This is a genomic window from Xanthomonas sp. F1 (genome assembly GCF_014199855.1).
In genome coordinates, this window is the sequence record NZ_JACHOK010000001.1 from 860019 (window position 1) to 917689 (window position 57671).

42 protein-coding genes (2 of these 42 cut by a window edge) are annotated in these 57671 nt (G+C 70.1%); 23 read left to right on the forward strand and 19 right to left on the reverse strand.

The window, feature by feature from the left end; translation table 11 throughout:
- Together GGR71_RS03560 and GGR71_RS03565 are read left to right on the forward strand one after the other, a co-directional pair.
- Positions 1-1531, forward strand: the 3' portion of a protein-coding gene (locus GGR71_RS03560; protein WP_160957259.1) for a ShlB/FhaC/HecB family hemolysin secretion/activation protein. 167 nt of this gene lie to the left of the window's left edge; only the last 1531 of its 1698 coding nucleotides appear in the window; its start codon lies off the left edge, out of view; its stop codon occupies positions 1529-1531.
- Positions 1532-1544: 13 nt separating this feature from the next.
- Positions 1545-7547 carry an MBG domain-containing protein gene (locus GGR71_RS03565; protein ID WP_160957258.1) on the forward strand — a complete coding sequence of 2001 codons (6003 nt, stop codon included), beginning with the start codon at positions 1545-1547 and terminating at the stop codon, positions 7545-7547.
- Between the two features lie 78 nt (positions 7548-7625).
- On the opposite strand, the gene GGR71_RS03570 is transcribed toward GGR71_RS03565, so the two are convergent.
- Positions 7626-9671: a sensor histidine kinase gene (locus tag GGR71_RS03570; protein WP_343160783.1), complete on the reverse strand. Its 2046-nt coding sequence runs from the start codon at positions 9669-9671 to the stop codon at positions 7626-7628.
- Between the two features lie 94 nt (positions 9672-9765).
- Here GGR71_RS03570 and GGR71_RS03575 point away from each other — a divergent pair, with 94 nt between their 5' ends.
- Positions 9766-10449 carry a response regulator transcription factor gene (locus GGR71_RS03575; protein ID WP_160957256.1) on the forward strand — a complete coding sequence of 228 codons (684 nt, stop codon included), beginning with the start codon at positions 9766-9768 and terminating at the stop codon, positions 10447-10449.
- 151 nt (positions 10450-10600) lie between these two features.
- On the opposite strand, the gene GGR71_RS03580 is transcribed toward GGR71_RS03575, so the two are convergent.
- The 7 genes from GGR71_RS03580 to GGR71_RS03610 form a co-directional block, all read right to left on the reverse strand.
- Positions 10601-11605, reverse strand: coding sequence for a class I fructose-bisphosphate aldolase (locus tag GGR71_RS03580; RefSeq protein ID WP_048490371.1), 1005 nt, complete (start codon positions 11603-11605; stop codon positions 10601-10603).
- 116 nt (positions 11606-11721) lie between these two features.
- Positions 11722-13131, reverse strand: a complete 1410-nt coding sequence (locus GGR71_RS03585; protein ID WP_160957255.1) for an HD-GYP domain-containing protein — start codon at positions 13129-13131, stop codon at positions 11722-11724.
- A gap of 104 nt (positions 13132-13235) precedes the next feature.
- Positions 13236-14702, reverse strand: a complete 1467-nt coding sequence (gene pyk, locus GGR71_RS03590) for a pyruvate kinase (protein WP_160957254.1) — start codon at positions 14700-14702, stop codon at positions 13236-13238.
- A gap of 235 nt (positions 14703-14937) precedes the next feature.
- Positions 14938-15588 (reverse strand): HAD-IA family hydrolase, encoded by a 651-nt coding sequence (locus GGR71_RS03595; protein ID WP_160957253.1) that lies wholly within the window; start codon positions 15586-15588, stop codon positions 14938-14940.
- A complete protein-coding gene (locus GGR71_RS03600; RefSeq protein ID WP_160957252.1) occupies positions 15585-16760 on the reverse strand; it encodes a phosphoglycerate kinase in 1176 nt (391 codons plus the stop codon). Before GGR71_RS03600 ends, GGR71_RS03595 begins: the two co-directional genes overlap by 4 nt.
- A gap of 206 nt (positions 16761-16966) precedes the next feature.
- Positions 16967-18331 (reverse strand): DUF3999 domain-containing protein, encoded by a 1365-nt coding sequence (locus GGR71_RS03605; RefSeq protein ID WP_160957251.1) that lies wholly within the window; start codon positions 18329-18331, stop codon positions 16967-16969.
- Positions 18328-21066 carry a DUF2339 domain-containing protein gene (locus GGR71_RS03610; RefSeq protein WP_160957250.1) on the reverse strand — a complete coding sequence of 913 codons (2739 nt, stop codon included), beginning with the start codon at positions 21064-21066 and terminating at the stop codon, positions 18328-18330. The genes GGR71_RS03605 and GGR71_RS03610 overlap by 4 nt, the downstream gene beginning before the upstream one ends.
- A 255-nt stretch (positions 21067-21321) precedes the next feature.
- Between GGR71_RS03610 and GGR71_RS03615 the strand changes: the two genes are divergently transcribed.
- Together GGR71_RS03615 and GGR71_RS03620 are read left to right on the forward strand one after the other, a co-directional pair.
- Positions 21322-22398: a methyl-accepting chemotaxis protein gene (locus GGR71_RS03615; RefSeq protein ID WP_160957249.1), complete on the forward strand. Its 1077-nt coding sequence runs from the start codon at positions 21322-21324 to the stop codon at positions 22396-22398.
- A 300-nt stretch (positions 22399-22698) separates the two neighbouring features.
- The gene (locus GGR71_RS03620) at positions 22699-23154 is read left to right on the forward strand and encodes a hypothetical protein (protein WP_456362574.1); all 456 of its coding nucleotides are present in this window, start codon (positions 22699-22701) and stop codon (positions 23152-23154) included.
- Positions 23155-23398: 244 nt separating this feature from the next.
- Here the strand turns inward: GGR71_RS03620 and gap are convergent, their stop codons facing one another.
- The gene (gap, locus tag GGR71_RS03625) at positions 23399-24400 is read right to left on the reverse strand and encodes a type I glyceraldehyde-3-phosphate dehydrogenase (protein ID WP_017911669.1); all 1002 of its coding nucleotides are present in this window, start codon (positions 24398-24400) and stop codon (positions 23399-23401) included.
- Positions 24401-24560: 160 nt separating this feature from the next.
- On the opposite strand from gap, the gene GGR71_RS03630 reads away from it, so the two are divergent.
- The 3 genes from GGR71_RS03630 (at position 24561) to GGR71_RS03640 (ending at position 26996) form a co-directional block, all read left to right on the forward strand.
- Positions 24561-25190 (forward strand): OmpW/AlkL family protein, encoded by a 630-nt coding sequence (locus tag GGR71_RS03630; protein WP_160957247.1) that lies wholly within the window; start codon positions 24561-24563, stop codon positions 25188-25190.
- A gap of 226 nt (positions 25191-25416) precedes the next feature.
- Complete coding sequence (locus GGR71_RS03635; protein WP_160957246.1) at positions 25417-26037, forward strand: OmpW/AlkL family protein; 621 nt, start codon at positions 25417-25419, stop codon at positions 26035-26037.
- Between the two features lie 146 nt (positions 26038-26183).
- Complete coding sequence (locus tag GGR71_RS03640; RefSeq protein ID WP_160957245.1) at positions 26184-26996, forward strand: S1/P1 nuclease; 813 nt, start codon at positions 26184-26186, stop codon at positions 26994-26996.
- A gap of 88 nt (positions 26997-27084) precedes the next feature.
- Here GGR71_RS03640 and trxC read toward each other — a convergent pair whose 3' ends face one another.
- The 4 genes from trxC to GGR71_RS03660 all read right to left on the reverse strand — a co-directional run bounded on the left by trxC (position 27085) and on the right by GGR71_RS03660 (position 32479).
- A complete protein-coding gene (gene trxC, locus GGR71_RS03645) occupies positions 27085-27528 on the reverse strand; it encodes a thioredoxin TrxC (protein ID WP_160957244.1) in 444 nt (147 codons plus the stop codon).
- Complete coding sequence (locus tag GGR71_RS03650; RefSeq protein WP_160957243.1) at positions 27525-28004, reverse strand: OsmC family protein; 480 nt, start codon at positions 28002-28004, stop codon at positions 27525-27527. Before GGR71_RS03650 ends, trxC begins: the two co-directional genes overlap by 4 nt.
- 79 nt (positions 28005-28083) lie before the next feature.
- Positions 28084-31299, reverse strand: a complete 3216-nt coding sequence (locus GGR71_RS03655; protein ID WP_160957242.1) for an efflux RND transporter permease subunit — start codon at positions 31297-31299, stop codon at positions 28084-28086.
- A 1-nt stretch (position 31300) separates the two neighbouring features.
- Positions 31301-32479: an efflux RND transporter periplasmic adaptor subunit gene (locus tag GGR71_RS03660; RefSeq protein WP_160957241.1), complete on the reverse strand. Its 1179-nt coding sequence runs from the start codon at positions 32477-32479 to the stop codon at positions 31301-31303.
- 160 nt (positions 32480-32639) lie between these two features.
- On the opposite strand from GGR71_RS03660, the gene GGR71_RS03665 reads away from it, so the two are divergent.
- The 14 genes from GGR71_RS03665 to GGR71_RS03730 all read left to right on the forward strand — a co-directional run bounded on the left by GGR71_RS03665 (position 32640) and on the right by GGR71_RS03730 (position 48341).
- Positions 32640-33008 (forward strand): rhodanese-like domain-containing protein, encoded by a 369-nt coding sequence (locus GGR71_RS03665; protein ID WP_019800082.1) that lies wholly within the window; start codon positions 32640-32642, stop codon positions 33006-33008.
- 4 nt (positions 33009-33012) lie between these two features.
- Complete coding sequence (locus GGR71_RS03670; RefSeq protein WP_160957240.1) at positions 33013-33363, forward strand: ArsR/SmtB family transcription factor; 351 nt, start codon at positions 33013-33015, stop codon at positions 33361-33363.
- Complete coding sequence (locus GGR71_RS03675; RefSeq protein WP_160957239.1) at positions 33360-34190, forward strand: MBL fold metallo-hydrolase; 831 nt, start codon at positions 33360-33362, stop codon at positions 34188-34190. The genes GGR71_RS03670 and GGR71_RS03675 overlap by 4 nt, the downstream gene beginning before the upstream one ends.
- Before the next feature lie 118 nt (positions 34191-34308).
- A complete protein-coding gene (modA, locus tag GGR71_RS03680; RefSeq protein ID WP_184451629.1) occupies positions 34309-35088 on the forward strand; it encodes a molybdate ABC transporter substrate-binding protein in 780 nt (259 codons plus the stop codon).
- Between the two features lie 9 nt (positions 35089-35097).
- Positions 35098-35793, forward strand: a complete 696-nt coding sequence (gene modB, locus GGR71_RS03685; RefSeq protein WP_160957237.1) for a molybdate ABC transporter permease subunit — start codon at positions 35098-35100, stop codon at positions 35791-35793.
- A gap of 28 nt (positions 35794-35821) precedes the next feature.
- Entirely contained in the window at positions 35822-36439 is a 618-nt protein-coding gene (locus tag GGR71_RS03690) for a molybdenum ABC transporter ATP-binding protein (RefSeq protein WP_160957236.1), read from the forward strand.
- Between the two features lie 60 nt (positions 36440-36499).
- Positions 36500-37057, forward strand: a complete 558-nt coding sequence (locus GGR71_RS03695; RefSeq protein WP_160957235.1) for a flavin reductase family protein — start codon at positions 36500-36502, stop codon at positions 37055-37057.
- A gap of 126 nt (positions 37058-37183) precedes the next feature.
- The gene (locus tag GGR71_RS03700; protein WP_160957234.1) at positions 37184-39139 is read left to right on the forward strand and encodes an acetyl-CoA hydrolase/transferase C-terminal domain-containing protein; all 1956 of its coding nucleotides are present in this window, start codon (positions 37184-37186) and stop codon (positions 39137-39139) included.
- Positions 39140-39476: 337 nt separating this feature from the next.
- Entirely contained in the window at positions 39477-40622 is a 1146-nt protein-coding gene (locus GGR71_RS03705) for a phosphatidylinositol-specific phospholipase C1-like protein (RefSeq protein WP_456362575.1), read from the forward strand.
- A 132-nt stretch (positions 40623-40754) separates the two neighbouring features.
- On the forward strand, positions 40755-43493 hold the full coding sequence (locus tag GGR71_RS03710; protein WP_160957233.1) for a TonB-dependent receptor: 2739 nt from the start codon (positions 40755-40757) through the stop codon (positions 43491-43493).
- A 248-nt stretch (positions 43494-43741) separates the two neighbouring features.
- On the forward strand, positions 43742-44473 hold the full coding sequence (locus tag GGR71_RS03715) for a DUF3348 domain-containing protein (RefSeq protein WP_160957232.1): 732 nt from the start codon (positions 43742-43744) through the stop codon (positions 44471-44473).
- Positions 44474-44483: 10 nt separating this feature from the next.
- Positions 44484-46940 (forward strand): DUF802 domain-containing protein, encoded by a 2457-nt coding sequence (locus GGR71_RS03720; RefSeq protein WP_160957231.1) that lies wholly within the window; start codon positions 44484-44486, stop codon positions 46938-46940.
- Positions 46937-47587, forward strand: a complete 651-nt coding sequence (locus GGR71_RS03725) for an OmpA family protein (RefSeq protein ID WP_160957230.1) — start codon at positions 46937-46939, stop codon at positions 47585-47587. Before GGR71_RS03720 ends, GGR71_RS03725 begins: the two co-directional genes overlap by 4 nt.
- Entirely contained in the window at positions 47577-48341 is a 765-nt protein-coding gene (locus tag GGR71_RS03730; protein ID WP_160957229.1) for a DUF2894 domain-containing protein, read from the forward strand. Before GGR71_RS03725 ends, GGR71_RS03730 begins: the two co-directional genes overlap by 11 nt.
- A 198-nt stretch (positions 48342-48539) precedes the next feature.
- Here GGR71_RS03730 and tkt read toward each other — a convergent pair whose 3' ends face one another.
- Both tkt and GGR71_RS03740 read right to left on the reverse strand, forming a co-directional pair.
- A complete protein-coding gene (tkt, locus tag GGR71_RS03735; protein ID WP_160957228.1) occupies positions 48540-50540 on the reverse strand; it encodes a transketolase in 2001 nt (666 codons plus the stop codon).
- A gap of 266 nt (positions 50541-50806) precedes the next feature.
- The gene (locus GGR71_RS03740; protein WP_160957227.1) at positions 50807-52099 is read right to left on the reverse strand and encodes a dicarboxylate/amino acid:cation symporter; all 1293 of its coding nucleotides are present in this window, start codon (positions 52097-52099) and stop codon (positions 50807-50809) included.
- Positions 52100-52270: 171 nt separating this feature from the next.
- Here GGR71_RS03740 and fos point away from each other — a divergent pair, with 171 nt between their 5' ends.
- Complete coding sequence (gene fos / locus GGR71_RS03745) at positions 52271-52681, forward strand: fosfomycin resistance glutathione transferase (RefSeq protein WP_048491963.1); 411 nt, start codon at positions 52271-52273, stop codon at positions 52679-52681.
- 94 nt (positions 52682-52775) lie between these two features.
- On the opposite strand, the gene GGR71_RS03750 is transcribed toward fos, so the two are convergent.
- The 4 genes in view from GGR71_RS03750 to GGR71_RS03765 are tightly spaced (at most 8 nt apart) and all read right to left on the reverse strand, a layout consistent with a single transcriptional unit that may run on beyond the window.
- The gene (locus GGR71_RS03750; protein ID WP_160957226.1) at positions 52776-54533 is read right to left on the reverse strand and encodes a BatD family protein; all 1758 of its coding nucleotides are present in this window, start codon (positions 54531-54533) and stop codon (positions 52776-52778) included.
- The gene (locus tag GGR71_RS03755) at positions 54530-56380 is read right to left on the reverse strand and encodes a tetratricopeptide repeat protein (RefSeq protein WP_184451691.1); all 1851 of its coding nucleotides are present in this window, start codon (positions 56378-56380) and stop codon (positions 54530-54532) included. Before GGR71_RS03755 ends, GGR71_RS03750 begins: the two co-directional genes overlap by 4 nt.
- An 8-nt stretch (positions 56381-56388) precedes the next feature.
- Positions 56389-57411, reverse strand: a complete 1023-nt coding sequence (locus GGR71_RS03760; RefSeq protein ID WP_160957224.1) for a vWA domain-containing protein — start codon at positions 57409-57411, stop codon at positions 56389-56391.
- A protein-coding gene (locus GGR71_RS03765; RefSeq protein ID WP_160957223.1) for a DUF4381 domain-containing protein crosses the window boundary here: on the reverse strand, positions 57408-57671 show its 3' portion. It continues 204 nt past the right edge of the window; only the last 264 of its 468 coding nucleotides appear in the window; its start codon lies off the right edge, out of view — the gene reads right to left on this strand; it ends in the stop codon at positions 57408-57410. Before GGR71_RS03765 ends, GGR71_RS03760 begins: the two co-directional genes overlap by 4 nt.

Genomic DNA, 57671 nt, shown 5'->3' on the forward strand with positions numbered 1-57671 from the left:
GGCGATCCGCGTCACCGGCGTCGGTGAACATCCCCGCGAACAGATCGACCCGGCGCGCCTGCAGGCGCTGGCCGATGCCCGCCTGCGCGCACTCGGCGGCGGCACGGTGCCGGCCCAGCTCAGCTTCGCGCAACTGCAGCAGATCGCCGACACGCTGACCCAGGCCTATCGCCAGGCCGGCTTCCTGGTCGCCCGTGCCTATCTGCCGGTGCAGACCCTGGGACCGGACCAGGTGGTCGAGATCCGCGTGGTCGAAGGCCGCGTCGGCAAGATCACCGTCGAGGGCACGCGCCGCTACGACGACCGCTTGATCGCCAGCCCTGCCCTCGCCCTGCAGGGCCAGATCCTGCGTCAGCAGGATCTGCAATCGGCACTGCTGTACACCCGCGACCTGCCGGGCGTCTCCGCCACGTCCGTGCTCAAGCCCGGCGCCAACCCCGGCGAGACCGACGTGGTGATCCAGGCCAGCGAGGAGCGTCCGCTGCAGGTCAGCGTCGGCGCCAGCAACTACGGCACCCCGAGCATCGGCCGCTACCGCGCCCAGCTCGGCGTGGACTGGAACAACCCGCTGGGCCTGGGCGACCACCTGTCCGCCAGCTACGCCTACGCGCTGGATCCGGCCAACACCTGGCAGGGCAGCCTCGCCTATCAGGTGCCGATCGCCGGCGTCGACGGCCTCAGCGCCAGCGCGTCGTATACGCGCAGCGTGGTCAACCTCGACAACGGCGCGTTCGCCGCGCTGGACATCCAGGGTCCGACCCAACAGACGGCGCTGGGCCTGGACTGGAAGTTCGTCAATTCCGATGCCTGGCGCGTGCAGAGCTGGCTGCACCTGGTCAAGGAAAGCTCGCGCCTGCAGGGTCTGGGCGTGCTGCTGTCCAAGCAGAAGTTCGACGTGGCCGAGCTCGGCACCAGCGTGCGCCACGACGATCGCCAGCGTCACGCCATCGACCTGCTGCAGCTCAGCGTGCGCGGCGCGCTCAACGACGACTCGCCGCAGACCGATTACCTGTACGCCCGCCACGACCGGCACTTCACGGTCGCGCGCCTGAGCTATACCCGGCTGCAGGGGCTGACCGCCACGCAGCGCCTGCAGTTGCGCGTCAACGGCCAGTACAGCGACGACACGCTGACCCCGCTGGAACAGTTCTCGCTCGGCGGACCGACCAGCGTGCGCGCCTTCCCGCTCGGCGCCGCGCTGGGCGACCGCGGCTTCGACTCCGGCCTGGAGTACCAGGTCGACGCACCGGGCTTCGCGAGCGCCGCCTCGCCGTTCGGCGGCCGTGCCTGGGGCCAGTTGCTGACCGCCAGCGTGTTCTACGACTACGGACGGGTCTACCCGAACGGCGCCAACCGCGCCGTGTACGACAGCGTCACCACCTTCGAGGGCGCCGGCGTCGGCCTCAGCTTCCGGCTGCCCGACTGGCACGGGCTCTCGTTCGATCTGGCCGCGGCCAAGCCCACCGGCGCCACCGAGCCGGGCGACGGCAAGGATGTGCGCTACTGGGCCCGCTTCGGCCTGACCTTCTGACCTGGGGACCACCATGAACCGCATCTACCGCCTCGTCTTCAATCGCCATCTCGGCGTGCTCCAGGTCGCCTCCGAAGTCGCCAACGGCCACGCCGGCGCAACCGGCACCGGCGCTGCGCGCCTGGCCGCGCCGCTGCTGCCCTTCGCCCTGGCCTGTGCGCTGGCCGCGCCGGCCTACGCCAGCGGCGTGCCGTCGCTGTCCAGCGCCACCGGCGCCACCGTGTCGCAGAACGGCGGCACGCTGCAGATCGACCAGAACGCCGCCAAGGCCGTGCTGAACTGGAACAGCTTCAACGTCGCCAAGGACGCCAGCGTGGTGTTCGTGCAGCCGTCCAGTTCGGCGGTGGCGCTCAACCTGATCGATGCCAGCCGCGGCGCCAGCGTCATCGACGGCAGCCTGCGCGCCAATGGCAACGTGTTCCTGATCAACTCGGCCGGCATCCTGTTCGGCAACCACGCGCAGGTGAACGTCGGCGGCCTGGTCGCCAGCTCGCTGGGCCTGGCCGGCGACGACGACCACGGCTACCTGCTCGCGCGCGGCGAGCATGGCGCCGCCAGCGTGATCAACCAAGGCAGCATCAGCGCCGGCAACGGCGGCTCGGTCAACCTGGTCGGCACCCATGTCGCCAACCGCGGCACCATCAACGCCGATGGCGGCGCGATCCGCCTGCTGTCCGCCGACCAGGTCAAGGTGACCATGGATGCGGCCGGCGCGATCGGCATGCAAGTGGTCGCGGCCGCCAGCCAATCGGTCGACGGCGTCGCGGCAGCGGTGGAGAACAGCGGCAGCCTGCGCGCCAACGGCGGGCAGATCCTGCTGCAGGCCGGCAGCACCGGGCTGTCGCAGTTGCTGGTCAACAACACCGGCACGCTCGAAGCCACCGGCATCGACACCTCCGGCGGCAGCGTGCGCCTGGTCGGCAGCGGCGGCGACGTGGCCAGCAGCGGCCGCATCGATGTCTCCGGCACCCGTGGCGGCAGCGTGCAACTGCTGTCCGACGCCGCGGTGAACGTCGATGGCCGCATCGATGCCAGCGGCACCGCGGCCGGCGGCAGCATTCGCATCGGCGGCGGCTACCAGGGCGGCGAACAGCTGCAACACGCCAGTGCGGCCACCGTCGCCAGCGGCGCGGTACTCGATGCCAGCGCCATCGGCCACGGCAACGGCGGCTCGATCGTGGTCTGGTCCGATGGCCACACCGCCGTGCATGGCGCGCTGCGCGCCAACGCCGCCGGCAGCGGCAACGGCGGCCTGCTCGAGACCAGCGGGCACACGGTGGACTTCTCCGGCATCGCCGTCGGCGCCAAGGGCGCCGGCCCGGGCAGCGCCGGCACCTGGCTGGTCGACCCGGAAGACCTGACCGTGGACAGCGCCGCCGCCAGCACCATCAGCGGCGCGTTGAACGGCGGCACCAACGTCACCCTGCTCGCCACCCTCACCACCGCCAGCGGCCCGGGCACCGTCACCAGCGGCGGCCGCGGCGACATCAACGTGAACTCGGCGATCACCTGGAGCGGCAACTCCACGCTGACCCTGGATGCCTACCACAGCATCTATCTCAACGCTCCCCTCACCGCGACCGGCGCCAGCGCCGGCCTGGTGCTGAACTATGGCGGCTACACCGACAACGGCACCGTCGGCGGCACGGGCGACTACTACGTCAACGCCCCGGTCTCGCTCGGTGGCGCGCAGGCCAGCCTGGCCATCAACGGCCAGGCGTACAGGCTGATCCACTCGCTGGCCGATGCGGCTATCTATTTCAACACCCCCGGCGCCTATGCGCTGGCCCAGGACATCGACCTGGGTGGCGTCACCCGCAGCAGCGCCCTGGTGTCGTCCTTCCAGAGCAAGCTGGCCGGCCTGGGCCACAGCATCAACAACCTGACCATTTCCGGCGCCAGCGGCTACGTCGGCCTGTTCGGCACCACCAGCAGCAGCAGCGTCATCCGCGATCTGCACCTGGGCAATGTCTCCATCTCCGGCGGCTACTACGTCGGCGGCGTGGTCGGCTACGGCCAGGGCGCGATCAAGAACGTCACCGTCGACGGCACCGTGACCGGCACCTCGGGCGGCGTTGGCGGATTGGCCGGCTACAACCTGGGCTCGATCGACAACGGCGTGTTCAACGGCAGCGTCAACGGGCAAAGCGCGGTCGGCGGCCTGGCGGGCAACAACGTCGGCGGGACGATCCGCAACGCCCACAGCACCGGCAGCGTGATCGGCAGCAACAGCAATACGGGCGGTCTGGTCGGCTACAACGATGGCGGCACGCTCACCAACACGTATTCCACCAGCACCGTGAGCGGCACCGATTCTGTCGGCGGCCTGGTCGGAACGAGCCAGAACGCCGGCACCATCAAGAACAGCTATGCCAGCGGCAACGTGACCGGCACCAGCTCCGGTGTCGGCGGGCTGGTCGGCATGAACTACCAGAGCGCCATCGCCAACACCTACGCCACCGGCAGCGTCACCGCGCCGACCTCGGTGGGCGGGCTGGTGGGCGTCAACAACCCGGGTGGGCAGAGCGTCAGCAGCAGCAGCAGCGTCAGCAACAGCTACGCCACCGGCTCGGTCAACGGCACCAATAATGTCGGCGGGCTGATCGGCGCCAATCAAGGCAGTGTCAGCAATGGGTCCTGGGACGTCGGCAGCACCGGCCAGGCCAATGCCATCGGCAACGCGGGCAGTGGCAGCGTCACCAGTGTGACCAGCTTCGGCAGCGGCAACCGCTACAACCACAGCAGCTACGGCAATCTCGGCAGCTGGTCTCTGCTCGCCGGGACCAGCAACGTCTACGTCGCCAGCGATGGCGTCGGCACGCCGGCCTGGATCATGATCGAGGGGCAGACGCGCCCGTTCCTGGCCAGCGAGTACAGCACCACCATCGGCAACGCGCACCAGTTGCAGCTGATGGCGTACAACCTGGCGGCCAACTACAGCCTGTCCGCCGACATCGACGCCAGCCAGACCGCCGGCAGCGCGGCCAGCGGGATGTGGAGCAGCGCTGGCTTCAGCCCGGTCGGCGACAGCGGCAGCGCCTTCACCGGCAGCCTCAACGGCGGCAACCACACGATCTCCGGGCTGACCATCGCCCGCGGCGGCGCATCCTACGTCGGCCTGTTCGGCAATACCGGCCTCGCCAGCCGGATCGGCAACCTGGCACTGACCGGCGCCAGCGTCACCGGCACCGCCTACGTGGGCGGCGTCGCCGGCTTCAACGCCGGCACGCTCAGCGGCATCCGCGTCAACGGCACCATGAGCGGCACCGGCAACTTCGTCGGCGGACTCGCCGGCTACAACAATGCCGGGACGATCGCCGGCGTGCAGACCAGCGGCAGCGTGGTCGGCAGCGGCGGCCCCTACAGCGGCAACTATGTCGGCGGCCTGATCGGCAGCAACGCCAGCGGCACGATCAGCGCCTCGTCCTCGTCGAGCACGGTGTCCGGCGGCAGCAGCGTCGGCGGCCTGGTCGGCAACGACTATCAGGGCAGCTATACCGATGCCTTCGCCAGCGGCAACGTCAGCAGCACCAGTACCACCACCGGCAACAATGTCGGCGGGCTGATCGGCAATGCCATCCAGAGCACCCTGCAGAACGTGCACGCCACCGGCACCGTTACCGCGACCACTTCCAGTGCCGGCGGCCTGGTCGGCATGGCCGGCGCCGGCACCATCCAGAACGCGTATGCCACCGGCAACGTGTCGGGAACCCGAAGCGTCGGCGGACTGGTCGGACGCAGTGCCGGCACCACGATCAACACGGTCTATGCGACCGGCGCGGTGAACGGCACCTCGTCCGAGATCGGCGGGCTGGTCGGCACCCTGGACCACGGCAGCCTCGCGTCGGCCCATGCCACGGGCACCGTGTCCGGCGGCAGCTTCGTCGGCGGACTGGTCGGCTATGGCGACACCGGCAGCGTGGGCGCGTCCTACGCCACCGGCGCCGTGTCCGGAACCGACTACCTCGGCGGGCTGATGGGCTACAACGACGGCGGCAGCATCGGCAACGCCTACGCCACCGGCAACGTCTCCGGCAACATGTATGTCGCCGGGCTGGCCGGCTACAACGACAACGGCACCATCGCCAACACCTACGCCACCGGCAATGCCACGGGCAATGCCTATGTGGGCGGCCTGGTCGGCGTCAACTACAACAACACCGTGCGCAATTCCTACGCCACAGGCCAGGTCTCCGGCAGCAGCGCGGTGGGCGGCCTGGTCGGCTCCAATTCCAACGGCAGCATCATCGCCAGCTTCTTCGCCACCGACATCGGCGGCAATCCGAGGAACGTGGGCCTGAACACGGTCGGCAACAGCGGCGGCAGCATCGACGCGATCAGCGGCGGCAGGTCGTGGAGCGCGTTGAACACGCTGTCCACCTTCACCGATGCCGGCTGGGCGATCGACGACCGCGGCGGCACCGGCCTGACCTGGCGCCTGTACGAACACATGGGCACGCCGCTGCTGCGCAGCTTCCTGACCCCGCTGACGATCAGCACCAGCCTCTCCGGCCTCGACAAGGTCTACGACGGCAACGGCGTCAGCGGGACGATCGCGTCCTACACGGTTGGCGGGGTCTTCGACCCTGGCCTGCTGTTCGGATCGTCGCTGCAGTACACGACCACCGGCAACGGGGTCGGCAGCTACACCACGGGCAACGGCACGCTGCAGCTCGGCGGCCTGGCGTCCTCGCAGCGCGGCTACGACATCGGCTACGTGGTCTCCGGCGGCATCGCCATCACCCCGGCGGCACTGACGGTGACGGCGTCCTCGGGTTCCAAGACCTACGGCGGCACGGTCAGCCTCAGCGGCTACAGCGTCTCCGGCCTGGTCGGCAACGACACGGTGTCCGGCGTCGCGCTGGGCAGCGCGGGAGCCGGCAGCGGCGCGGCGGTGGGCAACTACGCCATCACCGCGTCCGGCGCCAGCGGCGCCGGGCTGTCCAACTACGTCATCACCTACGTCGATGGCAGCCTCCGTGTCGATCCGGCCACCCTGCGCATCGTCGCCACCGACGCCAACAAGATCTACGGCGGCACGGTCGGCCTCAGCGGCTACAGCGTCTCCGGTCTGCTCAACGGCGATACCGTCGCCGGCGTCGCCCTGGGCAGCGCCGGGGCCGGGGCCGGCGCGGGAGTCGGCAACTACGCGATCACCGCCTCCGGCGCCACCGGTACAGGGCTGTCCAACTACGTCGTCAGCTACGTCGATGGCAGTCTGCGCGTCGATCCGGCCACGCTGCGCATCGTCGCCACCGACGCCAACAAGACCTATGGCAGTACCGCCAACCTCAGCGGCTACAGCGTCTCCGGCTTGCGCAACGGCGACACCGTCTCCGGCGTCGCCCTGAGCAGCGCCGGTGCTGGGGCCGGCGCGGGAGTCGGCAACTACGCGATCACCGCCTCCGGTGCCACCGGCGCAGGACTGTCCAACTACGTCGTCAGTTACGTCGATGGCAGCCTGCGCGTCGATCCGGCCACGCTGCGCATCGTCGCCAGCGACGCCAGCAAGACCGTCGGCAGCACCGCCACGCTGACCGGCTACCGTGTCTCCGGCCTGCTCAATGGCGACACCGTCGCTGGCGTCGCCCTGGGCAGCGCCGGTGCCGGCAGCGGCGCCGCGATCGGCAACTACGCCATCACCGCCTCCGGCGCGACCGGTGCAGGGCTGTCCAACTACGCCATCACCTACGTCGATGGCCTGTTGAGCGTGGTCGCCGGTGATGGCGGTGGTACCGCTGTCCAACTGCCCACCACGACCGTGCAGGCGATCAACAGCTCGGTCGCGGCCGCCACGGTGACCAGCGATGCCGGCAATCCGGCACCGGCGAGTCGGCAAAAGGCCGACGAAGCCGCCAAGGAGCTGGCCGCTGCGGCACAGGGCAGTGGCAGCGGCACCGCGACGGCCGCCACCGACGCGATCCGGATCGTCGATGGCGGCATCCGCGTCCCGGCGGTCGCCTGCAGCCCGGGTGCGTCCAACGCCTCCGCGGACAGCTGCATCATCCGCCAGTGATCGGGTATGCCCTGACGACACCGCGGCGGTGTCGTCAGGTCAGAGCGGTGCTTTCACCGCAGTGCGCGTTGGCGCAAATCAGGCATCCGCCGCCGGTGACAGCCGCGGCGCAGTGAGCTGCACATCCGGACGACGCGGCAGCCACAACACGAAGCAGACCGATTCGCCTGGCACCTGCGTGGCCAGCTCCACCGAGCCACCAAGCCGCTCCGCGATCCGCCGGACCAGATACAGGCCGAGTCCCGCGCCCGGCGCATGCTGCGCGTTCTCGCCGCGGTAGTACTTCTGGAACAGGCGCTGCTGTTCTGCGGGCGCGATGCGTTCGCCCGGGTTGGCGACCTCCAGCCGCAGGCCTTCACCACTGCCGCGGACACAGACGCGGATGGCCATGTCCTCGGGGCAATGGCGGTCGGCATTGGCGATCAGGTTGCGCAAGGCCACGCGCAACAGTCCGGTGTCGGTGAGCAGGCGATCGTCGTCGGTGAGACACTCGCAGACCACCCGCTGTGGCGGAAAGTCCAGGCACAGTTCGTCCAGCAGCGCGCGCAGCGCGCAGGGCTGCAGCCGCAGTTCCGATGCCGCCTCGCCCATGCGGTCGTCGGCCAGATACTCGTCCACCAGCGCCAGCAACCGTTGCGCCGCGTCGCGGATGTTGCCGCAGCGCGCGCGATTGCGTTCCGGCGGCGCATCCAGCTTGCGTGCCAGCTGTTGCGCCGAGGTCATGATCACGGCCAGCGGCGTGCGGAACTCGTGCGACACCATGGCCACGAAATCGCGTTGCTCCTGGGTGACCTTGCGTTCGGTCTGCAGCAAGGCGCGCAAGTCGTCCTCCAGCGCCTGCCGCCGGCCGATTTCGTTGCGCAGTTCGGCGGTGCGCAGCGTCACTTCGCGCTCCAGCGCCAGACCGTGCCTGCGTGCCAGATCCACCGCGGCATCGGCATGCCGCCGTTCGCGCAGCCGGCGCTGCCGCGCGTAACCGCCGAGGAGGAAGATGCTCAGCAGCGTCATGTGCAACATGGTGCCGAACGTGGTGGCGTACTGGGTCCAGGCGTTGACCGGCACGAACCCGAGGTTGCGCAGGAAGCCCAGCATCACCCCCAGGTAGAACGGGAAGAACGCGAGCACGAAGAACCGCGCCGGCCGATAGCGGCGCCACCACAGGTGCAGCCCCAACCCTGCCAGCAGCAGGATCTCCAGCAGCCCCAGCGCCTGCACCGGTTGCATGCCCCAGCCGTAGTGGCCGGCGAACACGGCCACCGCGCCACCGAGCGCGACCGCCCAGAGAAAGCGCGTCCCCCAGCGCACCAGACGCGGATGAAAGGCGTGCAGGTTCAGCTGCCGGCTGGCGACCTGGAAGCCCACCGGCAGACTGCAGGCGATGCTGATGCCCAGCAGACTGTCGCTCCAGGCCATCGGCATGCCGGTGACCTGCTGCACCAGGCCGATAGACATCGCTTCGTTGAACACGCAGCCGCCGAGGTAGGCCACGAACAGGCCGCTCATGCGCGCACGCGTGACCAGCCAGAACAGCACGTGCAGGCACAGCAGCAGCAGATAGAAGCCGAAGTACAGGCCGAACTGCAGCCCCTCGCGCCGCGACTGGTTGTCGAACGGCAGCCGTTGCCAGACGTCCAGCCGGGTGACCAGCGCGTTCTTGCTGCGCAACCGCAGCAGCACCTCGTAATCGCCAGGATGCGAAGGCGCGAACTGGAAGACCGGACTGCGGTAGTCCACCGGCCAGTCGCGGCGCGGTACGCGTTCGCCGCTGCGCCCCAGCACGCGCCAGTCTCCGCCGTCGCGCCGCACATAGGCCTGCACGTCGTCGAGCAAGGCATTGCTCAATCGCACCATCCAGCCACCGGACGGTACACTTTCGACATGAACAGGCAGGCGCAGCCATACCGGACCGTCGGCGAATCCCGCGTTGAGGCCGGCGGGCAGCCGGGCCCACCCGGCCGCGGCGGCGGCCTGCGCGACGTCCAGTCGACCGTGCGGATCGTCCAGGCGCTGCAGGTATCCGCTCGCGTCCTGATGCGGGCCGGTCAGCGGCAGCGCGGCGACCGGCAGCCTTACCGGTTCAGCCGCCAGGCTCACGCCCATCGCCGCCAGGAGCCATGCGCCCACCAGCCAGCGCCACCATTGCGCCATCATTCGCCATATCGCACCGTTGCCAGCCGATGACGTTACAGCAAACCGCCAGGCGCGAGGATCCGCCGCCATGTCCGAGGTGATCCTGCTCGAGGACGAACCGGTGCTGTGCGAGGAACTCGGCGAGTTCCTGCAGGATCTGGGTTACGTCGCTCTCTGCGTGGACAGCATCGCCGGCTTCCGGGAACGGTTCGACCCGGCGCGCCACACCATGGCGGTGATCGACGTGGGCCTTCCCGACGGCAGCGGCCTGGAACTGGTCCGCGAATTGCGCCGCGCCGGCCATCGGCTGGGCATCGTGGTGTTCAGCGCCCACAACACCGCCAGCGATCGCATCGCGGGGCTGGAACTCGGCGCGGACCACTACCTGGGCAAGGGCGTCGATCTGGACGAGCTGGCCGCGACCCTGGCCGCGCTCGGCCGGCGCCTGGCGCTGCCGCCACCGGCCGCGCGCTGGGTGCTGGAACTGGCCGCTGCACGCCTGAACGTTCCCAACGCGCCGCCGGTTCCGCTCTCGCGCCAGGATCTGCTGGTGCTGGCCTGCCTGATGCGCCACGCCGGCGAGAGCGTGGGCCACCGTGAGATCGCCGAGGCGCTGGGGGTGAACTTCCTCGAGTACGACCGGCGCCGGCTGGACACGCAGATGTACCGGCTGCGGCGCCGTGTGGAAGAGATCAGCGGACGCCCGCTGCCGGTGAAGACCTTGCGCAACAGCGGCTACTGCTTCCACGCGCCGGCCACGTTGGCGACCTGAGCGCGACGCAGCGCGGCGTTTTTCCTACGCACGCCCTATCGCCGGCGTCAGCGCTGCGAACGCGCCTCTGCGCGCATCATCCGCACGACACTGGGCCAGAAACGAAAAACGCCGGCGCTGCCGGCGTTGTTCGTAGGCGATGTCAGGACGCTCAGCCCTGCCACTTGCCCAGCGCGGCCAGGCCGTTTTCCTTGGCGCGCTCGTACACCACCTGCTGCGCCTTGGCGAAATTGCCCTTCATGTCCTGCGCCCACAGCTTCAGCGCGGCCTGCTGCATGGCGCGGCCATAGGAGAAGCTCAGCGGCCACGGCAGGTTGCCGAGCTGGTGCATCGCGTTGAGGTGCGCGGTGGACTGCTCGTCGGTCTGGCCGCCGGACAGGAACACGATGCCCGGCAGGATCGCCGGCACGGTGCTCTTGAGGCACATCACGGTGGACTCGGCCACTTCCTCGACGCTGGCCTGCTCGTCGCAGTCCTTGCCGGCGATGACCATCGAGGCCTTGAGGATGGTGCCTTCCAGGACCACGTTCTGCTCGTACAGCGCACCGAACAGCGAACGCAGCGTGGCTTCGGTGACCTCGTAGCAGGTCTCGATGTCGTGGTCGCCGTCCATCAGCACTTCCGGCTCCACCATCGGCACCAGGCCCTGCTCCTGGCACAGGGCGGCGTAGCGGGCCAGCGCATGCGCGTTGGTCTCGATGCACACGCCGGACGGGATGTCCTCGCCGATGGTGATGACCGCGCGCCACTTGGCGAAGCGCGCACCGAGCTTGTAGTACTCCTCCAGGCGCGCGCGCAGGCCGTCCAGGCCTTCGGTGATCAGCTCGCCCGGCATGCCGGCCAGCGGATGCGTGCCCTTGTCGACCTTGATGCCGGGAATGATGCCGTGCTCGGCCATGTACTTGGCGAACGGCACGCCGTCCTTGGTCTTCTGGCGGATCGTCTCGTCGTACAGGATCGCGCCGGAGATGTGGTCGCTCAGCTTCGGCGTGGTCAGCAGCAGCTCGCGGTAGGCACGGCGGTTCTCTTCGACATTCTCGATGCCCACGCCGGCGAAGCGCTTGGCGATGGTGCTGGTGGATTCGTCGATCGCGATGATGCCCTTGCCCGGGGCGACCATTGCCTGTGCGGTTTCGGCAAGCTGTTCGATGCTCATACGGTTCCTGATGGCTGCAACGGGGGAACGCCCATTATACCGGGCCGGCCTGCATGCATTCCGTTACCGCCGGCGCTGCAAGCGGTTACAGGCGTAGACCGCATGCAATCGGCGCTTCAGCCAAGCGCGTCGGTCATTGCCTCACGGTGCGCCTCTTCGTTGCCCTGCGCCGTCTGCAGCGGCACAGCGCCCGCGATCGGTGCCTGTGGATGCGTGCCTTGCTCTGCCGGCAGTGCGATGTCGAGCGCATCGAGCAACGGCCGCCAGTCGTCGGCGCTGCGCGCACGGCGGTGCGCCAGCAACGCGGCATGGCGGCGCAGCCCGGGCAACTGCCAGCGCAACTCGCAACAGATGCGATCGACCTCCTCGGCCGCCTCCGGCGCGGCGATCAGCCACGGCAGTTGCTCGACCATCTTGCCGGCGCCCGAGTCGTGGATGGCCATGATGTAGCCCACGATCAACAGCAGCAGATGTTGCAGGGCCGCGCGCTCGTCCTCGCGCAGGTCGCCGCCGCGCTGCAGGCGCAAGGCTTCGTCGCGGGCCCGTTCCAGGCCGTCGAGCAAAGCCGCCACCACCTCGCGCAGGTGCTGCGGATCGTGCGCCGGCGTCGGTTCCAGCGCGCAGTCGCGCAGGCGCTCGGTCAGCAGGTCGACCACGTCGCGCGGGAACTGTCCGGGCACCACGCGCAACGCGATGCGCATCCGCGCCAGCGCCTGCGCATGGCCCTGCTCGCGTTCGAACAAGCCATCCAGCGCTTCGGCGCAGGAGATCAACCGGCCCAACGGCGACAACACCGGCGCGCCGACCGGATAGCCGGAGCCGTCGATGCGCTCGTGGTGCTCGCGCGCGGCGGCGGCCTGTTGCGCCGAGTAGACGCCAGATTCGCCCAGCAACGCGGCGCTGATCACCGGATGCACGCAATGCATGCGCCACTGCACGAAATCCTGCTGCGCCTCCGGCATCTCCAGTACCGCCGGATCCACATACATCTCGCCGAGATCGTGCAGCAGCCCGACCTCCGCGGCCTCGCGCATCGCCGCATCCGAACGCGACAGCAGCGCTGCCAGCCAGGCCACCAGCATCGCCACCCGCACCGCGTGCGAGAACGCGGCCGGCCGGGTCTGGCCGAGCGTGGTCAGCAAGGTGCCCGGCGCGCCCAGCGTGCGCGCGCGGGACAGCGCGGTCATGATCGACGGCACCTCGTCGCCCAGCAGCAGGCGCAGATGCGGGTGTTCGTCCAGCTCACGCTGCGCGGCCAGTTGCACTTCGCTCGGGCGCAGTTCTTCGCAGAACGCCAGCGAGGATTCCAGCGGGCGCAGCAGGCGCCGCGCGATCAGGCGCTCGCGCAGGCCGGCGTTGATGCGCTGGCCCTTGGCGACGAGCAGGATGCCGCGGCGGTCGCGGATGTCTTCGGTGACCACCAGCTCGCGGGTGGCCGAGGCCTGGATCAGGTGTTCAAGGCAATGCGTGCCGGGGCGCTCGGGCAGTTCCAGCCCGAGTTCGGCGTGCGCGCTTGGGGACGTCATGGGGGTGTCGCACGATCAGGGAACGGGAGGGCGCCGCGCCGTTCCATGCGCGATCGAACGGTGTTGCCGACGGTGCGGCGGCCTGGGCCGCCGCACCGCGTCCTTCAGAGTTCGCCCAGGCCGCTGGCGCGGCCGTCCGGGCCGACTTCGAGCAGGCGCAGGGTGTTGGTGGCGCCGTGGGTTTCCATGTGCTCGCCGCTGGTGAACACCACGCGGTCGCCCGGCGCCAGCAGGCCGGCCTCGACCAGCACGCGGATCGCGCCGCGCGCGGCCTCGCGCGGGGTCAGGCCGCGGCTGTCGAAGTTGATCGGGAACACGTCGCGCATCATCGCCATGTGCCGGCGTGCGCCGTCGTGGCGGGTCACCGCGAAGATCGGCGCCTTGGCGCGGAAGCGCGACAGGTAGCGCGGGGTGCCACCGGATTCGGTCATCGCCACGATCGCGCGCACGCCCACGTGCTGGGACAGGAACATCGTCGCCATGGCGATGGCCTGGTCGGCGCGCTCGAGGTTGCGCGGGGCCATGCCGAAGTCGGTTTCGGTCTCGAACTGGCGCTCGGCGCCCAGGCAGATGCGCGCCATCGCCTCGACCGCACGGATCGGATAGGCGCCGGCGGCGCTCTCGGCCGAGAGCATCACCGCGTCGGTGCCGTCGATCACCGAGTTGGCCACGTCCAGCACTTCGGCGCGGGTCGGGATCGGGCTCTCCACCATCGACTGCAGCATCTGCGTGGCGGTGATCACCACTTTGTTCTGCGCCAGCGATTCCTTGATGATTTTCTTCTGCAGGCCGGGCAGTTCGGCGTCGCCGATTTCCACGCCCAGGTCGCCGCGCGCGACCATCACCACGTCCGAGGCCTCGACGATCTCGCTCAGGTTCTCGATCGCCTCGGTACGCTCGATCTTGGACACCAGTGCCGCGTCGCAGCCGTGCGCGCGGGCGATGCGCCGCGCCTCGTTCATGTCCTCGGCGTTGCGGCAGAACGACACCGCGATGAAGTCGACGCCGATCTTGGCGACGATGCCGATCAGTTCCTTGTCGCGCTCGGTCAGCGCGCCCAGCGACAGGCCACCGCCCTGCTTGTTCAGCCCCTTGCGGTCGGACAGCACGCCGTCGTTGAGCACGCTGGTGACGATGCGCTCGCCATTGACCTCGACCACCTTCAGCTGCACCAGGCCGTCGTCGAGCAGCAGCACGTCGCCCGGGGCCACGTCCTGCGGCAGGCCCAGGTAGCTGACCCCGACCTGGCTGGCGTCGCCCGGCGCGGCATTGGCATCGGCGATCAGGTCGAAGCGGTCGCCGAGCTTGAGCGAGACCTTGCCCTGGGCGAAGCGCTCGATGCGGATCTTCGGACCCGGCAGGTCGGCGAGGATGCCGATCTCCGCGCCGACGCGGGCCGCGGCGGCACGCACTTCGGCGGCGCGCTTGGCCTGGCCGGAGGGGTCGCCATGGCTGAAGTTCAGCCGCACCACGTTGACGCCGGCGCGGAACAAATCCTCGAGCACGCCGGGCGGGTCGGTGGCCGGACCGAGGGTGGCGAGAATCTTGGTGCGGCGCTGGCGTTCGATCATGATGGCATCCTTGGAAAAAGCGCTCAAAGCTAGCATACGCGCCCCTCACACAGCATGGCATTTCGGCATAGACGCTCGCCTTGCCCGGCATAGCGAGCGGACAATGCGGGACAGTATGTGGTCATGCCACGCCAACAGGTGTGCCCGTGGACGCTGCGCGGGCGAGCGCAGGCCAGGCGATGCACCATGCGCAGCCAACGCCGTGTGCGCCGGACATGCCGGCGCACGTGCCCGTTCAGGCCGCCACGAGCGCCGGCAGCTGTGCCGGCGCCTGCGCCAGGACATCGGCGCCGGCCTGGCGCAGCTCCTCGGCATCGCCGAAGCCCCACAGCACGCCGATGCTGCGCATGCCGTGATGGCGCGCGCCGTCGATATCCATGCGCCGGTCGCCGATCATGCGGCATTGCGCCGGCACGACCGCGAGCCGCCGCAGCGCCTCGGCGATCAGCTCGGGCTTGGCCCGGCGCGCGCCGTCGTCGCTGGCGCCGACGATCTCCTCGAAGCGCGCGCCGAACGGCAGGTGCTCGACGATGCGCCGCGCGAAGCGCTCGTTCTTCGAGGTCACCACCGCCAGGCGGTGACCGGCGGCGGCGATCGCTTCCACCGCCGCGCCGATGTCCGGAAACACCGTGTGCTCGCGCCAGCCGTGCTGGTCGTAACGCATCCGGTACTCGGAAAGCGCTTGCTCCACCAACGCCTGGTCGCCGTGAAAGTAAGCATTGAAGCTGTCGCGCAGCGGTGGGCCGATCCAGGCCCGCAGCTGCTGCGCATCTGGCACCGGGCGCCCCAGCTTGGCGAAGGCATGATGCAGGCTGCCGACAATGCCGGCCTCCGAATCGACCAGGGTACCGTCCAGGTCGAAGAACAGGACGTCGGCGGCGCTCACGCGCCGCGCGCCTGCAGCGCGGCCACCGCCGGCAGGGTCTTGCCTTCCAGGAATTCCAGGAACGCGCCGCCGCCGGTGGAGATGTAGCTGACCTGCTCGGCGATGCCGTACTTGTCGACCGCGGCCAGGGTGTCGCCGCCGCCGGCGATGGAGAACGCCGACGATGCGGCGATCGCCCGCGCCAGGGTCTCGGTGCCCTTGCCGAAGGCGTCGAACTCGAACACGCCGACCGGGCCGTTCCAGACCACCGTGCCGGCCTTGGCGATCAGCTCGGCGTAGTGCGCGGCGGTCTGCGGGCCGATGTCCAGGATCAGGTCGTCGTCGGCGACGTCGGTGACCGCCTTCACCGTGGCCTCGGCGTCCGGCATGAACTGCTTGGCCACCACCACGTCGCTGGGCAACGGGATCGCCGCGCCGCGCGCATTGGCATCGGCCACGATCTTGCGCGCGGTGTCGAGCAGGTCCGGCTCGCACAGCGACTTGCCGACCGCATGCCCGGCCGCGGCGATGAAGGTGTTGGCGATGCCGCCGCCGACGATCAGTTGATCGACCTTGTCCACCAGGTTGGAGAGCAGCTCCAGCTTGGTCGAGACCTTGCTGCCGGCGACGATCGCCAGCAGCGGCTTGGCCGGCTGCTCCAGCGCCTTGGCCAGCGCATCCAGCTCCGCCATCAGCAGCGGGCCGCCGGCGGCGACCGGGGCGAACTTGATTACGCCATGGGTGGAGGCCTGCGCACGGTGCGCGGTGCCGAAGGCGTCCATCACGAACACGTCGCACAGCGCCGCGTACTTCTTCGCCAGCGCCTCGTCGTCCTTGCCCTCGCCGACGTTCATGCGGCAGTTCTCCAGCAGCACGATCCGCCCCGGCTGCACGTCCACGCCATCGACCCAGTCGCGGATCAGCGGCACGTCGACGCCGAGCAGCGCGGCCAGGCGGATCGCCACCGGCTCCAGCGAATCCTCCTGGGTCCACACGCCTTCCTTGGGCCGTCCAAGGTGCGAGGTCACCATCACCGCCGCGCCCTGCTCCAGCGCGTGCTTGAGCGTCGGCACCGAGGCCAGGATGCGCTGCTCGGAAGTGATCAGGCCATTGTCGATCGGCACATTCAGGTCTTGCCGGATCAGCACGCGCTTGCCGGACAGGTCGAGATCGGTCATTCGCAGGATGGACATGTGATTGCTCGCTTTCGTGGGGTTGCAAAGGGAAAACCGCGCCATCGGTGCAGTATCGGCGTCGGCGACGGAACGTTGGGTGCACGGACGCCGAGCGGGCATCGCGCGGCGGCGAAACCGGCATTGTCCGGCGTTGGCCGCACAGCGGCAAATCGGTGCGGTGGCGCGCGCACGGCGCAGCGTGCGCACGATCGCCAGCGAGTGGATCAGCCCGCGCCGTCGGCGACGCCGGGTTTGCGCAGCAGGCTCAGCGCGAAACCGACCACCAGCAGCGCACCGCCGATCAACAGCGCCCACAGCAGCCAGGTCTTCCAATCGCGCGGCGGTGGCGGCGCCTGCAGTGCCGCGGCGCCAGCCAAGGGCTGCGCCGCGCCGAGGCTGGCGGTGGCCGGTGCCCACTGCGGCCCGCGCTGGGTGCGCAAGGCCTGCAGCGCGGCGGCCAGCGGCGCCGGCGCACGCTGGGTGCGCGCACTGCCGGCGGCCAGCGCATAGGGCGGCGCGCCCTGCGCCAGGAACACCAGCGTCTCCGGCTGATAGCCCAAGCGCAGCGCCGGCCGCTGCCGGCCCGGATCCTGTGCCGCGAGCAGCCGCCAGTAGCGGTCGCGCACCGGCGCGGTCAGCGCCTGCGGCGGCGAACGACTGCCGTCCCCAACTTGGTAGGCCAGCCATGGACCGGCGCGGTCCTGCCACGGTGCCTCGGCGCTGTCGCGGCTCTGCACGCGCCATTCGATCGCATTGTTGCCCGGCAACGCGACATCGATGCGCGTCACCGGGTAGCGGCCCGACGACACGAAGGCATAGCCGTGCTGCGCCGCATCGGTGCTCACCGCGTCAAGTTGCTGCCAATGCCAGTCGGCGGCGACCGGTGCCGGCGCCAGTTCGGCCTCCACCCCGGTCAGCGGCGGCGCGCTGGCGCCGGCCAGCGGCAGCAGGCGCAGGTAGCGCACCTGGCGGCCGATGGGAATGCGCAGCTGCTGCAGGCGATGCCCCTGGTTGGCCAGGTCGACCAGGGTCGCATCGGCCACCAGCACCTCCCAGTCGCGCAGATCGTCGCTGCCTTCGACCCGGTAGCGGGCCTGTTGCGGCTGTGCAGCCGCGGCCCATTGCAGCGACAGCGCGCGCAGCGGTACATGCAGCGCGCTGGCATCGACCAGCCAGCCGGCAGTGCCAGTATCGGATTCGCCGCCGGCCACGCGGGTCTGGATGCGACGCACGCTGCCGTCGCGGTCGCGTTCGGCGATCAGCTCCAGGTCCGCTGCGCGCCCGTCGCGCGAGGCCAGCAGCGGGAACCACGGCAACGGCTGCCGGCGCGGCGCGGTCTCGGCCTGCTCGGCGGCGAACAGGGCCGCCGGCAACGGATCGCCCGCGGCATTGAACACCTCCACGTCGCCCAGCGAGGCGCGCTGCGCGCTGCGGTAGACCGCATCGTCGAGCTGCACGCGATAGGCGCCGGCATCGGCATCCTGCAGGGTCAGCGGCCACTGCTGGGCATAGTCGTCGCGCTGACTGGCGGCGAACACGCACAGCGGCAACCCGGCCAGCAACAGCGGGAACAACGCACGTCGGATCATGGGATGGCCTCCTCGGCCGGTTCGGCGGCGCGCGGCGGCGCCGGCGCCAGATAGCCGACCACCGTACACAACAGCCCGTAGGCGATGAACGAGGCGATCCCGGCAACGTTGCCGAGGTTGCCGCGATCCACCAGCAGCAGCTTGCCCAGCACCACCGCCATCAACACCGCACCGGCCAGCCACAGGCCGCGCTGGCCGCGCCGCGAGCCCAGCACCCAGCCGAGCACGCCCAGCACGCTCCAGACCACCGTCAGACTGGTCTGCGCCACGCCATCGCGGAGTACGCCGGGCCACGGCACCGCCGCCCAGTAGTGCACCGCATGCAGGGTCACACTGGTGATCCACAGGAAACCGGCAGCGGCCAGCAGGTGCGTGCGCCAGGGCCGCAGCAGCGCCGGCAGTTCCGGGCTGCGGGTCCAGCGCACGCCCAGCACCAGCAACGCCAGCTGGGTCAGTTCCAGCGGGTTGAGCACCGGCACCCACGGCAACGGCGCACTGTCGCCGGGCCGGCCCAGGCTGTACAGCCAGGCCACCGCGAGCAGGCCGAAGTAGGTGCTCTGCAACGCCGTGCGCCACGGCGCGAACGCCGCCCCCAGCGGCGCCGCCAGCCAGTTCCAGCGCCACAGCGACAGCGCCGCGACCAGCAGCCAGGGCGCCACCAGCAGCATCCAGCGCCAGCCGGCGGCGAGGCCGCTGTGCAGCGCCAGCCAGCCGCACAGCAAGGTGGCCACGATCGGCCACACCAGCCACCACACGAACTGCGCCGCGCGCGCCACGCCGCCGCCGCTGTCGCGCAGGCACAGCAGGCTGCGCACGCCGAGCACGGCGTACAGCGCCCAGGCCCAGGCGCCATGCCCGGCGAACGGTTGCCCGTGCGCATCGGCCTGCCAGGCCGCCAGCGGCACCGCCAATGCCAGGCCGCCCAGCGTGGTCGCGGCCAGTGCCGGTGCCGGCCAGCGCCGCTGCGCTTCGGCGGCGAGCCAGCCGCTGATCGCGACCCAGGCCAGCAACACATCGGCGCGCGCATCGGCGTCGACGAAGCGCAGGATCTCGGCAACGCCGATGCCGCACCACCAGGCCAGTCCCCACAGGTAGTAGCCCAGCGCCGGCATGGCGGCCCGCTCACGGCGGTAGCACCAGGCGCTGACGAAGCCGGCCAGGGCCAGCAGCAGCGCGCTCATGCAGGTGGCATTGGCCACAGCCTGGGTGTCGTGCACCGCCGCGTCCAGGCCCAGGGTGAAGCCGAATGCGGCCGCCAGTTGCAGCCCGGCGCCGCTGAGCTGCGGCAGCCAGCGCCGCTGGCGCAGGCCCAGCCACACCAGCGCCGCCCCCTCCAGCGCGAAGACGCTGGCGGTGGCCCGCGCGGACAATGCCAAGGGGACCGCGAGCGTGGCGAAGCCCACCGCCAGCACCGCATACGCCTGCCCCAGCAGCGCGAAGCGGGCGCGCCGGATCAGCGCCGCCGCCAGCAGCGCATAGAGCGCCGCCAGGCCCAGTGCGCACAAGGCCAGCGGCATGCGCTCGCCGCGCAGCAGCCCCGCCTGCAGCGAAAACGCGATCAGCGGCGTGCCGAACAGCAGGCTGCCATCGATCAGCGTACTGCGCGTGGCCTCCTGGCGCCGCGCGTACAGGATCGGGATCAGCAGGTAGAAGGCGAAGAACAGCAGCAGGAAGGGTTCGGTGCTGGCGAACTTGTCCGGCCGGTACTGCAACACGCCCCACAGCGTGCCGATGCCGAAGGTGAAGCCGAACCCGAGCAGGTTCAGCACCCGCCACGGCCGGTACCAGGCGATCGCGAATACCGCCGCGTTGAGCAGCGCGTAGTAGGAGAACAGCGCGACATGGTTGCCGCTGCCGGTGGACAGCCACAGCGGCGCGAGGAAGCCGGCCAGCGTGCCCAGTACCGCCAGCGTGCTCGAGTCCTGCGCCACCGCCAGCACGCACATGCCCGCGACCAGGGCGATGCTCAGCGCCAGCGCCGCGCCGGCGGGAATCAGCCCGGACAGTTTGAATGCGGCGAACACGGTCAGCAGCAACACGCCGATCGCCCCGCCCTGCAGCGCCAGCGCAAAGCTGCGCTTGCGCGTGCGCTGGTGCCAGCCGAAGGCCAGGCCGGCCAGCGACGCGGCGGCGATGCCGGCGTAGCGCAGCTCGATCGGCATGCGCAACCAGCCCTGGTCGCCGGCGTACTTCAGCAGTGCGGCGACGCCGGCCAGCAGCACCAGCATGCCGATCTTGACCGGCACGTTGCCCTCGGTGAACCAGCGTTTGATCCCGCCCAGCAGCCGCTCGATCGGATCAGGCCGATGCAGCGCGTTGATCGCGGCGCTAGCGGCGGCCCGCGCCTGCGCCTGCTCCCGCTCGGCTCGTTCGACTGCGGCGGCCAGCGTCGCGAAATCGTCGGCCTGCGGCGGCACCGGCAAGGGCGGCGGCAGCGGCGGCGGCACGCCGGCATCCTCCGCGACCTGGTGCGGACGCGCGAGATCGAGGGACGCCGCGATCGGCAAGCCCTCGGCCTCCACCTCGGGTTCGGCGGCAGCATCGGACTCCCCGGCCGCGGCCACGGGGCCGACCCAGGCCGTCGCAGGTGCCGCCGGGGCGGCGGCCATCCGTGCGACCTGCGCTTCCAGCGCGGCGAGCCGCTGGCGCAGGCGCGACTGCCCGACCAGGGCCACGATCAACAGTACCGGCACCGCCAGCACCGCCAACACCACCAGCACGATCAACATCTCCATTCGGCTCGCATCTCCACAGCGGTGGCGCCGCGCCCCTGGCGCGTGTCCGGTGCCCGGCGGCGCCGGACCTGGCGCAGATGGTAGACGTTTTCGGTGCCGGCATCGGCGCTGGGCCGGGCCGCAACCCAGGCAGGGCAAGGCCCGGCGTTCCGACGAACGGTCTTCACGCCACCCTCAAGGCGTCAGATCGACGGCCGCTACACCCCTTACCACGTCGTGCGTCTGCTGTTCCCTCCCACCCCACCGGCAGCATGAATGAACCTACCCGCCCACCCCGCCGAAGCGGGGATCGATGACCATATCCGCTCGGTGGTCGGCCTGTCCGACCAGTTGCTTGGCCAACTGCGCCGCTCGTTGCAGGGCATCGACGCGATCAACCGCACCACCCACATGATCTCGATGAACGCGCGCATCGAATCGGCGCGGATCGGCGCCGCCGGACGCGGCTTCAGCGTCATCGCACAGGAAATGGACGGGCTGTCGCGGCGCGTGGCCGAGGCCACCCAGGACCTGGACAAGGTCGCCGCGCGCACCAGCGCCGAGATGCGGCAAACCCTGGGCCGGCTGCAGGACGACGTGCGCCGCACGCGGCTGAGCGAACTGGCGCTGAGCAACATCGACCTGATCGACCGCAATCTCTACGAGCGCAGTTGCGACGTGCGCTGGTGGGCCACCGACGCCGCGGTGGTGGCGGCGGCGCGCGCCGACAGCGACGCCGAGGCGCTGGCCTACGCCTCGCGGCGCATGGGCCAGATCCTGGATTCGTACACGGTCTACTTCGACCTGATCCTCGCCGGCAGCGATGGCCGCATCCGCGCCAACGGCCGGCCGCGGCAGTTCGCCTCGGCCGGCAGCGACGTCTCCACGCAGCCGTGGTTCGAGCAGGCCATGCGCACCCGCAGCGGCGAGGATTTCAGCTTCCAGGGCGTGCATGCCAGTGCGCTGGCCGATGGCGAGCGAGTGCTGGTGTACGCGTGCACGGTCCGCGAGGGCGGCCGCATCGATGGCCGCGTGCTGGGCGTGCTGGGCATCGTGTTCCGCTGGGACGCGCTGGCGCAGACGATCGTGCAGCGCACGCCGTTGTCCGAATCCGAATGGGGCCGCAGCCGCGTCTGCATCGTCGATGCGCAGGGCCACGTCTTGGCCGACTCGGCCGGGCGCATGCTGCAGGACCGGATCGACTTCGACGGCCGCGACGCCTTGTTCAAGCAGCCGCGCGGCGCCATGCTGATCGACCTCGACGGCCGGCCGCACTGCATCGCGCATGCCGCCTCGCCCGGCTACGAAACCTACCGCACCGGCTGGCACTCGCTGATCCTGCAAGCGCTGTAGTCCGCACGCGACGCACGGCGTCCTGCGCGAAAAAGCGGCAGCGGATCACAGCGCAACGCGCGCCGCGTGGACACGGTACGCGAGCGGCGGCATGCCGCATCGCGTTCGCGCTCCCGGCCATCGGCATCGCCGACAAAGGTGTCGTCGCTGCCTGAATGCCGCCGCGTGCTGTATTGACGGCGTCATTTCGCCATGCCTAAGCTCGTTGCGCCGCGCTGATGCCGGACCGACGCATCGCCTCGACGGCGACCGGTGCACGCTGGATTGCAGACGCCACTCCCCAGGTAAACGGACATGACCATGAAACCCTTTCGCACCCTGCTGATCTCGGCCCTGCTGGCCGCGTCCTTCGCCGCTCCCGCCCTGGCCGAGAAGGTCGACAATCCGGATCTCTACACCCCCGATGCGGTCAAGAAGAACATCGTCATCGGCAAGACCACCAGGGAGCAGGTGCGCGCCGTCTATGGCGAGCCCACCTACGTCTCCAGGACGTCCGGCAAGGAAGGCGGTTACGAGAAATCGTGGAGCTATCGCCCCAGCGAATCGCACGGCGAGAAGGCACGCAAGACCGCGACCGGCCTGCTGAAGCGGATGCTGCCCGGTTACTACACCGGCCCGGCGATCAACGAGGCGCAGGAGCATGGCGTCGGCGCGCGCAACGTCAAGTCGTACGACCTTGAAGTGGAATTCGATGCCAAGGGCGTGGTCACCGATTATCAGCAGAGCGAGAGCAACGTCTCCAAGGACGCGCTGTAACGGCGATCGGGATGGTGGAGGCGGCGCGGATCGCGCCGCTTCCGCCCGCTGCATCCGGGCCGCCGTCGCGGCGGGCAAGCCCATCGCAGCACATCTGCCAGAACACAAAAAGGAGCGCCGAGGCGCTCCTTTTTGTTTGCATCCGTTCGCTGGTGGCGTGTGTGCCTCCTGCCAACGGCGGCAGGAGGCAGCGGCGCTGCCGCAAGGCCGCGTCGCCCGCCACCGGCGGACGACGCGCGGCGGGTTACTTCGCCACCACCTTGACCATTTCCAGGCACTTGTTGGAATAGCCCCACTCGTTGTCGTACCAGGACACCAGCTTGACGAAGGTGCCGTCCAGGGCGATGCCGGCATCGGCATCGAAGATCGAGGTGCGCGCGTCGCCGCGGAAATCGGTGGCCACCACCTTGTCCTCGGTGTAGCCGAGGATGCCCTTCAGCGCGCCTTCGCTCTGCGCCTTCACCTCGGCGCAGATCTCGGCGTAGGTGGCCGGCTTCTCCAGTTCCACGGTCAGGTCGACCACCGACACGTCCGAGGTCGGCACGCGGAAGCTCATGCCGGTGAGCTTCTTGTTCAATTCCGGGATCACCACGCCGACCGCCTTGGCCGCGCCGGTGCTGGACGGGATGATGTTCTCCAGGATGCCGCGGCCGCCGCGCCAGTCCTTGTTGCTCGGGCCGTCCACGGTCTTCTGCGTGGCGGTGGCCGCGTGCACGGTGGTCATCAGGCCGCGCTTGATGCCCCACTTGTCGTTGATCACCTTGGCCAGCGGCGCCAGGCAGTTGGTGGTGCAGCTGGCGTTGGAGACGATGGCCTGGCCGGCATAGGTGCTGTCGTTGACGCCATAGACGAACATCGGCGTGTCGTCCTTCGACGGCGCCGACAGGATCACCTTCTTGGCGCCGGCGTCCAGATGCTTCTGCGCCGTTTCCTTGGTCAGGAACAGGCCGGTGGATTCGATCACCACGTCCACGCCGACCTCGCCCCACTTCAGCGCCGCCGGATCGCGTTCCTGGGTCAGGCGGATCTTCTTGCCGTTGACCAGCAGGTGGTTGCCGTCGACGGACACCTCCGCCTGGAAGCGGCCGTGCACGGAGTCGTACTGCAGCATGTAGGCCAGATAATCCGGCTCCAGCAGGTCGTTGATGGCGACGATCTCGATGTCGCTGCCGAAATTCTGCACTGCCGAGCGCAGCACGTTGCGCCCGATGCGACCGAAACCGTTGATGCCGACCTTGATTGCCATTTCAGTAGCTCCTGCGGCCGCGCCTGGCGCGGCGGATGGAAGGGGAAATCCCATTCTAGCAGGCCGGCCGCGCCGCGCCGGACGCGCCGGTTTGATCAGGATCAAGGCGGCACGGGCGGGCGCGCCGGACACTGCGGCCACACCCAATCGAGACTCCACCATGCGTACCCCCTCCCCCCTCCTGCTCACCGGCCTGGCCGCCGCCCTGACCCTGTGCGCCCTGCCGGCACTGGCGCAATCCCAAGGCGACTGGACCATCGGCATCGGCGCCCACCAGGTCAACCCGAAGTCCGACAACGGCACGCTGGCCGGCGGCACCCTGCCGTTGCGCATCGACAGCAACATCCGCCCGACGGTGACCTTCGAGTACTTCGTGCACCAGGACCTGGGCGTGGAAGTGCTGGCCGCGCTGCCGTTCGAGCACGACATCAGCGTCAAGGGCGTGGGCAAGGTCGGCAGCACCAAGCACCTGCCGCCGGTGGTGTCGTTGCAGTACCACTTCAACAGTGCCGGCAAGGTCGCGCCCTTCATCGGCGCCGGCCTCAACTACACCACCTTCTTCAGCGAGAAGACCACCGGCGCGCTGGCCGGCAGCAAGCTGAAGCTGGACGACTCCTGGGGCCTGGCCGCGCACGCCGGTGTGGATATCGCCCTCACAGACAAGTCGGCACTGCGCGTGGACATGCGCTGGATCGACATCGACAGCAAGGTCAAGGTCAACGGCAGCGACCTGGGCACCGCGCACATCGACCCGCTGGTGTACGGGCTGGCCTACGTGATGAAGTTCTGAGGCGGGCACCGGCGCCGCTGCGACCTGCGGCGCCGCGCGTCGCAACGGCGCCATCTCGTGCGTGGCCGCCTAGGTCGACGCGGCGTGCCATGCAAGCGGTAGCCCCGGAGCGCAGCGCGTCCGCGGCGCTTCTCTGGCAGACTACGCGCCACACGGATGTGGATCGGCGCCCGCCGGGCCGACACGGGGTTCGCATCCGCCCACTCGTCGTCCACCGGGGTCTCCCATGCCGCCACGCCTGTTCCGTCGCCTTGCCGTCGCCGCCCTCGCCAGCATCGCCCTGCCCGCCGCGGCGCAATCGGCCGGCCATTTCACCACCAGCTACGGCCTGCACGGCATGGTGCCGGGCGGCTCCAATGGCACGCTGCGCGGCAGCGACCAGCGCTTCGACGCTGATACCGCGCCGGCCGTGTCGTTCAGTTACGAATACTTCTTCCGCGGCAACCTCGGCGTGGAGATCCAGGGCCTGGTCGGCCAGCAGAAGATCGGCGTGGACCGCGGCGGCGACATCGGCAGCGCCTGGATGCTGTCGCCCACCATCTCGCTGCAGTACCACTTCAACGGCAACGGCGACATCTCCCCGTTCGTCGGCGCCGGCCTCAACTACACCGCCTTCCTCGGCAGCGACGGCAAGGGCGCGTTTTCGTCCAATGACGTGAAGTTCAAGGACAGCATCGGCCCGGCACTGCATACGGGCGTGGACTTCGCCGTGGGCGAGCGCAGCGCGATCCGCGTGGACGCACGCTGGACCGGCATGCGCAGCGACGTGGAGGTGGATGGCAGCAAGCTCGGCAAGGCCAAGCTCGATCCGGTCACCTACGGCGTCGCCTACCTGATGTACTTCTGAGCCCGCGCATCGGGCCGCGTCCGCGGACGCGGCCTGGAGCGGCTGGCCTACCTGCTGCGCGGCGTTGTCCGCCACGCTGAGCGGCAGCGCAACGGGGACCCGGCACGGGTCATGGCCGCGTCGTCGGCGCCGGCTAGAATCCGCGCATGAAAACCTCTTCCCTCGTTTGCACCGTGCTCGCCGCGGCCCTCGCCGCCGCACCGTCCGCCGCCTTCGCCTGGGGCCCGCTGGGCCACCGCCTGGTCGCCGATCTCGCCGACACCCAACTCACTCCGCAAGCCCGCGCACAGGTCCAGACCCTGCTGCAGGGCGAACCCGACCCGACCCTGGCCGGCGTGGCCAACTGGGCCGACCAGCTGCGCGAACACGATCCCGACCTGGGCAAGCGCAGCGCGCGCTGGCACTACGTCAATCTGGCCGAAAACGACTGCCACTACGAACAGACCCGTGACTGCCCGGATGGCAACTGCGCGGTCGAGGCGCTGCGCCGCCAGACCGCGATCCTCGCCGACCGCAGCCAGCCGCAGGCCGCGCGCGCGCAGGCACTGAAGTTCGTCGTGCATTTCGCCGGTGACGTGCAGCAGCCGCTGCATGCCGGCTACGCCCGCGACAAGGGCGCCAACACCGTGCAGATCCAGTTCGAAGGCAAGGGCACCAATCTGCACGCGCTGTGGGACAGCGGCCTGCTGCGCAGCCGCGGGCTGGACGAACAGGCCTACCTGGCCGAGCTGGAAAAGCAGCCATTGCCGGCGCCATCGCCGGCCGGCAGCGCGTTGCCGCCGCCGGCGGCCGCCTGGGCCGAGGCCTCCTGCAAGATCATGATGCGCCCGGGCTTCTATCCACCTGGCGCCAAGCTGCCGGCCGATTACGTGACGACCTGGCGCCCGGTCGCCGAGGCGCAGTTGCGCCAGGCCGGTGCCGATCTGGCGGCGACCTTGAACGCAGCGCTCGGCAAGTAAGCGCGGCGCACAGTGTAGGAGCGGCTTCAGCCGCGATGGGCTTTCCTAGGCAAGCCCATCGCGGCTGAAGCCGCTCCTACAAAAGCAATTACGCCACACCTAGCTGCGCCCGCGCCCAGCGCACGATCTCGGCCGTGCCGATGGCGCCGCTGTGGCGGCCAAGTTCGCGGCCCTGGCGCAGCAGCAGCAAGGTCGGAATGCTGCGAATCCCGAAGCGCCCGGCCAACGCCGGCTGCGCGTCGCTGTCGAGCTTGCCCAGGCGCAACCGCGGCTCCAATTGCGCCGCGGCAGCGGCGAAATGCGGGGCCATGGTCCGGCACGGGCCACACCACGGCGCCCAGACGTCCACCAGCAACGGCAGGTCGCTGCGCTCGGCGTGGGCAGCGAAGCTGTCCACGGTCAGCGTCACTGGCGTGGCGTCGAACAAGGCGCGATGACAGCGCCCGCACTGCGGGGACGCCGCCAGCTTCTCGCCCGGCACGCGGTTGAGTGCTGCGCAGTGCGGGCAGGCGACATGGAGCGGCTCGCTCATGCCCCGGCCTCGATGCTCTTGTCGCCGAGCAGCACGGTGCCTTGCGCATCCTTGACCGTCACCTGCACGTCGATGCCCTGGCGCACGCTCTCGGTGACCACGCAGAACTGCTCGAACTGGGCCAGGATCCGCTCCAACTGCGCATAGTCTTGGTTGGCGCCGGGCAACTGCAGTTCCACCGACGCCTGCGGAATGCGCCAGAACCCTTCCGGGTTGCGCATCGGCGTGGCGGTGATGTGCGCGACCACGCCGGCCGGATCGTTCTTGTACTTGCGCATCGCGAACAGCAGGCTGGCCGCCAGGCAATTGGCGATGCCGGCGAGCAAGATCCGCGAAGGATTGGGACCGCGCTCCTGGCCCAGCGGCGCGGTTTCGTCGCTCAGCCAGGAGTCCAGCGCGGTTTCGTCGAAGCGGATGCGGAACGCGAAGTCCGTGGCCTGCTCCAGGGTGACGCGGATCGGATCGCCGATGGGCATGGCGGAAGCTCCACTGCGAAGAAAGGGACGTTCGACTCTACGCCGGCACGGGTAACGGCATGTGGACACAGCGTCGTGCTCACGCCGCCGCTGCGCGCCGCGCCAGCGGGTAGTACAAGAGCGGGATGACCAGCAGGGTCAGCGCGGTGCTGACCAGGATGCCGAACAGCAGCGCCACCGCCAGGCCGTTGAAGATCGGATCGTCGAGGATGAACAGCGCGCCCAGCATCGCCGCCAGGCCGGTCAGCACGATCGGCGGCGCGCGCACCGCACAGGCCTCGATCACCGCCTGTTCGGCGCTGCGTCCCTGCGCCAAGGCATGACGGATGAAGTCCACCAGCAGGATCGAATTGCGCACGATGATGCCGGCCAGGGCGATCATGCCGATCATGCTGGTCGCGGTGAACTGCGTGCCCAGCAGCGCGTGGCCCGGCATCACCCCGATCACCGTCAGCGGAATCGGCGCCATGATCACCAGCGGCAGCAGATAGCTGCGGAACTGCGCCACCACCAGCAGATAGATCAGCAACAGGCCCACCGCGTAGGCAATGCCCATGTCGCGGAAGGTCTCGTAGGTGATCTGCCATTCGCCGTCCCATTTCACCGCGAAGTCGGCGGTGTCGGCCGGCGGCGCGATGAAATGCTGCTGCAGCGCCTGGCCGCCGAGCGGGTGCCGGCGCAGTTGCCCGACCAGGTCGAACATGCCGTACAACGGGCTGTCCAGGCGCCCGGCCTCGTCGCCGGTGACGTACACCACCGGCCGCAGATCCTTGTGCGCGATGCTGTCGTCCCAGGGCAGGCGCTGCACTGTCACCAGTGCCGACAGCGGCAGCAGTTGTCCGTCGCCGCCGCGCACGCGCAACGCCAGCAAGCGGGCACTGGCGGCCTGCGCGGCGGCCGGCAGGCGCAGCCGCACCGGCTGTGCGACCTTGGAGGCGCCATCGTGCAGCCAGGTGACGTCCAGGCCCTGCACCGCCGTGCTCAGGGCGTCGGCGATGGCCGCCTGGCTCACGCCCAGGCGCGCGGCACGTACGCGGTCGACCACCAGCGTTTCGCGGGTGGCCGCACTCTCCACGCTGGTGTCGACATCGACCACGTTCGGCGTGTGCAGGAAGCGCCGCGCCAGCGCCAGCGCGAGCTGGCGGCTGCGCGGATAGTCCGGCCCGTACACCTCGGCCACCAGCGGTGACAGCACCGGCGGCCCCGGCGGCACCTCCACCACCTTCAGCGAGGCGCCATACCGGCGTGCGATCGCCGCCAGCGGCGGCCGCAGCGTGCGGGCGATGGCATGGCTGTGGCGCGTGCGCTGGTGTTTGTCGACCAGGTTCACCTGCAGGTCGCCGACGTTGTTGCCGCTTCGCAGGAAGTACTGCCGCACCAGGCCATTGAAGTTGACCGGCGCCGAGGTACCGGCATAGCCCTGGTAGTCGTGCACTTCAGGCGTGCGGTCGAGCACCCCGGCCAGGTCCACCAGCAACGCATCGGTGTTCTGCAGCGTGCTGCCTTCGGGCAGGTCGACCACGATCTGCAGTTCGGACTTGTCGTCGAACGGCAGCATCTTCAGCACCACCCATTGCAGTCCGACCAGGCCCATCGCGGCCAGCAGCAGCGCCGCGATGCCGGCGAACAGCCAGCCGCGCCGGCGCGCGCCGCGCACCGGATCCAGGAAGGGGTGCAACAAGCGCACGAACAGGCGCTGCAGGCGCGGCGGCGCGTCGCCACCGGCCTCTGCCTGCGCGGCGCGTGCCGGCACATGCCGCTTCAACAGCTTCAGCGCCAGCCACGGCGTCACCACCAGCGCGATCGCCAGCGACAGCAGCATGCCGACCGAGGCGTTGATCGGAATCGGCCGCATGTACGGCCCCATCAGGCCGCTGACGAAGGCCATCGGCATCAGCGCCGCGATCACGGTGAAGGTGGCGAGGATGGTCGGGCCGCCGACCTCGTCCACCGCCGGCGGGATCGCCTCGCGCGAGGTCTTGCCGCCGGCGCGCAGATGGCGGTGGATGTTCTCGACGACCACGATGGCGTCGTCGACCAGGATGCCGATGGAGAAGATCAGCGCGAACAGCGACACGCGATTGAGGGTGAAACCCATCGCCCACGAGGCGAACAGCGTCAGCGCCAGGGTCAGCACCACCGCGCTGCCGACCACGATGGCCTCGCGCCAGCCCAGCGCGAACAGCACCAGCAGCATCACCGAGGCGGTGGCGAACACCAGCTTGTGGATCAGCTTGGCGGCCTTGGCCGCTGCGCTGGCGCCGTAGTCGCGCGTGATCTCTGCATGCACGCCCTGCGGCAGCAGTTCGCCGCGCAAGGCCTGCAGGCGCGCGCCCACCGCGCGGGTGAGCGCAGAGGCGTCGCTGCCAGGCTTCTTGGCGATGGCCAGGGTCACCGCCGGCGCGCGCCCCTGCGCCGGGCCACCATGCGCGGGCGGCGCGCCGTACCACACGTAGGCCGTGGGCAGGTCGGCACCGGCCTGAATCTGGGCCACATCGCGCAACTGCAGCGGCTGGCCGTCGTGCACGCCGATCACCAGTTCGCGCACGGCGTCGGCGTCGGCCAGGAACCGTCCGGCGCTGAGCGGCACCGCGCGGCCGCCGCCGATGCGGTCGCCGAGCGGGCGCACCACGTTCGCGCCCTGCAACGCCTGGCCGAGGTCGGCCACGGTCAGGTCGTAGGCGGCCAGCCGCGCCGGGTCCAGGGTCACCGTGACCACCCGCGGCGGCGCGCCGATGCTGTAGATGTCGCGGGTGCCGGGAATGCGCTTGAGCTCGGTTTCCAGGGTACGCGCGATCTCGCCGAGGTCGGCGGCGCTGCGCTGCGGATCGTCGCTCCACAGGGTCACGCTCATCACCGGCACGTCGTCGATGCCCTTGGGCTTGATCAGCGGCGCGCTCGCGCCCATCCGCGTCGGCAGCACGTCGAGATTGGAATACACCTGGTTGTACAGGCGCACCAGCGCGGCCTGGCGCGGCACCCCGACCTGGAATTCGACGGTCAGCACCGCCTGCCCGGGACGGCTCACCGAGTACACGTGCTTGATGCCTTCGATCTCGTCGAGCTTCTGTTCCAGCGGCGTGCTCAGCAGCTGTTCGACCTCGCGCGCATCGGCGCCCGGCAGCGACACGAACACGTTGGCCATGGTCACGTCGATCTGCGGTTCTTCCTCGCGCGGGGTGATCGCCACCGCCGCCAGGCCGAGCAGCAGGCAGAGCAGGGCCAGCACCGGCGTCAGCGGATTGGCCTGGAAGAACGCCGCCAGGCGGCCGGACATCCCGAAACCCGCGTCCATCTCAGCGCTCCGCCAGCGCGCGCCGTTGCGCCGCCAGCGCCTGCCCCGCGGCGGCCGGGTCGCGCGCCACCCGCTCGCCCGCGCGCAGCCCGGCCAACACTTCCACGTGCTGCGCGTCACGGCGCCCGATCCGCAGCTGGCGCAGGCTCAGCCGCCCGTCGGCCAGGACATAGGCCGCGCTGAGTTCGCCCCGCTGCAGCAGTGCCGAGGCCGGCATGCTCAACGGCATGGCGTCCGTGGCATCGCCGCCGGCCAGCGCAAAGCCGACCTTGGCCGTGGTGCCGGGTGCAGGAGCCGGCTGCAGCTGCGGCAGCGGCACCCGCACCGTTACGCTGTGGCTGCGCGGATCGGCGGTGGGGAACACCGCCACCTGCGGGACCTGCAGGCTGCGTCCATCGTCCAGCCGCACTTGCGCGCGCGGCGCGGCGCGGATCGCCTCCGCGTCGGACTGCGGCACCTGCACCTCGATGCGCTGCGCGCCAGGCACGTACAGCGACAGCAACGCCTGCCCGGCCGCCACCGCCTCGCCCGGCTGCACCTGGCGCGCGCTGATCACCCCGGCGAACGGCGCGCGCACCACCGTGTAGTCGGCCGGCTGTTGCGCCCGGGCCAGCTGCGCGGCGGCCGCAGCGCGGGCCGCACGTGCCGCATCGCGCGTGGCGCGGGCCTGATCCAGTTGCGCGCGCGACACGTACTGCGCATCGGCCAGGGCGGCATAGCGGCGGTAGCTGGCCTCGGCCTCGCCGGCGCTGGCCGTCGCGGCGCGCAACTGCGCCTGCGCACTGTCCACGCCGGCACGCTGCTCCACCGCGCTGAGTTGCAGCAGCACCTGGCCGGCGGCGACCCGGTCGCCCACGTCCACTGCGACGCTGCGCACGCGACCGCCGGTCTGCGCGCTCAGCTCGGCGTATTCCACTGCGGCGACGACCCCATCCCAGGTGCGCGACACCGCGTCGGCCGGCATCACCGTTGCCGTCGCCAATGCCGGCAATGGCGGCGGCACCATCGCAGCGGCCTCGTGGCGGCAGCCGGCGAGCGTCAGGACCGCGAGCGCCACCAACGCGGGAGCCACCCAGGCCACGCCTGCGCGCCGACGCAGCGGCGCGGCATCGGCCTGCGCTGGCCGCCGCACGCGTTCCATGATCCCGGCGCCGCCGCTTGGCCCAGCCTGCACACCCATGTCGAACTCCTGGAAAGGCGCGCGTTCGCGCCGTCGGCGGGCGGCTCCATGACAGCGGAGCCGGTCGCGGCCGCCCTAGGCTGGCCGCGAGATAAATTAGAATTTTCTTATATTAGAGTCAACTGATATGATGGACTCACTTTCCCGCCGAGCACCCCCAATGCCCGCCTCCTCCGCCCAAGCCCTGGTCGACCGCGCACGCGCGCAGATCCACGAAACCCCTGTCCACACCGATGCCGCCGCCACGCCACTGCCCGGCGAATGGATCATCGACGTGCGCGAACCCGGCGAGTTCGCCATGGGCCACCTGCCCAACGCGATCAACATCCCGCGCGGCATCCTCGAATTCCGCCTCGATGCCGATCCGGCGCTGGCCCGACGCGACCAGCCGATCCTGCTGTACTGCGCCAGCGGCGGCCGTTCCACCCTGGCGGCGCTGAGCCTGCAGCACCTGGGCTACACCGCGGTGCGCTCGCTCACCGGCGGCTTCCTGGGCTGGACCGCGGCCGGCGGCCCGGTCGATTTCTGAGCCCATGCCGCGCCGCGCCGCAACCGCCCTGGACCCTGCCGCGATGCGCGCGCACGCCAGCGAGGCGGCGCGCCTGCTGAAGGCGCTCGGCAACGAGAAGCGGCTGCTGCTGCTGTGCCTGCTGGTGGACCACGAGCAATCGGTCGGCGAGCTCAATGCGCGCGTGGAGCTGAGCCAGTCGGCGCTGTCGCAACACCTGGCGCTGCTGCGCGAGGATGGACTGGTGCAGACCCGTCGCGATGGCCAGACCATCTATTATTCGCTGGTGCCCGGCCCGGTGCAGCGCATCCTCGAGGTGCTGCACGGCATCTACTGCAGCGCCGCGCCACCTGCCGCCACCAGGAGCGATCGATGAGCCAGCATCCGCACGTCCATCCCTTTCACCACGCCGGTTCCGGCACCTGGAGCTACGTGGTCGAGGACGGCCACGACGCCGCGGTGATCGACCCGGTGGTGGGTTACGACCCGCAGACCGGCGCACTGGACGACGCGCCGGCGCAGGCGCTGGCCGCGTACCTGGGTGAGCGTGGACTGCACCTGCGCTGGATCCTCGAGACCCACGCCCACGCCGATCACGTGTCCGCCGCGCAGTGGTTCAAGCAGCGCTGGCCGCAGGCGACGCTGGCGATCGGCGACGGCATCCGCGAGGTTCGCGCCCGTTTCGCGCCGCAGTTCGGCCTGGACACCGAGGCGCAGGCGCGCTGCGGCTTCGATCATCTGTTCGCCGATGGCGAGCGCTTTGCGATCGGCGGATTGCAGGCGCAGGTGATCGCCGTGCCCGGCCACACCGGCGACAGCGTCGCCTACCTGATCGGCGATGCGCTGTTCCCGGGCGATTCGCTGTTCATGCCCGACAGCGGCACCGCGCGCTGCGATTTTCCCGGCGGCGACGCGGCCACGCTGTACCGCTCGATCCAGCGGCTGTACGCGTTGCCGGAGGCGACCCGCGTGTTCGTGTGCCACGACTACGGCGCCGGCGGCCGCGCGGTGGCCTGCCAGACCAGCATCGGCGAACAGCGCCGCGCCAACATCCACGTGCGCGACGGCATCGACGAAGCGGCCTTCGTGGCCTTGCGCCAGGCGCGCGATGCGACCCTGTCCGAGCCGCGGCTGATGCAGCCGTCGGTGCGCGCCAATATCCAGGCCGGCCGCACCGACGATCTGGCGCCGCCAGCGGCGTGAGCAGGCAGCGCGCCGCGGGCGCGCTAGGATGCGGATCTGCGGCAGCGCCGTGCGACGGCGGTCGCGCGCACCGCCGCGCTCTGCCGCAACGCCTCCCCCGCCCCCGCTGGAGTGACCCATGACCCGACCGCTGCGCCGCCTGCTCTGCCTGTGCACGCTGATCGTCGCCACCGCGATCGCCCCCGTCTCGGCACAGACGCCGCTGACCGTGTTCGCCGCCGCCAGCCTCAAGGAGTCGCTGGACGAGGCCGCCAGCGCCTACCAGCGCGAACGCGGCACCCCGGTGCGGGTGTCCTACGCCGCCAGCTCCACGCTGGCCCGGCAGGTGGAACAGGGCGCGCCGGCGGACGTGTTCGTGTCCGCCGACCAGGAATGGATGGACTACCTGCAGCAACGCAAACTGATCGACCCGGCGCAGCGCCGCGACCTGCTCGGCAACACCCTGGTGCTGGTGGCGCCGGCCGCCAGCACGGCGCAGGTCGAGCTGCGCAAGCCCGGCGCGTTGCTCGCCGCGCTCGGTGCGCAGGGGCGCCTGGCGGTCGGCCAGACCGCCAGCGTGCCGGCCGGCAAGTACGCGCGCGCGGCGCTGCAGGCGCTGGGCCAGTGGAACAGCGTGCAGCCGCGTCTGGCCGAAAGCGAGAGCGTGCGCAGCGCGCTGATGCTGGTGGCGCGCGGCGAGGCGCCGCTGGGCATCGTCTACGGGTCCGATGCGCAGGCCGAACCGAAGGTGCGGGTGCTGGCGACCTTCCCCGCCGACAGCCACGCGCCGATCGTGTATCCGGTGGCACCGCTGCGTGCGAGCGCGCAAGCCAAGGCCGCCGCCGATTTCGTGCGCTGGCTGGGTACCCCGCCGGCACAGGCGATCTTCCGTCGCCACGGCTTCTCGCTCCCGCGCTGAGCCAGGCCATTGTTCGAGTTCACCGCGCAGGAACTGACCGCGATCGCGTTGAGCGTCAAGGTCGCGCTGGTCGCGGCGCTGGCCAGCCTGCCGTTCGCGGTGGCCTGCGGCTGGCTGCTGGCGCGGCGCCGCTTCTTCGGCAAGGCCTTGCTGGACGCGCTGCTGCACCTGCCGCTGGTGATGCCGCCGATCGTCACCGGCTATGCGTTGTTGCAGCTGTTCGGGCTGCAGGGTCCGATCGGCGGCTGGCTGTTCGAGCATCTGGGCGTGCAGTTCGCGTTCCGCTGGACCGGCGCGGCGCTGGCCAGCGCGGTAATGGGCTTTCCGCTGATGGTGCGGGCGATCCGCCTGGCCCTGGAATCCACCGACCGTCGCCTGGAAGCGGCCGCCGCCACGCTCGGCGCCGCTCCGTGGCGGGTGTTCTTCACCATCACCCTGCCGCTGGCGTGGCCGGGCGTGGTCGCCGGCGGCGTGCTCGGCTTCGCCAAGGCGCTGGGCGAGTTCGGCGCCACCATCACCTTCGTCTCCAACATCCCGGGACAGACCCAGACCCTGGCCTCGGCGATCTACAGCCTGCTGCAGGTGCCAGGGGCCGAGGCCGGCATCTGGCGGCTGGCGGCGGTGGCGCTGGCGATCTCGCTGGGCGCCTTGCTGGCCTCCGAGTGGCTGGTCCGGCGCCAGCGCGGCGCGGAGGCGGATGCATGAGCGGCGCGTGCGCCCGGAGCCTGCGCCGATGCTGAGCATCGACCTGCAGCTGCAGCGCGGGCGCTTCGCCCGCCACGTGCGCATCGAGGAACAGGCGCGGGTGGTCGCCCTGGTCGGCCCGTCCGGCGCCGGCAAGACCAGCCTGCTCAACGCCATCGCCGGCGTACTGCGGCCGCGCAGCGGGCGCATCGCCATCGATGGCCGGGTGCTGTACGACAGCGCCGCCGGCATCGACCTGCCGGCGCACCGCCGCGGCATCGGTTACGTGTTCCAGGACGCTCGGCTGTTCCCGCACATGGACGTGCGCCGCAACCTCGGCTACGGCCGTCACGGCCGTGACCAACCAGCGCGCTTCGCACTGGACGCAGTGGTCGAGCTGCTCGGCATCGGTGCCCTGCTCGAGCGGCGTCCCGACACGCTCTCCGGCGGCGAAGCGCAGCGCGTGGCGATCGGCCGCGCGCTGTTGTCGCAGCCGTCGCTGCTGCTGTTCGACGAACCGCTGTCGGCGCTGGACGCGGACCGCCGCAGCGAACTGATCCCCTACCTGCAACGCGTGCGCGACGAAGTGCGCCTGCCGATGCTCTACGTCAGCCACCAGGCCGAGGAAGTGGCGCGCATCGCCGACGCGGTGCATCGGCTGGACTGACGCCGACGTCGCGTTCACCGGGGCCGGCGAGACTGAAGTTCCCGCCACGGCAGACCTCGCATGCGCCGCTACCGCAAGCTCGACTTCCCCACGCAGGACGTGCGCCGCTTCCTCGAGCCGGGCCCGGTGGTGCTGGTCAGTTCGGCCTGGAAGCAGCAGCGCGACGTCATGACCCTGGGCTGGCACATGGTGCTGGAGTTCTCTCCCTCGCTGCTCGCATGCTGCGTCTCCAGCGCCAACCACAGCTTCGACCTGATCCGGCGCAGCCGGCAATGCGTGATCAACCTGCCCACTGCCGATCTGGTCGACACCGTGGTCGGCATCGGCAACAGCAGCGGCGCGGACCTGGACAAGTTCGCGCACTTCGGCCTCACCGCGGTGCCCGCCACGCACGTGGCGGCGCCGCTGATCGCCGAGTGCTACGCCAGCTTCGAATGCCGCCTGCACGACGGCAGCCAGATCGGCAAACACGGCCTGTTCGTGTGGGAGGTGGTCAAGGCGCACGTCGCCGCCTCGCCCAAGCGGCCACGCACTCTGCACTACCGGGGCGACGGCCGCTTCATGCTGTCCGGCCCGGAGATCTCGCGGCGGCGCCTGTTCAAGCCGGAAATGCTGTAGATCCTGCCCGCTGGCGGCAGGACCGGGAGCGGCCGATGGCTTCGGCCGCTCAGCAGGCCATGCACACATGCCGGGTGTGCCAACTCCGCAGCGTTCGTGCATGGAAGGGCCGCGCCCCTCTAAGCTATGCCGATGACCGATCATCTCGACGACCTCGACGCCGCTGCCGACCTGATCCTGCAGCGCATCGCCGGCCCGCTGCGGGTGGGCGCGCCGCTGGGCCTGGGCAAACCGCACCGCCTGCTCAACGCGCTGTACGACCGGGTCGAACACGATCCGACGCGGCCGCTGCAGATCTACACCGCGCTGTCGCTCAATCCGCCGGCGCCCGGCGGCGGGCTGCAGGGGCGCTTCGCGCGGCCGTTCGTGCAACGCCATTTCGGCGAGGACTTTCCGCGCCTGCGCTACGTGCAGGCGATGCAGCGCGATGCGCTGCCGGCACACATCCAGGTCGAAGAGTTCTACATGCAGTCCGGCGCGCTGCTGCGCTCGACCCAGGCGCAGCGCAGCTACACCAGCCTCAACTACACCCATGCCGCCGACGCGGTGGCGCAGCGCGCGCCGAACCTGATCGTGCAGAAGGTGGCGCGCGAACCCGACGGCACCCGGCTGTCGTTCTCGTGCAACAACGACATCACCCAGGACACCCTGGCCGCGGTGCAGCGGCGCGGTCTGCCGCGGCCGCTGCTGGTGGCCGAAGTCGATCCGCAGCTGCCGTGGATCGGCGGGTGCGCAGCGGTGGAGCCGAGCTTCTTCGACGTGGTGGTGACCCCGCCGGGGCCGTATCCGCGCCTGTTCGGGTTGCCGCGACAGCCGGTCGCCGATGCCGATTACGCCATCGGCCTGTACGCCAGCACCCTAGTGCGCGACGGCGGCACGCTGCAGATCGGCATCGGCACCCTGGCCGATGCGCTGTGCCACGCGCTGGTGCTGCGGCATACCGACAACGCGCGTTACCGGCAGGTGCTGGCGGCGCTGGATCCGGCGCTGGAGCGGCATCCGGCGGTGCGCGAATGCGGCGGCCTGGATCCGTTCGCGATCGGCCTGTTCGGCTGCAGCGAGATGCTCAACGAGGGCTTTCGGCAGCTGGTCCAGTGCGGGGTGATCCGGCGCAAGGTGCTCGACGACGCACCGCTGCTGCAGCGTGTGGCCGACGGCAGCGCCAATGCGCAGGACCTGCAGCGCCTGGAGCGCGAGGGCGAATACCTGCAGGGCGCGTTCTACCTGGGCTCGCCGGAGTTCTACGCCTGGCTGCGCGACATGGACCCGCAGGCACGCGCGGCGATCGGCATGCGCCGCATCAGCGAGATCAACCAACTCTACGGCGGCGAGGCGCTGCGCCGGGTGCAGCGGCGCGAGGCGCGTTTCTTCAACTCGTGCATGATGGCCACCGCGCTCGGCGCGGCGGTGTCCGATGCGCTGGACGACGGCCGCGTGGTGTCCGGCGTCGGCGGCCAGTACAACTTCGTGGCCATGGCGCACGCGCTGGACGACGCGCGCAGCGTGCTGATGTTCCGCGCCGTGCGCAGCGACGGCGGCGCAACGCAGTCCAACGTGCGCTGGAACTACGGCCACACCACCATTCCGCGGCACTTGCGCGATCTCTACGTCAACGAATACGGCATCGCCGACCTGCGCGGCCTGACCGACGAGGATTGCATCGCGGCGATGACCGGGATCGCCGATGTGCAGGCACAGCCGGCGTTGCTGGAAGCCGCGAAGGCCAACGGCAAGTTGGCCGCCGACTTCACCGCACCGGCACACTGGCTGCGCAACCGCGCCGAACGCGTGCGCGACACACTGGCGCCGTTCCGCCGCGATGGCACCCTGCCCGACTACCCGCTGGGCAGCGATTTCACCGAGGTCGAGCAGCGCCTGCTGCGCGCGCTGTCCTGGCTGCAGCAACACACCGCCAGTACCGGCGCCAAGCTGAAGACGGTGGCCAGTGCGGTACTGGCGCGTCCCGCGGCGGATGCCGCCTGCATGCAGCGCATGGGACTGGACGCGCCGCGCAGCGTCGGCGAGCGCCTGGAAGCGACGTTGCTGGCGTTCGCCCTGCAGCGCACGCGCGCGCCACAGTGACGCGTGCGCAGGCGCCGCCCAACGACGCAGCTCACATGTAGGAGCTGCTCGACGTGGCCTTGGGTCATCCGCCGCAACGCGGGTTGCCGGGAATGTCCGTCGCGGCTGAAGCCGCTCCTACAAGAGCGACCGCCCCGCGCTGAGTCGCGGCAAAAGCGAATTCTCGGAGGCGCCCTTCAACCAGGCGCAACAAGGTGACGACAATCGCGCGCGCATGGGACGCTGCGTACGATCGTGGCACGGCGCCGGCCATGACACGATTCCGCAACACGCACGCAGGAAACGCGTCAACTCCGTTCGGGATGCTGTGGAGATATCGTTACCAAGCGTGCCCGCGATGTCTTCCAAGCACTCTGTCCCGAGGTCGTCGAAGCCCCGCAACGCATCAGCCGCATTACGCGCGCGGCTGGTGTCATTGGCGCTGTTGCCGTTGACGCTGCACGCACAGCCCAGACTCACCGACCTGCAGTACATCGGCAGCCACAACAGCTACCACGCCGGCTTCGCGCCCAGCGAAGCGGCGCTGTGGAAGCGCCTGGACCCGGCGACATTCGCGGTGCTGGACTACCGGCATCCGCCGTTGACGCAGCAACTGGACGATGGCGTGCGCCAGATCGAACTGGACATCTACGCCGACGCCAAGGGTGGGCGCTACGCACACCCGGCGATGATCGAGCAACTCGCCAAGGCCGGGCTGCCGCCGGCGCCGCCGATCGCCGCACCGGGGGTGATGCAGCAACCGGGTTTCAAGGTCATGCACATCCAGGACCTCGACCAGCGCAGCACCTGCCAACCGCTGCTGGCCTGCCTGCGCGAGGTGCGGGCGTGGTCGCAACGGCACCCGGGACATCTGCCGATCTTCATCCTGTTGGAAACCAAGCAATCGCCGGTGCCGGCGGCCTTCCCCACGGTGCAGCCGGAGCCGTTCGACGGCGAGGCGCTGGATGCGCTGGACGCCGAACTGCGCTCGGTGTTCGCCGCGAACGCGTCCATCAGCCCCGACCAGGTACGTGGCAGCGCCGCCACGCTCAACGCTGCCGTGCTCGCGCATGGCTGGCCTGTGCTCTCCGCGGCGCGCGGCAAGGTGGTGTTCCTGCTCGACCAGCGTTCGGTCGGCCCGGCCTACGTCGCGGGCCATCCGTCCTTGCGCGGCCGCGTGTGCTTCACCAACGCCGATCCCGGCACCGACGATGCCGCCTTCGTCGAGCGCAACGACGGCAGCGCCGAGGAGATCGCGCAGTTGGTGAAGGCCGGCTATCTCGTGCGCACGCGCGCCGATGCCGACCTCAAGGAAGCCAAGCGCAACGACACCGCACGGCGCGACGTCATGCTCGCCAGCGGCGCGCAACTGCTCAGCACCGACTTCCCCGATCACGAACCGGCCGCCTCCGGCTACGTGGTGCGCTTTCCCGGCGACGCCGTCGCCCGCTGCAATCCGCAACGTCTGCACGTCGACTGCCACGGCGTCGACTTGCGCCACTGATCGCCCGCGGCCGCGCTGCGTCGCGGCCACGCCCCACACGCATGCAATGGAAGGCCTGGGCGATCCGCGCGCCGGCATCGGCGTGTCCGGACCTCGGATCGCAACCGCTGTTTCCCCCAACGAGTCGCCCCCATGTCCCCGTTCCATCGCCCCCGTCCCCTTTGCTGTGCCATCGCCCTCGCGCTTGCGCTCTCGCCCGCCGCCCATGCCAGCGACGCCGATGACGCCACTGATGCCAGCGCGCGCACCACCACCCTGGATTCGGTCAACGTGCAGGCCGCGCAGGCCACCGTCCCCGGTTCGCTGGACGAACAGCGCCTGTCCAATGGCGTCAACAGCGTGATGAGCAAGCAGCAGATCGACGCGATTCCCTCCGCCGGCATCGCCGACGTGGTCGCGCACCTGCCCGGGCTGTCGGCCTACAGCGACATGCACCTGGGCCAGGCCACCACCGGCGAGAACGCCTATGTCAGCATCCGCGGCCTGGATGCCAGCTACAACAGCTACAGCCTCAACGGCTTCGGCATGCCCGAGACCGATTCGTCGACGCGTGCGATCTCGCTGAACATGCTAGCGCCGTTCGGCATCCAGTCGGTGCAGGTCTCCAAGTCGCCGACCCCGGACCTGCCGGGCGACGCGATCGGCGGCGCGATCGACATGCGCACGCCCAGCGCGTTCGACTTCGACGGTGATTTCTACGGCAAGACCACCGCGCAAGGCCAGTTCAACGCGCTCGCCTCCGACCTCGGCGGCAAGCACACCGGCGGCACGGTGCAACAGGAGCTGGCCTGGAAGTTCGGCGACGACCACGCGTTCGGCGTCTATGCCTCGGCCTACTACGGCAAGAACAACAACATGGCGCAGGCGCCTGCGCCCAACAGCGCGTACTTCCCGGCGGATCCGGCGCAGGCCAAGGCGGTGGATCTGCGCGATGTTGGCCCGCTGCTCAGCGCGCGCTACAAGTACAGCGTCTACACCAGCCAGATCGAGCGCTACGGCGGCAATCTCGCCTTCGATTGGCAGGGCGACCATAGTTCATTGTTCGCCCGCGCCATCTACGGCAGCTACAACGTCACCGGCCAGCAGGATCAGTCCAGCGCACGCCTGGAAACCGTCAACAACCAGCCGACCGCGGTGCGTGGCGGCTACTTCAACACCCACGACATCAAGGAAACCCTGGCCACGTTGCAACTGGGCGGACAGACCACGCTGGACCGCCTGCGCTTCGACTACGGCGGATCGTTCGGCCGCGGCACGCGCAGCCGCCCGGACTACGTCGCCGCGAGCCTGTACGGTTTCACCCCGGGCAGTTTCGCGTTCGACCTCAGCGATCCGACCTATCCGAGCATCGGCCCGAGCTCACCGGCCCTGAAGAACTTCTTCTACAGCCTGGATTCGGCGCTGTTCTGGAAGACCCAGGGCCACGATGCCGGCAGCCACGACAACCGCGCCAACGCGCATGCCGACATCCGCTACCGCGTGGACGGCGACGTGCTCGACGAGGTCAAGACCGGCCTGTCGCTCGACCACGCCGACCGCGGCTCCTACGATCATCCGTTCTTCCACAAGGACGGCAACTTCGTCTACAACGGCCCCTATTTCGGCGGCACCAACTACGTCTTCCCCAACGCCGGCGGCCCGCCGCTGAGCGCGCTGCCCGGCCGCCTCACCTACGCCGCCTTCGATGGCCACTACGCCGGTCCGTTCAAGATCCTGGACCGCGACTGGGTGCGTGCGCAGGCGGTGCCGTACAAGTACGTCAACGATCCCAATGGCGCCGGCATCTATACCGCCAACGACTACAACGCCAACACCACCTCCAGCACCGAAGCGATCTACGCCGGCTACGCGATGGCCACGCTGCATGTCGGCGCGGTGACCATCCTGCCCGGTGTACGCTACGAACTGACCCGCTACTCGGCCGACGCCTGGCAATCGAACGGCGACGGCATCAACGGCCGCTTCGTCGGCAGCGGCCGCAGCTACGGCGAGGTGTTGCCGGGCATCAGCCTCAACTACCGCCCGGACGACCTGACCGTCTACCGCGCGTCGCTGCGGCGCAGCTTCAGCCGCCCGGCGTTCGGGCTGATCTCCGGCGAGACCGTGTACACGGTCGACCCCACCCAGAAGGTCATCGGCATCTCCAGACCCAATCCCGACCTGCAGCCGAGCAAGGCCGACAACGCCGATCTATCCGCGGAGTTCTACGACCGCAACGGCGGCGTGCTCAGCGCCTCGACGTACTACAAGCGCATCACCGGTTTCATCTACACCTCGCAGTCGGCGACCAGCAACGACAACACGCTCGGCGGCCTGGTCCCGACCGGTACCACCTTCGAGGACGGCGTGCCGGTGACCATGCCGCAGAACGGCGGTACCGCCAAGCTGTACGGCGTGGAGCTGGCCGGCAGCAAGCGCCTGCAGGACCTGCCGGGGTTCTGGGGCAATTTCGGCATCGCCGCCAACCTGACCCTGCAGCACAGCTCCGCCGACAGCAAGCGCGCCGACCAGCCGGGCAAGACCTGGCTGCCGCGTGCGCCCGAGCGCATCTACAACCTGGATCTGTTCTACGACGACAGCCGCCTGCGCGCCGACCTCAGCTACAACTACACCGGCCTGCAACTGCTCGGCCTGACCAGCGACCGGCTCAACTACTACCTGCAACCGGTCAAGTCGCTGGACTTCACCGCCACCTACCACCTGCCGCACGGCATCGACCTCGGCATCGCCGCCAAGAACCTGCTCAACTCGGCCACGTTCTACGAGACCCAGGGCAAGTCCACGCGCTACATGGCCTACGACCCGGGCGCAGACGGCGCCTACGTGGAAACCGGGCGCGTGTACATGCTCACGCTCAGCTACACCTACTGACGAAGTCCGGCCTCCGGCGCGCTGCGCCGGAGGCCTTGTGGCGCATCGGGAAGCCTGAACGCGTCCAGCGACTTGGGCGCATGCCAGAGACCGCAGTCGATCCTGCGACCGCGCGAGGCGGGTGCTGCGCCGACAGCGCCGCCGCCAGGACACGCGACGCCCGCCACGCAACGGTTTCCGCTCTTCCGGGGCGGGTACCGGCGGGGGATGTCATTCGCGTGTAAAATTACGGGTTTTTGACCCCTCACATGGCGAAAGCCCTTCCACGGGCGCCCGTCCCGGGCCCGGCCTTCATTCGCCTGCTCGCACGCCTGAGCGACGCGCCGATGCCCGCGTCCAGCCCCGCGCTGGCCGACCGGCTCGGCCAATGGATCGACTGGAACCGCGCTGTGGCGGTGTCGCGGGCGCTGGACGGCAAACTGCCCGAGCCTGCCGAGGATGCCCCCGCGGCGCCGGAACCGTCGGCGCTGGAGGCCGAATGCGTCCGCGTGCGTGCCGCCCTGGAAGAGAACATCGCGCTGGACATCGCCAAGGAAACCGGCAAGCCCGTGGGCAAGCGCCAGCATGACCCCGACGCACCGATCGAGTACGCGCCGTTCCGCCAGCGCTATCTGGCACTGCAGCGGGCGATGCTCACCGCCACCGGGCGCCTGCGCGGCCTGCTGCGCGACGCCCTGGCCCCGCTCTCGCCGGACATGGCGCGGCTGGCCGAGGTCGACGCGGTCATGGAACTGACCCTCAGCCCGCGCGAGCAGACCCTGCTGGCGACGGTGCCGAACCTGCTGGAAGCGCATTTCCAGCGTCTGCGCGCCACCGCCGCGCCCGTCCCCGATCCAACTCTCACCGATGCTCCGCCGGCGCCGTCCGACGCGGCCTGGCTGGCCCTGTTCCGCCAGGACCTGCACAGCGTGCTGCGCGCCGAACTGGACGTCCGTTTCCATCCCATCGAAGCGCTGCTCGCCGCGCTTCGCAGCCGTTGATTCGACCCTCATGCCCAAGACCCTGCTCCATTCCGTCCTGTTCCTCGCCGGCCTCGCCGTGGTCTGCTGGATCGGCGTCGGCTATCTCGGCTCCAATCCGCTGGGCGCCGGCTTCGCCGCGTTGATCGGCCTGTGCTATCTGGCCGGCATCGCCGAGCTGTACCGCTACCGCCAGGCCACTGCCACGCTGCAGACCGCGCTGAGCGACGCCGAGGCCGCACGCGACGACCTGGGCCGCTGGCTGCAACGATTGCACCCGAGCCTGCGCAATGCGGTGCGCCTGCGCATCGAAGGCGAGCGCGCGGCCCTGCCGGTGCCGGCGCTGACCCCGTATCTGGTCGGCCTGCTGGTGCTGCTGGGCATGCTCGGCACCTTCCTGGGCATGATGGCGACGCTGCGCGGCACCGGTCTGGCGCTGGACAGCGCCACCGATCTGAATGCCATCCGCGCCTCGCTGGCGGCGCCGCTGAAGGGCCTGGGTTTCGCCTTCGGCACCTCCATCGCCGGCGTGGCCGCCTCGGCGATGCTCGGCCTGCTCGCCGCGCTGTGCCGGCGCGAGCGCCTGCAGGCAGTGCAGCAACTGGATCTGCATGCGGCCACCGCGCTGCGCACGCATTCGCTGGCCTACCAGCGCAACGAGGCCTTCAGGCTGCTGCAGACCCAGGCCACGCTGATGCCGAGCCTGATCGAGCGCATGCAGACGATGATGACGGCGCTGGAACAGCACAGCGCGGTCAGCGGCGAACGCCTGGCCAGCAGCCAGGACGCCTTCCACAGCCGCACCGAGACCGCTTACACGCGCCTGGCCGGGGCGGTGGAACAGGCCCTCCAGGCCGGCGTGGCCGCGCACGCGCGTGCGTTCGGCGACGCGCTGGAACCGGTGGTGCAACGCACGCTCGACGGCGTGGCGCGCGAGACCGCCGCGCTGCAGGACACCGTCGGCCAGGCAGTGCAGCGGCAACTGGACGGCCTGGCCAACGGCTTCGCCCAGGCCGCCGAGCAGGCCACGCAGCGCTGGGACAACGCGCTGGCCGCGCAGCAACGGGTCAACGGCGCACTGCTGCAGGAACTGGGCAGCGCGCTGCAACGCGCCGGCGACGGCCTGGAACAGCGTGCCAGCACCCTGGTGGAGGCGACCGCAGCACGCCTGCAGACCGCCAGCGACGACGCCCGGCAGGCCTGGGCCGAGGCCCTGACGCAACAACGTGAGGCCAACGACGGCCTCGCCGCGCGTCATGCGCAGGCACTGGATACGGTAGCGAGCCGCCTGGATACCACTGCCGAGACTGCACAACAGGCCTGGAACGCCGCGCTGGCGCAGCAGCGCGACGCCAACGAAGCCCTGGTCGCACGCAACGCGCAGGCACTGGACAGCGTGGCGACGCGCCTGGACGCCACCGCCGAGGCCGTCCAGCAGGCCTGGGGGGCGGTGCTGACACAGCAACGCGAGGTCAACGACACCCTCGCCGCACGCAATGCGCAGGCGCTGGAGACCGTGGCAACCCGCCTGGACGCCACCGCCGAGGCCGCGCAACAGGCCTGGCGCGGGGCGCTGGCGCAGCAGCGCGAGATCAACGAGGCCCTGGCCGTGCGCAATGCGCAGGCGCTGGACACCGCCGCGGCCAGCCTGGAACAGCGCGCCGCTGCGCTTGCCGAGACGCTGCAGCAGGCGCATACCGGCCTGCAGGACGCGCTGGAAGCGCGCGACCAGGCGCGCCTGCGGGCCTGGACCGACAGCTTCGCCAGCATGGCCGCAACCCTCGGCGGGCAATGGGAGCACCACGGCGAGCGCATCGCGCAGCGCCAGCAGGAGATCTGCAGCACCCTGCAGGAGACCGCCGCGGCGATGTCCGAGCAGAGCCAGGCGCAGGCGCGCGACACCATCGCCGAGATCGAACGGCTGGTGCAGGTCGCCTCGGAAGCGCCGAAGGCCGCGGCCGACGTGGTCGCGGAACTGCGCCAGAAGCTCTCCGACAGCATGGTCCGCGACACCGCCATGCTCGACGAGCGCAACCGCCTGCTGGCCACGCTGCAGACCTTGCTGGAGGCGGTCAACCACGCGTCCACCGAACAGCGCAGTGCGGTGGATGCCTTGGTCGCAACCTCTGCGGATTTGCTGGAGCGCGTCGGCAGCCGCTTCACCGACCGGATCGAGGCCGAGACCGACAAGCTCGACGACGCCGCCGCGCAGGTCGTCGCCGGCGCCACCGAGGTCGCCAGCCTGGGCGACGCGTTCTCCGGCGCGGTGCAGGCCTTCGGCGAATCCAACACCGCCCTGCTGGAACGCCTGCAGGGCATCGAGCAGGCGCTGGACAAGTCGCTGGCGCGCAGCGACGAACAACTGGCCTACTACGTGGCGCAGGCGCGTGAGGTGATCGACCTGAGCATGCTCTCGCAGCAGCAGATCACCGAGGAGCTGCGCCAGCTCGCCGCGCGCCAGGCGCCCGACCAGGCCGACGCGGCATGAGCGACGAGTTGGAACTCGAGGCCGACAGCGGCGCGCCGGTCTGGGCGGTGTTCGGCGACCTGATGTCGGTGCTGCTCGGCGCCTTCGTGCTGATCCTGATCGGGGTGATCGGCGTGCAGTTGCAGTTGTCGAACAAGCTGGATGCGGAGATGCGCCAGCGCCAGTTGGAAGCGCAACAGCGCAAGACCCTGGAACAGGCGCTGGCCGCGCCGCTTGCGGCGGGCCGGGTGACCCTGGTCGACGGGCGCATCGGCATCCGCGGCAACGTGCTGTTCGCGCTGAACTCCGACCAGTTGCAGCCGGAGGGCCGCGACCTGCTGAAGAGCCTGGCCGCGCCACTGGCCGGCTACCTCAAGGCGCGCGACGAGATCCTGATGGTCAGCGGCTTCACCGACGACCGCCAGGTGCGCGAGAGCAATCGCCAGTTCGCCGACAACTGGGAGCTGTCGGCCGAACGCGCGTTGACCGTGACCCGAGCGCTGATCGAGGCAGGCGTCCCGGCCGATGCCATCTTCGCCGCGGCCTTCGGCGCGCAGCAGCCGGTGGCGCCGAACGTGGACGAGGCCGGACGCGCCAGCAATCGCCGCGTGGAAATGGCACCGCTGCCACGCATGCGCAAGCGCGCCGCGACACCGCATGCGCCCTGATCGGATCGCCGCCGCCGATCGCCTCGCCGCCTGGCGTGCACAGCATGCCGAGCGGCTGGACCCGCTGCGCTTCCGCGTCATCGAAGCACTGGCGCGCCGCACCGAGGCACAGCAGGGCAAGGCGCGGGAACTGCTGGAACAGAAGCTGTCGGCCCTGCTCGATGCCTATGCCGCGACACTGGCCGCGGCGCCGCAGGGCGTCGTCGACCATGAGGCCGCCGCGACGGTGCGAGCGACGCAACCCGGCCCGCTCGGTGCCTTGCTGGCACAGTACCGCCCCGCGGCCACTGCGACCCGCGCCGGCACCGACCACGCCGCTGGCACCGCCACCGACCTGGATGCCGGCGGCGAAGCCTCCAGGGCGGCCGACGCAAGCGGCGCAGAAACCCCTGCACCAGCGCCCTCGCCCGCCGCAGCAACCGCCGCGGCGCGACTCACCGCGCCGCAACTGCCCGCGGTCGAAGACGCGCGCCGGCTATGGACCGAACTGCGCAGCCGCAGCCAGTTGCGGCAGTCGCTGCAACCGGCCCCCACCGATGCCGGCCCGCTCAACTCCGGCGTGCTGGTGCATCGCGCATTGGCGCTGATGCGCACGCTCTCGCCCGGCTACCTGCAGCACTTCCTGTCCTACGTCGACGCACTGTCCTGGCTGCAGCAATTGCACGATGGCGGCGCACTGGCGAAGCTGCAGCAATCCGGCAGCGCCGCCAGCAAACCGGCGACACCGCGCAGCAAGCCGCGCAAGCGCGGTTGACCACATCGCCGACGCGCATCGCGCCGACACCGTCGTTGTAGGAGCGGCTTCAGCCGCGACCGGCATTACCGGCAACAACGGGCGCGGCTGAAGCCGCTCCTCCTACCGAACCCACTTTTCCCTCATCCGACACCTCCGCACAGGCAAGAAAAAGGCCGGCATGCGCCGGCCTTTTTCGTCACCATCGTGGCACCTGGCTTACAGCGCCTTCGCCGCCGCCACCACGTGCTCGGCGGTGATCTGGAAGTGCTTGTACAGCACGTTCGCCGGCGCCGAGGCGCCGAAGCTGTCGATGCCGACCACGGCGCCGTCCAGGCCCACGTAGGCGCGCCAGAACGCGGTGACGCCGGCTTCCACTGCCACGCGCTTGCGCACCGCCGACGGCAGCACCGACTCGCGGTAGGCGGCGTCCTGGCGATCGAACACGTCGGTGCAGGGCATCGACACCACGCGGGTCTTCAGGCCCGCGGCATCCAGCGCCTGCTTGGCCTCAACCGCCAGGCCGACTTCCGAGCCGGTGCCGATCAGGATCACGTCGGGCGTGCCACCCTCGGCATCGGCGAGCACGTAGCCGCCGCGCTCGATCTGCTTGATCTGCTCGGCACTGCGCGCCTGGAACGGCAGGTTCTGGCGGCTGAACACCAGACAGCTCGGGCCGTCCTTGCGGGTGATCGCGGCCTTCCAGCACACCGCGGACTCCACCGTGTCGCAGGGGCGCCACACGTCGTTGTTGGGGATGTAGCGCAGCGACGCCAGGTGTTCCACCGGCTGGTGGGTCGGGCCGTCCTCGCCCAGGCCGATCGAGTCGTGGGTGTAGACGTGGATCGCATGCGCCGGGATCAGCGCGCTCATGCGCACGCCGTTGCGCGCGTAGTCGCTGAACACCAGGAAGGTGGCGTCGAACGGAATGAAGCCGCCATGCAGCGCCAGGCCGTTGGCGATGGCGGTCATGCCGAACTCGCGCACGCCGTAGTACACGTAGTTGGCGTTCGGATCGTCGCTGGCGACCGACTTGCTGGCCTTCCACAGGGTCAGGTTGGAATGCGCCAGATCGGCCGAACCGCCGATCAGTTCCGGCAGCAGCGGCGCGAAGGTTTCGATCGCCATCTGCGAGGCCTTGCGCGAGGCGATGCTCTGGCCTTCGGCTGCCTGCTTGGCGATGTAGGCGTCGGCCTGGGCGAGGAAGTCCTCCGGCAGTTCGCCGTGCGAGCGGCGGGTCAGTTCCGCGGCTTCGGCCGGGTACTGCTTGGCGTACTTGTCGAACGCCTGCTCCCACTCGGCCTGGCGCAGCGTGCCGGCACCGCCGGCGCGCCAGCCGTCATAGATCGCCTGCGGAATCTCGAACGGCGCATACGGCCAGTTCAGCGCCTTGCGCGCGCCTTCCAGCTCTTCCTTGCCCAGCGCGGCGCCATGCGAGGATTCCTTGCCGGCCTTGGTCGGCGCACCGAAGCCGATGGTGGTGCGGCAGCACAGCAGGGTCGGCTTCTCGCTCTCGGCGATGGCCGCCTCGATCGCCGCCTTGACCGCATCGGCGTCCTGGCCGTCGATGTCGCGGATCACGTGCCAGCCGTAGGCCTCGAACCGCGCCGGGGTGTTGTCGCTGAACCAGCCGGCGGTGTTGCCGTCGATGGAGATATGGTTGTTGTCCCAGAACGCCACCAGCTTGCCCAGGCCCCAGGTGCCGGCCAGCGAGGCGGCCTCGTGGGACACGCCTTCCATCATGCAGCCGTCGCCCATGAACACCCAGGTGCGATGGTCGACGATCTGGTGCTCGGGGCGGTTGTAGCGCTGCGCCAGCAGCTTTTCGGCCAGCGCGAAACCGACCGCATTGGCGAAGCCCTGGCCGAGCGGACCGGTGGTGGTCTCCACCCCGGGGGTCTCGCTGCGCTCCGGATGGCCGGCGGTCTTGCTGTGCAGCTGACGGAAGCGCTTGAGCTCCTCGATCGGCAGGTCGTAGCCGGACAGGTGCAGCAGCGCGTACTGCAGCATCGAGCCGTGTCCGTTGGAAAGCACGAAGCGGTCGCGGTTGAACCAATGCGGATTGTTCGGGTTGTGGCTGAGGAAGTCGTTCCACAGCACTTCGGCGATGTCGGCCATGCCCATCGGCATGCCGGGATGGCCGGAATTGGCGGCCTCGACCGCATCGGCGGCAAGGAAACGGATCGCGTTGGCGAGTTCGCGGCGGGTAGGCGTCGTCATGAGGGATCTGTCGGAAGCGGGCGCGTGGCGTCGGGTCCGTTATTGTCCCACAGGCGGGGATTGGAGATTGGAGATTGGGGATTCGCAGCGGCACTGGTAGGGACGCCGCCACGTGTGTAGGAACGGCGCTTGCCCGCTTCGCAGGATCAGCTGCGATGGCTTGTCCGGACTGCCTGTCGCGGCTGAAGCCGCTCCTACGCGCGGCCTGTCGGGCGGCTACACGCCGCCTTTACCAATCCCCAATCCCGACTACCCAATCCCGGCCGTCAAGGCCCCTGGCCGTCCTCGCCCTTGGCCACCAGCGTGGTCAGCGCCAGGTCGCCGGTCACGTTCAGCGCGGTGCGGCACATGTCCAGGAAATGGTTGACGCCCAGGATCATGCCGATGCCGACCGGGTCCACGCCCACCATCGCACAGATCAGCGCCACCACGGGCAGCGAGCCGGACGGGACGCCGGCGGTGCCGATGCCGCCGAGGATGCAGACCAGCATCACCATGCACTGCTGCGCGATGCTCAGCTCCACGCCGAAGAACTGCGCCAGGAAGATCACCGTCACCCCCTCGAACAGCGCGGTGCCGTTCTGGTTGGCGGTGGCGCCGACGGTCAGCACGAAGCGCGAGACCTTGTGCGGCAGCCCCATCTGGTCGGCCACGCGCAGCGCGGTCGGCAGGGTGGCGTTGCTGGACGCGGTGGAGAACGCCATCACCGTCGCTTCGCGGGTGGCGCGGAAGAACCACAGCGGCGAGCGCCCGGCCAGGCGCACCGCCACGCCGTAGCTCACCACCATGTGCAGGCCCAGCGCCAGCACCACCACGCCCACGTAGGCGCCCAGCCGCACCAGCAACTCGAAGCCGAACAGTGCCGCCAGGTTGAACATGAAGCAGGCCACCGCATACGGCGCCAGGCGGATCACCAGCCCGATCAGGGTCATCGAGATCTCGAACACGCCCTCGATGCCGCGCCGCAGCGTCGCCACCTTGGCGTCTTCGCTGAGCACCATGCCCACGCCGAACATCACCGCGAAGAACATCAGCGACAGGATCGCGCCGTTACTGGACGCGGCCTCGACCACGTTGTCGGGCACGATCGACAGCAGCATGTCCATACCGTGTGGCTGATGCCTGCTCTGGTCGACGATCTGCGCGGTGCGCTCCACGTTCTGCTGCAGCAACTGCTGCGCCAGCTCGCGATCCACACCGATGCCGGGTTTGAGCACGTTGACCAGCACCAGGCCCAGCAGCACCGCCACACCGGACAGCACCACCGTGTAGCCCAGCGTCTTCCAGCCGATGCGCCCGAGCGCGCGGATGTCGCCCATCTCCGAAATGCCCATCACCAGCGCCGAGAACAGCAGCGGCACGATCAGCATGAAGATCAGGTTGAGGAACAGCTTGGAGAACGGCGTGGTGAGGTACTTGGTCAGCGCCTGCACCCAGGCCGCATCGCCGCCCACGCTCAGATGCACCGCTAGGCCCAGCACCAGCCCGAGGACGAAGCCGATCGCCATTTTCCAGTGCAACGGCATGCCGGTTTCGGCCTTCACGGGGGTATCGGTCATGAGCAGCGCCTGGCCAGAAGAAGCGTGGAGCTTAACAAACCCACACTGGCCGTTCTCAAGTCATCGCATGACCGGTGTCCGCCCTGCGCCCCGCAGCAGGGCCATACGGCGGCCAGCGTGCCTACGGCGCGGACGCTAAAGTGCCCACATCAACCGTCTCGAACGCCGCCCATGCTGACCGGATTCAACCACCTCACGCTGGCCGTGCGCGACGTGGAGCGCAGCTTGGAGTTCTACCGGCATGTCCTCGGTCTGCGCGCGCATGCGTGCTGGGACCACGGCGCCTACCTGAGTCTGGGCGAACTGTGGCTCTGCCTGTCGCTGGACCCGCAGCGCGGCCCCGCGGCGTCGGCCGACTACACGCACTATGCGTTCTCCATCGCCGCCGACGCCTTCGCCGACTTTGCCCAGCGCCTGCAAGATCACGCAGTGCCGCTGTGGCAGCGCAATCGCAGCGAAGGCGACTCGCTGTATTTCCTCGATCCGGATGGGCATCGCCTGGAGGCGCATGTCGGCGACCTGCATTCGCGGCTGGCCTCGTGTCGCGCGCGGCCGTATGCGGGAATGCGCTTCCTCGACTGAGCAAGCGGCGCCATCGTCCGGGCACCACCGCGCCCTCGTCGGCAAACACCCGCGTCACAGCGCCCGCCAATCGCGATCCGCAAGCGCCAATGCCTCACGCATCACGCGGATACAGCGGCGGCAACTCGTCCTTGTCCTGCTTGCGCGGCGTAGTGCGCCAGCGCGGCCCAGCCCAGAACGCCTGGCGCAACACGACGCGCGCGCCGCTCACATCGCCGCCACCGCCCCAGCGTGCGTGCTGCATGCGTAGCACCGCATCGCGCTGCGTCGGATCGTCCAGGCGCTGCACCACCGTATCCAGGTCGGCGACGCCGGCCTGGGCACACAGGATCGCCGCGACTTCGTCCAGGCCACCGCTGTCCAGGGCCTTGCGCAGCTCCGGCAGCGCGACGCGTGCAGTCGCGGGTGCCAATGTCGCGCTAGGCGCAGCATTGGGCGCCTTCGCCGTCGCCGGCAGCGCTGCGGCAGCGCGCGTGCGGCGGGCGCGGCGCCAGGCCCAGATCAGGGTCGCCAGCCACAGCACCGCGAAGCCCGCGGCCAGCGCCATCCACAGCGGCAACGAGGCCAGCCGTTCCTGCAAGGTGTGCGTCGGCACCACCGCATTGTCGGCAGGCACCACACTCAGCGTCGGCGCCGTGGGGCTGGCCGGGGCCGGCGCAGGCATACCCTGTCCTGGCTGCACCTGCAGGGTCAGATCCGGCAGGCTGGCCTCGCGTGCGGCACCCGCGCCGACGTCCCACCACGGCATGCGCAGGCCACGCACCAACAAGGGACCGGCCGCCTGCGGCACGATCGAGTAGCGACGGCTGACGGTCACCTGCGGACCGCCGTCGACGAAGCGTTCCTGCACCTGCGGCGGCTCGGCGAACACCTGCGCGCCATCGACGCTGGGCGTGGGCAGCTCGGGGAACTGCGCCTGGGTCGCGCCGCGTGCGGTCGCCTCGACCACGATGTCGGCGGCCTCGCCGGCCTTGGCGCGCTGCGGCGTGGCGGTGTAGCGCAGGCGCAGTTCGTGCAGCGGCAGCCACGGCTGCGGCGCATTGGCCGGCTGCGCACGCACCTGCAGGGTCTGTGCGGTGCCACGCGCATTGAGTTCGCCGCCGCGGCCGAAGTAGTCGTCGAAGAAACCGGTGGGGCCACGACCGCTGAAGCGCGCCCCCGGCAGCAACAGCGAGCCGCTACGCTCGGGGACCAGCAGATAGTGCCGTTCGACCACCGTGTACATGCGCCCGTCGATCTGGCGACGGTTCTGGATGTCGTCGCCGACACGCTGCAGCGACGCACCGGCCGGCGCATCCAGATCGAGTTCGCCGGAACTCAGCGGCACACCGAGATACAGCCGCACCACCACGCCCACGCTCTGCTGCACATAGGGCCGCGCGTCGTCGACGACGGTCTGCACGAACACGTCGGCGTTGCCCACCTGCGCCGGCACATCGGCATTGGTGGTGGCCGGCACCGCGGCACTGGCCGCAGCGACCTCCAGCCGCAACGGCGCAGTGCGCTCGTTGCCGACCTGCAGCGACGGAATCTCCAGCGTGCCGTTGCCGCGCGGCGTCAGCATCACCCCGAACAAGGACTTCGTCGAGACCGCACCATTGACGATCTGCATCTGCCGGCTCTTGACCTCGTTGCTGAGCGCGAAATCGGCGCGCAGCGGCGTGTAGTCCGGCGTCGCCGCCGCCTGGTCGGTCTCGATGTTGAGGGTCACCCCCTCGCCGGCACCGACGTTGTCCCGATCCAGCCACGCGCGCGTGGCGGCAGCCGCCGGCAAGGCCAGCAGCAGCACGGCCAACACCATCAGCACCGCGCAGGCGCGTGCCCCCTGGCCGAGTCGCTTGAAGTGGATCATGGCTCTTGTTCCCGCTGCCTGCGTTCGTGTTCCAGCCTGAATTTGGCGCGCAGCAGATTGCCCGGATCGTCCGGCACCCGCCGCAACCACGCCTCCACCGCCTGCCGCTGCTCGCGCTGCTGCGGCGTTTCGTTCGCGGCGGCAGCGGCACGTTCGGCCGCCTGCTTGTCGGCGCCGCCCTGCTGCGCCATCGCCTGCTGCATCTGCTGGCGCTGCGCCGCATCGGCCTGCTGCTGCGCCTGCGCATCGCCGGGCTTCGGCGGCGCCTGTTGCGCATCCTTGGCGCCATCGCGTCCCTGCTGACCGTCCCGCTGCTGGCCGTTCTGCTGCTGGCCGTTCTGTTGTTTGTCCTTCTGCTGCTGGTCCTTCTGCGCACCGTTCTGCTGTTGGCCCGACTGCTGCTGGCCGTTTTGTTGTTGGCCGTTCTGTTGTTGGCCATTCTGCGACTGCCCGCTCTTCTGCTGCTGGCCGTCCTTGCCCTGCTGACCGGACTTGGAGTTCTGCGACGACTGGCGCTTGCGCGCGGCCTCCACTGCGGCGCGGTTGGCGATCGCATCGGCCATCTGCGGATGCAGCTTCAACGCCTTGTCGTAGGCGTCGATCGCCTCGTCGTAACGGCCCTGGCGCGCCAGCGCATTGCCGAGGTTGTACCAGCCGGCATCGCTGTCGATGCCTTCGAACTGCTGTTGCGCGGCGGCGAAATCGCCCTTGCGATAGGCCTGCACGCCCGCGTCCAGCCGTTGCTGGCGGACCTGGTCGGCACGTTCCCACCACCCGCCTGCGACAGGACCGGACGCCGGCGTCTGTGCCTGAGGCACCGCCGGTGCCTGCGCATGGACCGGCAGCGGCATCGCCAGCGGCACCAACACCAACAGCAGCACCGCGGCACTGCCACGACGGCGGAACGCGAGCAGTGCCAGCAGCATCAGCGGCGGCAGCAACCAATAGCCTTGATCGAGCCACACGCGACCATGGCTTTCGTCGGCCGCCGTCGCATCTTCTTCCTGCGGCCGCAGCACGCCCAGCGCGCGCAGATCCGCGTCATCCGGCGTCAACGCGGCATAGCGTCCCGCACCAGCGGCGGCCAGCGCCCGCAACGCGCCCGCATCCAGTTGCGCATGCGCCAGCCGGCCCTGGTCGTCGCGATAGGCGGCACCCTGCGCGGTGCCCAACCCCAGCACGGACACGTGATACCCCTGCCCGGCCGCGCGTGCCGCCGCCTGCTGCGCCTGCGCGTCGGCCCGATCGCTGAGCACCAGGATGTCGCCGCGGGAGAAGCCGGCCTGGCGCAGCAACTGCGCCGCCCAGTCGATCGCCAGGTCGGTCCGCTGCCCCGCCACCGGCATCACCTGCGGCGACAGCGCATCCAGGAACAGGCCGATGTTCGCCGCATCGTCGGTCAGCGGCGCCACCGTGTACGGCTCGCCGGCATACGCAAGCAGGGCCACTTCGCCGCCGGCACGCTCGTGCAGCAGCCGCGCCAGCTTGGCCCGCGCCTGCAACAGCCGCGACGGCGGCAGATCCCGCGCGTCGATCTGCGCGGACAGGTCCAGCGCGATCACCAGCGGCGTGTGCGCCTGCCACAGTGGCTGCTGTTCCTGGCGCCAGCTCGGCCCGGCCAGCGCCAGCACCGCCAGCGCATAGCCCAGCGCACCCAGCAGCAGGCCGGCCCTGCCCTTGGCGTCGCCACGCGCCAGCAGGTGCGGCAGCAGATGCGGGTCCACCGTGCGCCGCCAGATGTCGCGGCGGCGGCGCCGGCGCCACCAGCTCCAGCCCAGCAACGGCAGCAACAGCAAGGCCCACAGCCACGCGGGGCGCAACAGGTGCAGGGCCTGGAGGAATTCCATCACGCGGGTCACTGCCGCCTCCAGGGCCAGATGAAGGACAGCAATGCCAGCGTCAGCGCCGCGGCCAACGGCCAGGCATAGCGCTCGATCCGCGGCCGCACCGCCGGACCGGCCGAGCGCACCGGCTCGAGCCGGTCCAGTTCGGCGTAGATCGAGGCCAGTTCGCCGGTATCGCGAGCGCGGAAGAAACGCCCGCCAGTATCCTGCGCGATCTTGCGCAGCGTGTCCTCATCGACCTGATCATCGCCGCCGCTGCCGGGAATCGGCAGGCCGAACAGCGACATGCCGCCATCGCCACCGAAGGCGATGGTGTACACGCGCACATGTTCGGCCTTGGCCAGTTCGGCGGCCTTCAGTGGGTCGAGCACGCCGGCCGTGTTGACGCCATCGGTGAGCACGATCAGCACGCGCTCGCCCTGCTTCTGCTCGCGCAGGCGCTTGACCGCCAGCGCGATCGCATCGCCCAGCGCGGTCTCGCGCCCGGCCAGGCCGACGACACTGTCGCGCAACTGGTCGCGCACGGTGGCCAGGTCCGCGGTCAATGGGGTCAGCGCATATGCCTGCTGGCCAAACACCAGCAAGCCGATGCGGTCGCCATCGCGGCGATCGAGGAAGTCGGCCAGCACCGCCTTGGCCGCGGTCAAACGATCGACCACGCGTCCGCCCAGGGTCATGTCGGGCTCGCTCATGCTGCCGGACAGATCCACCGCCAGCATGAGCTGCCGCGCCTGCTGCGGCGGCGCGATGGGTTCGCCCAATTGCAGCGGCCGCGCTGCCGCCGCGCACAGGCAGAACCAGGCCAGCCAGGCCAGCCACACGCTGGCGCGCCACAGCCCGCCGCGCGTCGGTGCGGCGGCCACGGCCTGCAGACGCTCGCCGTACGGCACGCGCAGGGCCGGCGCAGTGCCGCGCCGCGCCGGCAGCAGCAGATTGGCCAGCAGCGGCAGTGGCATCGCCAACCACATCCAGGGCCAGGCGAAGCCGGCCAACAGGTCGCTCAGGCTCTGCCACGAGGACGGCAACAGGCTCATCGCCGTCCTCCGTGCCGCGCCGCCATCAGCGCCAGGAACCGGCGCCGTGCCAGCGGCAGCAGCGCCTGCACCTGCGCCGGGTCCACGCTGGGCCGATAGCCACCGTCGAGCAGCACACGGCCTGGGCCGGTGGAGAACGCCTGACGCTTGTCGCCGCCATCCAGAAACCGTAGCCAGTCCTCGCCCTGCAACGCGGCAGCGGCTGGGTCGCGGCGTTGCGTCGCACGCCGCAACAGCTCCGAGACCGCGGCCACCTGCGC

Coding starts and splice junctions, on each gene's coding strand:
- GGR71_RS03575 (WP_160957256.1), top strand. CDS start 9,766: ATGTCCGAGGTGATCCTGCTCGAGGACGAACCGGTGCTGTGCGAGGAA.
- GGR71_RS03650 (WP_160957243.1), bottom strand. CDS start 28,004: ATGCCCATCGGCGATCCGATCCGCGTCACCCTGGAGCAGGCCACGGAC.
- GGR71_RS03630 (WP_160957247.1), top strand. CDS start 24,561: ATGCGTACCCCCTCCCCCCTCCTGCTCACCGGCCTGGCCGCCGCCCTG.
- GGR71_RS03750 (WP_160957226.1), bottom strand. CDS start 54,533: ATGATCCACTTCAAGCGACTCGGCCAGGGGGCACGCGCCTGCGCGGTG.
- GGR71_RS03715 (WP_160957232.1), top strand. CDS start 43,742: ATGGCGAAAGCCCTTCCACGGGCGCCCGTCCCGGGCCCGGCCTTCATT.
- GGR71_RS03730 (WP_160957229.1), top strand. CDS start 47,577: ATGCGCCCTGATCGGATCGCCGCCGCCGATCGCCTCGCCGCCTGGCGT.
- GGR71_RS03565 (WP_160957258.1), top strand. CDS start 1,545: ATGAACCGCATCTACCGCCTCGTCTTCAATCGCCATCTCGGCGTGCTC.
- GGR71_RS03580 (WP_048490371.1), bottom strand. CDS start 11,605: ATGAGCATCGAACAGCTTGCCGAAACCGCACAGGCAATGGTCGCCCCG.
- tkt (WP_160957228.1), bottom strand. CDS start 50,540: ATGACGACGCCTACCCGCCGCGAACTCGCCAACGCGATCCGTTTCCTT.
- GGR71_RS03600 (WP_160957252.1), bottom strand. CDS start 16,760: ATGTCCATCCTGCGAATGACCGATCTCGACCTGTCCGGCAAGCGCGTG.
- GGR71_RS03660 (WP_160957241.1), bottom strand. CDS start 32,479: ATGGGTGTGCAGGCTGGGCCAAGCGGCGGCGCCGGGATCATGGAACGC.
- GGR71_RS03675 (WP_160957239.1), top strand. CDS start 33,360: ATGAGCCAGCATCCGCACGTCCATCCCTTTCACCACGCCGGTTCCGGC.
- GGR71_RS03690 (WP_160957236.1), top strand. CDS start 35,822: ATGCTGAGCATCGACCTGCAGCTGCAGCGCGGGCGCTTCGCCCGCCAC.
- fos (WP_048491963.1), top strand. CDS start 52,271: ATGCTGACCGGATTCAACCACCTCACGCTGGCCGTGCGCGACGTGGAG.
- GGR71_RS03720 (WP_160957231.1), top strand. CDS start 44,484: ATGCCCAAGACCCTGCTCCATTCCGTCCTGTTCCTCGCCGGCCTCGCC.
- gap (WP_017911669.1), bottom strand. CDS start 24,400: ATGGCAATCAAGGTCGGCATCAACGGTTTCGGTCGCATCGGGCGCAAC.
- GGR71_RS03695 (WP_160957235.1), top strand. CDS start 36,500: ATGCGCCGCTACCGCAAGCTCGACTTCCCCACGCAGGACGTGCGCCGC.
- GGR71_RS03655 (WP_160957242.1), bottom strand. CDS start 31,299: ATGGACGCGGGTTTCGGGATGTCCGGCCGCCTGGCGGCGTTCTTCCAG.
- trxC (WP_160957244.1), bottom strand. CDS start 27,528: ATGAGCGAGCCGCTCCATGTCGCCTGCCCGCACTGCGCAGCACTCAAC.
- GGR71_RS03585 (WP_160957255.1), bottom strand. CDS start 13,131: ATGACGTCCCCAAGCGCGCACGCCGAACTCGGGCTGGAACTGCCCGAG.
- GGR71_RS03755 (WP_184451691.1), bottom strand. CDS start 56,380: ATGGAATTCCTCCAGGCCCTGCACCTGTTGCGCCCCGCGTGGCTGTGG.
- GGR71_RS03710 (WP_160957233.1), top strand. CDS start 40,755: ATGTCCCCGTTCCATCGCCCCCGTCCCCTTTGCTGTGCCATCGCCCTC.
- GGR71_RS03725 (WP_160957230.1), top strand. CDS start 46,937: ATGAGCGACGAGTTGGAACTCGAGGCCGACAGCGGCGCGCCGGTCTGG.
- GGR71_RS03705 (WP_456362575.1), top strand. CDS start 39,477: ATGTCTTCCAAGCACTCTGTCCCGAGGTCGTCGAAGCCCCGCAACGCA.
- GGR71_RS03640 (WP_160957245.1), top strand. CDS start 26,184: ATGAAAACCTCTTCCCTCGTTTGCACCGTGCTCGCCGCGGCCCTCGCC.
- GGR71_RS03605 (WP_160957251.1), bottom strand. CDS start 18,331: ATGATCCGACGTGCGTTGTTCCCGCTGTTGCTGGCCGGGTTGCCGCTG.
- modA (WP_184451629.1), top strand. CDS start 34,309: ATGACCCGACCGCTGCGCCGCCTGCTCTGCCTGTGCACGCTGATCGTC.
- GGR71_RS03635 (WP_160957246.1), top strand. CDS start 25,417: ATGCCGCCACGCCTGTTCCGTCGCCTTGCCGTCGCCGCCCTCGCCAGC.
- GGR71_RS03740 (WP_160957227.1), bottom strand. CDS start 52,099: ATGACCGATACCCCCGTGAAGGCCGAAACCGGCATGCCGTTGCACTGG.
- GGR71_RS03610 (WP_160957250.1), bottom strand. CDS start 21,066: ATGGAGATGTTGATCGTGCTGGTGGTGTTGGCGGTGCTGGCGGTGCCG.
- pyk (WP_160957254.1), bottom strand. CDS start 14,702: ATGATCGAACGCCAGCGCCGCACCAAGATTCTCGCCACCCTCGGTCCG.
- GGR71_RS03700 (WP_160957234.1), top strand. CDS start 37,184: ATGCCGATGACCGATCATCTCGACGACCTCGACGCCGCTGCCGACCTG.
- GGR71_RS03620 (WP_456362574.1), top strand. CDS start 22,699: ATGAAACCCTTTCGCACCCTGCTGATCTCGGCCCTGCTGGCCGCGTCC.
- GGR71_RS03665 (WP_019800082.1), top strand. CDS start 32,640: ATGCCCGCCTCCTCCGCCCAAGCCCTGGTCGACCGCGCACGCGCGCAG.
- GGR71_RS03615 (WP_160957249.1), top strand. CDS start 21,322: ATGAACCTACCCGCCCACCCCGCCGAAGCGGGGATCGATGACCATATC.
- GGR71_RS03760 (WP_160957224.1), bottom strand. CDS start 57,411: ATGAGCCTGTTGCCGTCCTCGTGGCAGAGCCTGAGCGACCTGTTGGCC.
- GGR71_RS03670 (WP_160957240.1), top strand. CDS start 33,013: ATGCCGCGCCGCGCCGCAACCGCCCTGGACCCTGCCGCGATGCGCGCG.